The 57,671-nt window shown below is 40.6% G+C and carries 55 protein-coding genes (2 of these 55 cut by a window edge); 29 read left to right on the forward strand and 26 right to left on the reverse strand.

Annotated elements, in window-relative coordinates; genetic code table 11:
* The 4 genes from H3299_RS00205 to H3299_RS00220 form a co-directional block, all read right to left on the reverse strand.
* A protein-coding gene (locus H3299_RS00205) for an error-prone DNA polymerase (RefSeq protein WP_182418354.1) crosses the window boundary here: on the reverse strand, positions 1 to 1,276 show its start. 1,985 nt of this gene lie to the left of the window's left edge; only the first 1,276 of its 3,261 coding nucleotides appear in the window; the start codon lies at positions 1,274 to 1,276; the stop codon falls past the left edge of the window.
* Positions 1,277 to 1,295: 19 nt separating this feature from the next.
* Positions 1,296 to 2,864 (reverse strand): DNA polymerase Y family protein, encoded by a 1,569-nt coding sequence (locus tag H3299_RS00210; RefSeq protein ID WP_182418355.1) that lies wholly within the window; start codon positions 2,862 to 2,864, stop codon positions 1,296 to 1,298.
* A complete protein-coding gene (locus H3299_RS00215) occupies positions 2,764 to 3,618 on the reverse strand; it encodes an ImuA family protein (protein ID WP_182418356.1) in 855 nt (284 codons plus the stop codon). Before H3299_RS00215 ends, H3299_RS00210 begins: the two co-directional genes overlap by 101 nt.
* A 192-nt stretch (positions 3,619 to 3,810) precedes the next feature.
* Positions 3,811 to 4,311, reverse strand: coding sequence for a DUF2938 domain-containing protein (locus H3299_RS00220; RefSeq protein ID WP_182418357.1), 501 nt, complete (start codon positions 4,309 to 4,311; stop codon positions 3,811 to 3,813).
* Between the two features lie 179 nt (positions 4,312 to 4,490).
* Between H3299_RS00220 and H3299_RS00225 the strand changes: the two genes are divergently transcribed.
* Entirely contained in the window at positions 4,491 to 5,141 is a 651-nt protein-coding gene (locus tag H3299_RS00225) for a metalloregulator ArsR/SmtB family transcription factor (RefSeq protein WP_182418358.1), read from the forward strand.
* Positions 5,142 to 5,282: 141 nt separating this feature from the next.
* On the opposite strand, the gene hrcA is transcribed toward H3299_RS00225, so the two are convergent.
* Entirely contained in the window at positions 5,283 to 6,353 is a 1,071-nt protein-coding gene (gene hrcA / locus H3299_RS00230; protein ID WP_182418359.1) for a heat-inducible transcriptional repressor HrcA, read from the reverse strand.
* Between the two features lie 388 nt (positions 6,354 to 6,741).
* Here hrcA and rph point away from each other — a divergent pair, with 388 nt between their 5' ends.
* The 11 genes from rph (at position 6,742) to H3299_RS00285 (ending at position 16,564) form a co-directional block, all read left to right on the forward strand.
* Positions 6,742 to 7,464 carry a ribonuclease PH gene (gene rph, locus H3299_RS00235; protein WP_182418360.1) on the forward strand — a complete coding sequence of 241 codons (723 nt, stop codon included), beginning with the start codon at positions 6,742 to 6,744 and terminating at the stop codon, positions 7,462 to 7,464.
* Positions 7,465 to 7,481: 17 nt separating this feature from the next.
* Positions 7,482 to 8,126 (forward strand): non-canonical purine NTP pyrophosphatase, encoded by a 645-nt coding sequence (locus H3299_RS00240; RefSeq protein WP_182418361.1) that lies wholly within the window; start codon positions 7,482 to 7,484, stop codon positions 8,124 to 8,126.
* Positions 8,126 to 9,271 (forward strand): radical SAM family heme chaperone HemW, encoded by a 1,146-nt coding sequence (gene hemW, locus H3299_RS00245; protein WP_182418362.1) that lies wholly within the window; start codon positions 8,126 to 8,128, stop codon positions 9,269 to 9,271. Before H3299_RS00240 ends, hemW begins: the two co-directional genes overlap by 1 nt.
* Positions 9,272 to 9,305: 34 nt before the next feature.
* Positions 9,306 to 10,163 (forward strand): hypothetical protein, encoded by an 858-nt coding sequence (locus H3299_RS00250; protein ID WP_182418363.1) that lies wholly within the window; start codon positions 9,306 to 9,308, stop codon positions 10,161 to 10,163.
* 165 nt (positions 10,164 to 10,328) lie between these two features.
* Complete coding sequence (locus H3299_RS00255) at positions 10,329 to 11,327, forward strand: hypothetical protein (RefSeq protein ID WP_182418364.1); 999 nt, start codon at positions 10,329 to 10,331, stop codon at positions 11,325 to 11,327.
* Between the two features lie 28 nt (positions 11,328 to 11,355).
* Entirely contained in the window at positions 11,356 to 11,916 is a 561-nt protein-coding gene (locus tag H3299_RS00260) for a hypothetical protein (RefSeq protein WP_182418365.1), read from the forward strand.
* Positions 11,917 to 11,937: 21 nt separating this feature from the next.
* The gene (locus H3299_RS00265; RefSeq protein WP_182418366.1) at positions 11,938 to 12,354 is read left to right on the forward strand and encodes a hypothetical protein; all 417 of its coding nucleotides are present in this window, start codon (positions 11,938 to 11,940) and stop codon (positions 12,352 to 12,354) included.
* 30 nt (positions 12,355 to 12,384) lie between these two features.
* Positions 12,385 to 13,407: a hypothetical protein gene (locus H3299_RS00270; protein ID WP_182418367.1), complete on the forward strand. Its 1,023-nt coding sequence runs from the start codon at positions 12,385 to 12,387 to the stop codon at positions 13,405 to 13,407.
* A 63-nt stretch (positions 13,408 to 13,470) separates the two neighbouring features.
* Positions 13,471 to 14,487, forward strand: coding sequence for a hypothetical protein (locus H3299_RS00275; RefSeq protein ID WP_182418368.1), 1,017 nt, complete (start codon positions 13,471 to 13,473; stop codon positions 14,485 to 14,487).
* A gap of 75 nt (positions 14,488 to 14,562) precedes the next feature.
* Positions 14,563 to 15,399 (forward strand): hypothetical protein, encoded by an 837-nt coding sequence (locus H3299_RS00280; protein ID WP_182418369.1) that lies wholly within the window; start codon positions 14,563 to 14,565, stop codon positions 15,397 to 15,399.
* A gap of 517 nt (positions 15,400 to 15,916) precedes the next feature.
* Positions 15,917 to 16,564: a hypothetical protein gene (locus H3299_RS00285; protein ID WP_182418370.1), complete on the forward strand. Its 648-nt coding sequence runs from the start codon at positions 15,917 to 15,919 to the stop codon at positions 16,562 to 16,564.
* A gap of 115 nt (positions 16,565 to 16,679) precedes the next feature.
* Here the strand turns inward: H3299_RS00285 and H3299_RS00290 are convergent, their stop codons facing one another.
* Positions 16,680 to 16,850 carry a YdcH family protein gene (locus H3299_RS00290; protein ID WP_371739635.1) on the reverse strand — a complete coding sequence of 57 codons (171 nt, stop codon included), beginning with the start codon at positions 16,848 to 16,850 and terminating at the stop codon, positions 16,680 to 16,682.
* 307 nt (positions 16,851 to 17,157) lie between these two features.
* Between H3299_RS00290 and H3299_RS00295 the strand changes: the two genes are divergently transcribed.
* The 7 genes from H3299_RS00295 to H3299_RS00325 all read left to right on the forward strand — a co-directional run bounded on the left by H3299_RS00295 (position 17,158) and on the right by H3299_RS00325 (position 21,599).
* On the forward strand, positions 17,158 to 17,364 hold the full coding sequence (locus tag H3299_RS00295; RefSeq protein WP_182418371.1) for a YdcH family protein: 207 nt from the start codon (positions 17,158 to 17,160) through the stop codon (positions 17,362 to 17,364).
* A gap of 79 nt (positions 17,365 to 17,443) precedes the next feature.
* Positions 17,444 to 17,941, forward strand: a complete 498-nt coding sequence (purE, locus tag H3299_RS00300) for a 5-(carboxyamino)imidazole ribonucleotide mutase (protein WP_182418372.1) — start codon at positions 17,444 to 17,446, stop codon at positions 17,939 to 17,941.
* 2 nt (positions 17,942 to 17,943) lie between these two features.
* Positions 17,944 to 19,017 carry a 5-(carboxyamino)imidazole ribonucleotide synthase gene (locus H3299_RS00305; RefSeq protein ID WP_182418373.1) on the forward strand — a complete coding sequence of 358 codons (1,074 nt, stop codon included), beginning with the start codon at positions 17,944 to 17,946 and terminating at the stop codon, positions 19,015 to 19,017.
* 306 nt (positions 19,018 to 19,323) lie between these two features.
* Positions 19,324 to 19,449 (forward strand): type B 50S ribosomal protein L36, encoded by a 126-nt coding sequence (gene ykgO, locus H3299_RS00310; protein ID WP_182419567.1) that lies wholly within the window; start codon positions 19,324 to 19,326, stop codon positions 19,447 to 19,449.
* Between the two features lie 272 nt (positions 19,450 to 19,721).
* Positions 19,722 to 20,195, forward strand: a complete 474-nt coding sequence (locus tag H3299_RS00315; RefSeq protein ID WP_182418374.1) for a YcgN family cysteine cluster protein — start codon at positions 19,722 to 19,724, stop codon at positions 20,193 to 20,195.
* 57 nt (positions 20,196 to 20,252) lie between these two features.
* On the forward strand, positions 20,253 to 21,032 hold the full coding sequence (locus tag H3299_RS00320) for an N-formylglutamate amidohydrolase (protein WP_182418375.1): 780 nt from the start codon (positions 20,253 to 20,255) through the stop codon (positions 21,030 to 21,032).
* Between the two features lie 279 nt (positions 21,033 to 21,311).
* Positions 21,312 to 21,599: a DUF2312 domain-containing protein gene (locus H3299_RS00325; RefSeq protein ID WP_182418376.1), complete on the forward strand. Its 288-nt coding sequence runs from the start codon at positions 21,312 to 21,314 to the stop codon at positions 21,597 to 21,599.
* A gap of 115 nt (positions 21,600 to 21,714) precedes the next feature.
* Here H3299_RS00325 and H3299_RS00330 read toward each other — a convergent pair whose 3' ends face one another.
* The 9 genes from H3299_RS00330 to H3299_RS00370 form a co-directional block, all read right to left on the reverse strand.
* Positions 21,715 to 22,431, reverse strand: a complete 717-nt coding sequence (locus H3299_RS00330) for an ABC transporter ATP-binding protein (protein WP_182418377.1) — start codon at positions 22,429 to 22,431, stop codon at positions 21,715 to 21,717.
* Positions 22,428 to 23,177, reverse strand: a complete 750-nt coding sequence (locus H3299_RS00335) for an ABC transporter ATP-binding protein (RefSeq protein WP_182418378.1) — start codon at positions 23,175 to 23,177, stop codon at positions 22,428 to 22,430. Before H3299_RS00335 ends, H3299_RS00330 begins: the two co-directional genes overlap by 4 nt.
* On the reverse strand, positions 23,174 to 24,169 hold the full coding sequence (locus H3299_RS00340) for a branched-chain amino acid ABC transporter permease (protein WP_182419568.1): 996 nt from the start codon (positions 24,167 to 24,169) through the stop codon (positions 23,174 to 23,176). The genes H3299_RS00335 and H3299_RS00340 overlap by 4 nt, the downstream gene beginning before the upstream one ends.
* Positions 24,170 to 24,204: 35 nt before the next feature.
* On the reverse strand, positions 24,205 to 25,071 hold the full coding sequence (locus tag H3299_RS00345; RefSeq protein WP_182419569.1) for a branched-chain amino acid ABC transporter permease: 867 nt from the start codon (positions 25,069 to 25,071) through the stop codon (positions 24,205 to 24,207).
* A 229-nt stretch (positions 25,072 to 25,300) separates the two neighbouring features.
* Complete coding sequence (locus H3299_RS00350) at positions 25,301 to 26,473, reverse strand: ABC transporter substrate-binding protein (RefSeq protein ID WP_182418379.1); 1,173 nt, start codon at positions 26,471 to 26,473, stop codon at positions 25,301 to 25,303.
* Positions 26,474 to 26,571: 98 nt separating this feature from the next.
* Positions 26,572 to 27,744, reverse strand: a complete 1,173-nt coding sequence (gene pobA / locus H3299_RS00355) for a 4-hydroxybenzoate 3-monooxygenase (RefSeq protein WP_182418380.1) — start codon at positions 27,742 to 27,744, stop codon at positions 26,572 to 26,574.
* Between the two features lie 18 nt (positions 27,745 to 27,762).
* A complete protein-coding gene (locus H3299_RS00360; protein ID WP_246708098.1) occupies positions 27,763 to 28,803 on the reverse strand; it encodes a 3-carboxy-cis,cis-muconate cycloisomerase in 1,041 nt (346 codons plus the stop codon).
* Between the two features lie 196 nt (positions 28,804 to 28,999).
* Positions 29,000 to 29,998 (reverse strand): complex I NDUFA9 subunit family protein, encoded by a 999-nt coding sequence (locus H3299_RS00365; RefSeq protein ID WP_182418381.1) that lies wholly within the window; start codon positions 29,996 to 29,998, stop codon positions 29,000 to 29,002.
* A gap of 266 nt (positions 29,999 to 30,264) precedes the next feature.
* Positions 30,265 to 31,695 (reverse strand): PLP-dependent aminotransferase family protein, encoded by a 1,431-nt coding sequence (locus tag H3299_RS00370; protein WP_182418382.1) that lies wholly within the window; start codon positions 31,693 to 31,695, stop codon positions 30,265 to 30,267.
* A 211-nt stretch (positions 31,696 to 31,906) separates the two neighbouring features.
* Here H3299_RS00370 and H3299_RS00375 point away from each other — a divergent pair, with 211 nt between their 5' ends.
* A complete protein-coding gene (locus tag H3299_RS00375) occupies positions 31,907 to 32,815 on the forward strand; it encodes a DMT family transporter (protein WP_182418383.1) in 909 nt (302 codons plus the stop codon).
* Positions 32,816 to 32,909: 94 nt separating this feature from the next.
* Here the strand turns inward: H3299_RS00375 and rplS are convergent, their stop codons facing one another.
* The 4 genes from rplS to rpmE all read right to left on the reverse strand — a co-directional run bounded on the left by rplS (position 32,910) and on the right by rpmE (position 35,345).
* Complete coding sequence (gene rplS / locus H3299_RS00380) at positions 32,910 to 33,296, reverse strand: 50S ribosomal protein L19 (protein WP_182418384.1); 387 nt, start codon at positions 33,294 to 33,296, stop codon at positions 32,910 to 32,912.
* A gap of 179 nt (positions 33,297 to 33,475) precedes the next feature.
* Positions 33,476 to 34,174, reverse strand: a complete 699-nt coding sequence (gene trmD / locus H3299_RS00385; RefSeq protein WP_182418385.1) for a tRNA (guanosine(37)-N1)-methyltransferase TrmD — start codon at positions 34,172 to 34,174, stop codon at positions 33,476 to 33,478.
* A 23-nt stretch (positions 34,175 to 34,197) separates the two neighbouring features.
* Entirely contained in the window at positions 34,198 to 34,788 is a 591-nt protein-coding gene (rimM, locus tag H3299_RS00390) for a ribosome maturation factor RimM (protein WP_182418386.1), read from the reverse strand.
* A gap of 335 nt (positions 34,789 to 35,123) precedes the next feature.
* The gene (gene rpmE, locus H3299_RS00395; RefSeq protein ID WP_182418387.1) at positions 35,124 to 35,345 is read right to left on the reverse strand and encodes a 50S ribosomal protein L31; all 222 of its coding nucleotides are present in this window, start codon (positions 35,343 to 35,345) and stop codon (positions 35,124 to 35,126) included.
* Positions 35,346 to 35,500: 155 nt separating this feature from the next.
* Here rpmE and H3299_RS00400 point away from each other — a divergent pair, with 155 nt between their 5' ends.
* Both H3299_RS00400 and H3299_RS00405 read left to right on the forward strand, forming a co-directional pair.
* On the forward strand, positions 35,501 to 37,300 hold the full coding sequence (locus tag H3299_RS00400; protein WP_246708099.1) for an ABC transporter transmembrane domain-containing protein: 1,800 nt from the start codon (positions 35,501 to 35,503) through the stop codon (positions 37,298 to 37,300).
* A 71-nt stretch (positions 37,301 to 37,371) separates the two neighbouring features.
* The gene (locus H3299_RS00405) at positions 37,372 to 38,724 is read left to right on the forward strand and encodes a folylpolyglutamate synthase/dihydrofolate synthase family protein (RefSeq protein ID WP_246708238.1); all 1,353 of its coding nucleotides are present in this window, start codon (positions 37,372 to 37,374) and stop codon (positions 38,722 to 38,724) included.
* A gap of 6 nt (positions 38,725 to 38,730) precedes the next feature.
* Here H3299_RS00405 and H3299_RS00410 read toward each other — a convergent pair whose 3' ends face one another.
* On the reverse strand, positions 38,731 to 39,264 hold the full coding sequence (locus H3299_RS00410) for a metallophosphoesterase (protein WP_182418389.1): 534 nt from the start codon (positions 39,262 to 39,264) through the stop codon (positions 38,731 to 38,733).
* 125 nt (positions 39,265 to 39,389) lie between these two features.
* Positions 39,390 to 40,973: a phospholipase D family protein gene (locus H3299_RS00415; RefSeq protein ID WP_182418390.1), complete on the reverse strand. Its 1,584-nt coding sequence runs from the start codon at positions 40,971 to 40,973 to the stop codon at positions 39,390 to 39,392.
* 289 nt (positions 40,974 to 41,262) lie between these two features.
* On the opposite strand from H3299_RS00415, the gene H3299_RS00420 reads away from it, so the two are divergent.
* Positions 41,263 to 42,492, forward strand: a complete 1,230-nt coding sequence (locus H3299_RS00420) for an MFS transporter (RefSeq protein ID WP_182418391.1) — start codon at positions 41,263 to 41,265, stop codon at positions 42,490 to 42,492.
* Between the two features lie 95 nt (positions 42,493 to 42,587).
* Here H3299_RS00420 and H3299_RS00425 read toward each other — a convergent pair whose 3' ends face one another.
* Together H3299_RS00425 and galU are read right to left on the reverse strand one after the other, a co-directional pair.
* On the reverse strand, positions 42,588 to 43,586 hold the full coding sequence (locus H3299_RS00425) for an SIS domain-containing protein (protein ID WP_182418392.1): 999 nt from the start codon (positions 43,584 to 43,586) through the stop codon (positions 42,588 to 42,590).
* Positions 43,587 to 43,777: 191 nt separating this feature from the next.
* Entirely contained in the window at positions 43,778 to 44,662 is an 885-nt protein-coding gene (galU, locus tag H3299_RS00430; RefSeq protein WP_182418393.1) for a UTP--glucose-1-phosphate uridylyltransferase GalU, read from the reverse strand.
* Positions 44,663 to 45,015: 353 nt separating this feature from the next.
* Between galU and H3299_RS00435 the strand changes: the two genes are divergently transcribed.
* On the forward strand, positions 45,016 to 45,489 hold the full coding sequence (locus tag H3299_RS00435) for a hypothetical protein (protein ID WP_182418394.1): 474 nt from the start codon (positions 45,016 to 45,018) through the stop codon (positions 45,487 to 45,489).
* Positions 45,490 to 45,621: 132 nt separating this feature from the next.
* Here the strand turns inward: H3299_RS00435 and lpdA are convergent, their stop codons facing one another.
* Positions 45,622 to 47,028, reverse strand: coding sequence for a dihydrolipoyl dehydrogenase (gene lpdA / locus H3299_RS00440; protein WP_182418395.1), 1,407 nt, complete (start codon positions 47,026 to 47,028; stop codon positions 45,622 to 45,624).
* Between the two features lie 527 nt (positions 47,029 to 47,555).
* Between lpdA and arsC the strand changes: the two genes are divergently transcribed.
* From arsC to ptsP, 5 genes are all read left to right on the forward strand, one after another.
* Positions 47,556 to 47,921, forward strand: a complete 366-nt coding sequence (gene arsC, locus H3299_RS00445) for an arsenate reductase (glutaredoxin) (RefSeq protein WP_182418396.1) — start codon at positions 47,556 to 47,558, stop codon at positions 47,919 to 47,921.
* Between the two features lie 185 nt (positions 47,922 to 48,106).
* On the forward strand, positions 48,107 to 49,246 hold the full coding sequence (locus tag H3299_RS00450; protein ID WP_182418397.1) for a phosphatase domain-containing protein: 1,140 nt from the start codon (positions 48,107 to 48,109) through the stop codon (positions 49,244 to 49,246).
* A gap of 901 nt (positions 49,247 to 50,147) precedes the next feature.
* Positions 50,148 to 50,468, forward strand: a complete 321-nt coding sequence (locus H3299_RS00455) for a septal ring lytic transglycosylase RlpA family protein (protein ID WP_246708240.1) — start codon at positions 50,148 to 50,150, stop codon at positions 50,466 to 50,468.
* Positions 50,469 to 50,908: 440 nt separating this feature from the next.
* Positions 50,909 to 52,162, forward strand: coding sequence for an aspartate kinase (locus tag H3299_RS00460; RefSeq protein ID WP_182418399.1), 1,254 nt, complete (start codon positions 50,909 to 50,911; stop codon positions 52,160 to 52,162).
* A gap of 406 nt (positions 52,163 to 52,568) precedes the next feature.
* The gene (gene ptsP / locus H3299_RS00465; protein ID WP_182418400.1) at positions 52,569 to 54,839 is read left to right on the forward strand and encodes a phosphoenolpyruvate--protein phosphotransferase; all 2,271 of its coding nucleotides are present in this window, start codon (positions 52,569 to 52,571) and stop codon (positions 54,837 to 54,839) included.
* A 107-nt stretch (positions 54,840 to 54,946) separates the two neighbouring features.
* Here the strand turns inward: ptsP and H3299_RS00470 are convergent, their stop codons facing one another.
* Positions 54,947 to 55,459, reverse strand: a complete 513-nt coding sequence (locus H3299_RS00470; protein WP_182418401.1) for a hypothetical protein — start codon at positions 55,457 to 55,459, stop codon at positions 54,947 to 54,949.
* A gap of 222 nt (positions 55,460 to 55,681) precedes the next feature.
* Positions 55,682 to 57,671: the 3' portion of a MacB family efflux pump subunit gene (locus tag H3299_RS00475; protein ID WP_182418402.1), read on the reverse strand. It continues 2 nt past the right edge of the window; 1,990 of the gene's 1,992 nt are visible here — the last part of the coding sequence; the start codon is cut by the window's right edge — 1 of its three bases falls inside, at position 57,671; the stop codon is at positions 55,682 to 55,684.

A 57,671-nucleotide genomic window follows, 5' to 3' on the forward strand; every position in this document is an offset into this window, starting at 1 on the left:
CACTTCGTGCGCGATAGCTGATAACAGTTGCAACTATGGCTGCTTTTTCTAAACCATAACGGCGGTAAATATATTGCATCACTTCTTCACGCCGCTCATGCTCAAAATCAACATCAATATCGGGCGGTTCATCGCGTGCTTTTGAGATAAAACGCTCAAACAAGAGATCTATTTCATTAGGATTAACATTGGTGATACCAAGGCAATAGCAGATGGCAGAATTGGCTGCCGATCCGCGCCCTTGGCATAAAATGCCCTGTTCTTTTGCAAAAGAAACAATATCATAAACAGTTAAAAAATAAGGTGCGTAATTAAGTTCATCAATTAAAGTAAGTTCTTTTTGAATGATGGCAGTGATTTTATCTGGAATTGCATTTTTATAACGCTCATTTGCGCCTTGCCAAGTAAGATCGCTTAAATAGTTTTGCGGATCCTTGCCTTGTGGCACTGGCTCATCAGGATAGCTATAGGAAATTTCATCAAGTGAAAAGTGAATGGGAGCAACAAAGTCTTGTTGCGCTAAAAGACTATCGGCATAATTGCGGTAAATTCGCTGCAGTTCGATTATCGGCTTCATATGTCTTTCAGCATTTTTAGCAAGCTGATAGCCAGCTTCATCAAGACTTGTATGTAAGCAAATTGCAGTAAGAACATCTTGCAATGGTCTGCGCTCGCTACGATGATAAAGAATATCTGTCGTGGCAATGAGCGGAATATTTACCTGTTGGCTAAGGGTCAGTAATTTGGCCGCCCGCCTTTGATCGCTGCCCATATAGGCCATATCAAGAGCAAGCCAAACTTGCCTTGGTGCAGCATTGACAATTTGCAATAATTGGCTTTTTAAAGTTTCAATCTCTTTAATAGTGGGAATGGTTGGTGGTGCAATCGTAATAATTTGGAAAAACCGCGCGCGAAAGCAAAAATCTGCCCAGCTAATATGGCACTCCCCTTTGATTTGTGAGCGCATTTTTCCTTCACTTAATAGGCGGCAAAGCTGACCATAGGCTGCACGATCACGCGGATAAACAATTAAATCAGGCATATTATCGGTAAATTGTAAGCGGCAACCAACAAAATAGCGAAAATCTGGATTTTCTTGCTGTATTTTACGTGCTGCGGTTAAGCCACGGATAATGCCGGCAAGACTATTAATATCGGCAAGGCCAATGCCGCTATATCCAAGCTTCGCGGCTTCCTCAATCAACTCATGGGGGTGGGATGCGCCTTGCAAAAATGAATAATTGCTGCGTGTGACCATTTCAAAAATTGCAACCATTTTGGGCTACCTTGAATTTTTAAGCAAATAGGCCATGCAAAAACCATTTTGGCGAGGATTTTTCGCTGTAAAGTCCATAGCGAAAAATCCAAAAACGCCGGCCAATTTCATCTTCCACCCGATAATAATCGCGGGTGGATGCAGAATTTTTCCACCATTCTGCACCAATACGCTCCGGCCCTTCAGCAAGGCGGATACGGTGTAAAACACGTCGCCAACGAAAAGAGGCAGGTGGGCTATCGGGAACGGCAGCCACGACATCAATCGGTTGCGGCGGCACAAAAATGCGGCATGGGCGTTCGGCGGCTTCTTGATTTTGAGCAAAAAACATTGCCTCATCAAAATGATCTGTTTTTACCTTGCCGGCATAAAGCGCGGGTTGCCATGCAAAGGCTTTTTCGGGGATATGGCTTTGGTGAAGCTCAAGGCGTAAAACCCGATCATGTCCTAAACGGGTGGAAAGCCTGTCAATAAAGCTAGTAATTTCACTATTATCTTGGGATTTTACAAATAGATTTTGCTCAACGGCAATAATTTTTTCACATTCTAGAGCTGCAAAAGCAAAAGCATCAAAACCATAACCAATATCTAGTGGCGTTGTCAAAGATGTAAGACGCTCTTTAATCAGCCGCATTAATTGCGCCGCTTCGTTTAAGGGCTTACTTGTTTCAATGGCAATGATTTGCCGTGCGCCATCAACTCTAAAAAATGCAATATGGATAAGTTTTGCACCTTCACCGCCATCACGCAATTTTTTACAAAAATTTTGTGCTAGAGGTTCTAATACGACCATCATCTGATCTTCGTTCATCACTGGATCATTAAGGCGACCAATTTTATAGTATAAAGGTTTAGGCGTAATTGGTGAAATGGGGTGATGTTTCTGCCCATAGAGTAATTGTAATTTAGTAACTGGTACTGCGCCAAACCGGGCATTTAATGCAGCAGGCTTTAAATTGCGTATTGCACCAATGGTTTTAAAGCCAGCCTTGGTCAAGCCATGATAAATTGCCCCCTCAAGCTCTAAGGCTTTAAGTTGCATTGTATCAAGTGTAGGAGCTAAATTTTGCTGTTCAACAATTCCACCCTTGCCAAAACGCGCAAAAATACGTGCCGCATGGGGTGTCGTCGTGATGGCGGCTTTGGTTTCAAACCCCAAATTTTGATAAAATTCTATAACCCTATCAAGCATATTTTTTGCGCCACCAAAAAGATGATCGCAACCGGTAATATCAAGCATTAAACCAAAGGGAAGATTATAAGCGATAAGCGGCGTAAAACGCTCAGCCGCTTCGGCTAGCCATTTTAAACAAGCATTATCCTTATGCGGCTCGCTCATTTGTACTTCAAATTCTGGAAAAATGGCTTTAGCTTCGCTCATGCTTTGGCCAATATAAAGTCCTTTTGCTGCTGCCTGCCGGTTAATAGCAGTGATAACCAGTCCCGATGCCTGACGGCTAATTAAAGCCAAGGCATTGTTTTCACTCTTAACTGGCGTGTTTTTTTGCCTTGAACGCATGATGCGATTGGTTGGTAGGTATGGAAAATAAAGGGCGAGATAAAGTCGGTTCACTAAAGGTTTTGTCATGAAAGTTCCATTCCATAGACCAATGGCCAATGCCGCCAGAGCGGTTACGAATAAGTTCAACATCAAAAAAAGGCGCACCGGGTGCCATTGCTCCCGATGAGATTGATTGGCCACTTGCTATGCGCCAACGTGTAAAAGCACTGCTGGTTTTGGGGGCGTTTTTGGCCATAAGCATGAAAGCTGGAATATTGTTTTTTTCACTGGCGAGATGCAGACGACGGCTGGTGGTAAAATCCAATGCTTTGCAACTATCTGATAGGCTTAAAACAACACCGCTAATATTTTTTAATTGTAGTGCGTCATCACCAGCTTTTAAAACATCGGTTAAATGGGCGCAGCGGATAAGGATTAATTGCGAAGGGTCAAGCCCCATAGCAATAATGCCATAGGGATTTAAACCACCATATTCAAACAAAATGCCATCATCTTCAATCCAGATCAGCGGTTGTAAGCTTGGACCTTTATTGGCACGTAAAATTAAAGCTAACACAAAACCATAAGCGGCTTGCCAATGCGATGGGGCAGGGACAATTTCATGTAATGATCCACGCAAAATTGGCTTTATAATCTCATCTGCCTCACTTAAACCTAAGCAAAAATGGCTAAATTCAACATTATTTAGGCTTTGATGATTATAATTTGTATCAGCTTTATGGGAATGGTCTATTTGTTTATTTGATAAAATATGCGCAGCTGGACGGCCTTCCATTTTGGCAATTTGCTGACGCAATTTGTTTAAATTAGCTTGATCCATGCTCGACTCACATTTAATATGTTCTTGTTTTGTTCTTTATGCTGGATAAAGCAAAAAGAGTCAAGAATGCAAATGTGATGGCCATTTTATGGTAATGAGTGCATCAGAAAAATTAAGAGTTAAATCTATGATATAGTAATTAAAAAACCATATTTCATTTTTTTATTTAGCGGGGTTATCTGTTTGATATTTTTAATGTAGATATAAAGGTAGAAATATTAAAGCTGCAATATAAAGACCCAAGCCAAATGATAAATGCGCATTTAAACTTTTAACACGAGCTATAAAAGGTTGCGGGGTTTTATTGGCTGCAAAGCCAAAACCAAATGCTGGTTGCATGATAAAAAAAGGCATGACTGTACTTATCAAGCCCATGACTAAAGCAGGCCAAAGGCTTGGGTGTTGTAGCCAGTTTTTACCAGTAAAATAGATTAAAATTGCTGCAAAAATAATGCCTATAAGATAATGAGAAAACCATCCTAATATTTTTTCACCCGCGATCGGTTGGCTTTTAAAAATATTATTGTGGCTTAATTGGCCGTGGCGCATATGACCAATTAAGCGGCCAACTAAACGATAATCAAGAGATGAAATGGCAAATATTTTTTGTAAAATTAATGCCCATAAATCCATAATCAATGTTGCTCCGATGCCAATAATTATGATTGAAAAAAATAAATCAAAGTCATTCATAAATATTGCCCCCTTAATCATTCAATCAATAAATTGAATGATTAATTTATGGTAATGACAATGTCAATAAAATATTATATAGGGTGCTAAAGGTGTATTGTTTGGTTTTTCAAAAATTGTGTGACAGAGGCAAACAAGAATTCATATAATTATTTTATTGTTTAAATGAAGAACTCATCATGACACAAATTGAGCGTGTATATATGGAAAAAATGGCTGATATTGCAAAAACTTTAGGGCATAGCCATCGCTTAAGTTTATTGAACCATATTGCTCAAGCAGAACGCTCCGTTGAGGTTTTGGCAGAGCTTTGCCATTTGTCGATTGCCAATACATCGCAGCATTTACAACATTTGCGTCGAGCTGGTTTTGTTCAAACGCGCCGCGAGGGTAAAAATATTCATTACCGTTTAGGCGAGGGACCAATAATTGGCCTTTTATTGTCTCTACGTGATTATGTTGAGTTCCAGCAAGTGGCTATGCAGCAAGTTATCAATGATAGTATCAGTAAACTTGCTAAGTTAGAAGCTGTTTCGATTGAACAATTATTGGCGGATATGCATGATCAAAGTATCGTGGTTTTGGATGTGCGCTCACATGAAGAGTATACAAGCGGCCATTTGATTGGCGCGATCAATATTCCAACGGCTGAACTAGGTCAACGCTTATCAGAATTACCGCTTAAGAGTTATATTGTCGCTTATTGTCGTGGGCCTTATTGTGTTTTATCGACTGAGGCAGTGCGTATGCTCAATTCTAAGGGATATAAGGCGAAGCGTTTAGCTGCTGGATTTCCCGAATGGAAAGCAGCAGGCTTACCCATAGGATAAAATATTTCATAAAATTATTGAATGTTTCTGGTTGAGTGCAATTAATAATTTGGTGATCAAACCCGGATAGAGTTTTTATGCTTAAAAAGAATTAATACTCAAGAGAGAATTAAAATTTTAAACCTAAATTGAAGAATGAACTTAACGCAATAAGCGTGAGACAAGTTGCGCGGTATAATCAACCATCGGCACAATGCGCGCATAATTAAGGCGTGTTGGGCCAATAACGCCTAAAGCACCAATGACCTTTTCATTGCTATCACGAAAAGGCGCAACCACCACCGATGAACCAGACAAGGAAAATAATTTATTTTCAGATCCGATAAAAATACGCACGCCCGATGCTTCCTCGGCAAGGTCAAGCAATTGCACCATGCCATCGCGGGTTTCCAAATCATCAAACAAATTGCGTAAACGCTCGATATCTTCCTTGGCGTGAATATCTTCTAATAAATTTGCGCGGCCGCGCACAATAAGGCGCGCTGGCATATCAGCACTGACGCCGCCCCAAACGGCAAGGCCATTATCGACCAATTGTTGGGAAAGCGTATCGAGATTGGCACGTGTTTCATCACGTTCACGGGCAATATCATCACGCACTTCGTTTAAGCTTCGTCCCTTAATGTGGGCATTAAGGTAATTACTGGCTTCCGCTAATTGTGAATGGGTAACGCCTTCTGGCAATTCTACGATGCGGTTTTCAACTTCGCCATTTTGATTAACCAGTACAACTAAAGCGCGGCGCGGATCAAGGCGCACGAATTCAATATGCTTTAATGATCCATCGGATTTAGTTGCTAAAACAAGCCCCGCACCGCGCGATAGACCAGAAAGCACTTGGCTTGCCTCGGTTAAAAATTGTTCAACTGACTGGCTGGAACCCGCAGCATGCACTTGCTCTTCAATCTGTTTGCGTTCATTAGCCGGTAAATCACCAACCTCCATAAAAGCATCAACAAAAAAACGTAAGCCAAGCTCGGTTGGCATGCGACCGGCGGAAATATGCGGCGCATAAATAAGACCCGATTGTTCCAAATCGCTCATAACATTGCGAATAGTAGCAGGCGATAAAGACGATGTTAAATTGCGGGATAAATTACGTGAGCCTACCGGTTCGCCATCGGTTAAATAGCTTTCAACAATGCGGCGAAAAATCTCGCGAGAGCGCTCATCCATTTCACCCAATCCCATTGTATCAAAAACCGATGACATGATATTAAAACCCAAAATCTTCTTGTTCGCTTTAAGCGCGGTTAAAAGCAGCGCATAAATACATTGCTTTATATATAGCTATTTTAAAATATAGGATCAATAATTATAAATGATTGATAGTGGTCATGTATTTATAAAAAGCAAAAGCAAACGATTACAATTGTCCACACCAATATAGTCAATTCATGATAAAAATTGAAAAAAAAATCAAAATACGTATTTGTTTATTTAATTTCAAAGTCTAATAGTTTAAACGTGAAAATCTGCTTTTGGTATTTTATGAAAGCAGCTATATCTTATATTGTCCCCGTGCCCGATGAAAGATCAAGTTCTTATGAATTGCATCTTTTAATATCTTTCGTGGCATAAAATTAGAAAGGCCTTTTCCATGCGTCATTCCAACCGTTCCAATGATCAAATGCGACCAATTTCTTTTGAACGGGGGGTCAATAAGCACGCTGAAGGCTCATGTTTGGTTAAATTTGGCGATACCCATGTTTTATGTACGGCAAGCTTGGAAGAGCGCGTTCCTGGTTGGATGCGTAATACAGGTAAAGGTTGGATAACAGCTGAATATGGCATGTTGCCACGTTCAACCAACGACCGTATGCGCCGTGAAGCGTCATCAGGTAAGCAAGGTGGTCGCACACTTGAAATTCAGCGTCTTATTGGCCGCTCATTGCGCGCTGTTGTTGATTTGCAAGCCTTGGGTGAAATGCAAATTACCGTTGATTGCGATGTATTGCAGGCTGATGGTGGCACTCGTACCGCTGCTATTACTGGTGGCTTTATCGCACTTTATGATTGCTTTGGCTTGATGGAAAAACGCCAGATCGTTCGCGTCGAGCGCGTATTGAAAGATCATGTTGCAGCGATTAGCTGTGGTATTATTGGCGGCGAGCCAATGATTGATCTTGATTATAATGAAGATTCAACCGCTGGAACAGACGCCAATTTTGTGATGACTGGCAAGGGCGGTATTGTTGAAATTCAAGGCACTGCTGAAGGTGAGCCTTTCTCACAAGACCAGTTCGACAGTCTTTTAAAGCTTGCCCGTAATGGCATCAACCAATTGGTTGAATTGCAAAAACAGGCAATTGCTAAAGTTTAAAAATGTGTGGCTTAAAAATGCGTACATTAGATACAAAAGATATTATTGTTGCCACTCATAATGCTGGCAAGGTAAAGGAAATTGCCGAGCTTATTGGTCCATTTGGCTTTCATACCAAATCAGCCGGAGAGCTTGGTTTACCTGAGCCTGTTGAGACGGGCACTACTTTTGAGCAAAATGCCTATATCAAAGCATTTGCTGCCGCCAAAGCGACTGGCTTGCCAGCCTTGTCAGATGATTCTGGTTTAGAAGTTGATAGTCTTAATAAAGAGCCGGGTGTTTATACGGCTGATTGGGCTATTCAAGCCGATGGTAGCCGTGATTTTGCTAATGCTATGCAAAAGGTGGAAACTGCCTTGCAAGAAAAAAGCGCAGTGCGTGATGAGCAGCGTCATGGCCGCTTTGTAAGTGTGCTTTGCCTTGCTTGGCCTGATGGTTATGCTGAATATTTCCGTGGGGAAATTGAAGGCATAATTGTTTGGCCACCGCGCGGTGATCAAGGTTTTGGCTATGATCCAATTTTTCAGCCCGAAGGTTTTGATACCACTTTTGGTGAAATGTCGGCGAGCCAAAAACACGGTTGGAAAAAGGGTGATAGTGAAGCGCTATCACACCGCGCCCGTGCCTTTAAGCTTTTTGCTGAAAATATGCTGGAAGATTAATGCGCGAGCCTTTTGGCATTTATATCCATTGGCCGTTTTGCGCGGCCAAATGCCCCTATTGCGATTTTAATAGCCATGTACGGATGCGCGGTATTGATGAGCCGCGCTTTCGTGCGGCTTTTTCGCGTGAAATGACATCATTACGCGAGCGTATTGGCCATAAAAGCATCACCAGTATTTTTCTTGGTGGCGGCACGCCATCCTTAATGGAGCCGCAAACCGTTGCCCATTTATTAAATGAAGTTGCCCGCCATTGGACAATTGAAAATGGCGCAGAAATTACGATGGAAGCCAATCCATCAAGTGTCGAGGCAGATCGTTTCCGTGCTTATAAAAGCGCTGGGGTTAACCGTTTATCGCTTGGTGTGCAAGCGCTTGATGATGCAGAGCTAAAACGTCTTGGCCGTATTCATGATGTTAAACAAGCCATTTATGCAATTGGCCTTGCGCGTGATATTTTTCCGCGCCTGTCTTTTGACCTTATCTATGCTCGCCCCAATCAAACACCGCAATCTTGGGAGAGTGAGTTAAATCAAGCGATTGACCTTGCTGCCGATCATTTATCGCTTTATCAATTAACTATTGAAGAAGGCACCGCCTTTCAGCGCCTTTATGAAGCAGGAAAGTTAAAACTGCCAGAGCCTGAAGATGCGGCATTGCTTTATGACATTACCCAAAATGTCACGGCTAAGCGTGGTTTACCCGCTTATGAAATTTCCAATCATGCGGTGCCGGGGGCTGAATCGCAGCATAATTTACTTTATTGGCGCTATCAGCAATATTTAGGCATTGGCCCTGGTGCGCATGGTCGTTTTATTGAAGGTGATAAGCGCACGGTTACAATAACCGAAAAACTGCCAGAAAAATGGTGCGATTTGGTTGAAGAAAAAGGCCACGGTATTATTGAGGAGGAATATTTAACCAAAGATAATCAAGCCGATGAAATGCTGCTTATGGGGCTTCGCCTTTATGAGGGGCTAGATATCCATTCGCTTGAATCCTTGCGCGGAAAGCCGCTTGATAATAAAGTGATGGTTGAATTACAAGAATATGGCCTTATTGAAATGGTTGGCAATAGCCGCTTACGCGCTAGCGATAAAGGGCGCATTTTGCTTGACCATATTATCGGAAAGCTTGTCGCTTAAACGATTCAAAAAATCAAAATAAGGGTGATGGTCAATGAGTGAAATACAAGGGGATATTTTACCTATAGAGTTACCCGCAAAAAGAATTCAACTGGTTTATCTTACCAATTGGGGTATTGTTTTAGCCGTTTTACCTTGGACGTTGTTTTTTTTGTTATTGTTTTTTGGACCATTTTTGATTGGTGGTTATCACCCTATGAAACACTTATGGAATGATTGGGTCGTTTCTAGAAACTATGAAACCATTCCAAATACTTATGCTGATTATTCTTGTTGGGATAATGGTGGGAGGCCAAGATATACAACTTGCGGCGTTACATATTATGCAAATATTTCCTCACTTAAACAAAAGCTCAATATTAGGTTTGAGAATTATCCTTATAGCTGGTTTAATGTTTTAACGCCGGATGATTTGGTTTTAGAGGGTCAATCATCAATGATCCGTAGTGTTTATAACCCCAGTAGAACAACGTTTCTTTTTGGTGTTGAAACAATTAAAATACGCTTTTTAACTTATTTTGCTTGGCAATTATTACTATTCTTGGTTCTCGTTGCTTGGTTTTTTGGCTTGTTTTTTTATTGGCGCATATATTATTGGCGCAGTGTTGCCAATGATGTATGTTTGAAAGCGGTAAAAATTGTTGATGTAAAGCAGAACAGACGAAAAGAAATATTATATCATTATTATGGCTTAAGCCCATCAATACTTGCTATGAATATGCGGGTTTTACCTTATTCTTCTGGAATTATAATAAATCCTGCTGCTTTTAATACTTCATTTACTTTTTTTAAAAAGGATAAGCAGCCTTTTTATTTAGATGAAGAGAAAACAATTGCTGTTGCGATTGAAGCAAAGCAAGCAGGTGGGGCTATATACTTGATCATGATTTAACTTGGCTAAAACTATCGCCAGAAGACAAACAAAAACTTGTTGCAAATATTAAAGCCTATCAACAATGGATTGCACAGCACCCTGAAAAATTGCAACAATTAAGCGCAGCAATTGATGCAAAGCCAAAAATTAGATAAATGCTTAAAAAGCAAGGGCGGCAAAGTAATGAGTGAGCTAAAAGACAATAGTTTAGATATAGAATTGCCGGTTAAAAAAATCCGGCTCACCTATCGAAGCAATTTAGGGATTATACTTGTTTTAACTTTTTGGACTTTGTTTTTTTGTCTAATTTTAATTGGACCTGTTATTATAGGTTCCTATTATCCAATTAAGCGTTTATGGAATGATTGGGTTGTTTCAAAAAATTATGAATTTATTCCAAATGCTTATGCAGGTTTTGGCTGTAACGAATATGAGAGTATGTTAGATTATGTTAATTGTGGTGTTATATTCAATGTTGGTAACCCGTATAAAGAAGAAAAATTAAGAGATGGTTTTGAAGATTATCCCTATAGTTGGCAAGTTTTTTTAACGCCAAAGAATTTGTCTATGGAAGGCAAATCTCCAATGGTTAGGAGTGTTGATGATCCAAGTAGAACCAGTTTTTTATTTGGTATTGAAACAGTAAAAATACGTTTTTTAAGTCTGTTGATAACAAAAGCGTTTCAATTTACATTTATAGCCGTATGGTTTTATGGGCTTTATATATGGTGGAAAATTTACTATTGGCGGCGATTTCCCAATAATGTTCAGCTTAAAGCTGTCAAAATTGCTTCGATTTATGTGGCTGAAGGTAAGGGAAAAGTTTACCACTTTTTTGGCTTAAGCCCATCTATTGCTGCTAGCGGTATAAGATATTTGCCTTCATCGGTTACCATTGTTATGCCAAATCCTATGCGGCATGCCTTGGCTGCAACCCAATTGCGTAACGGGTTGGAGCCTATATTTTTAGATAAAGAACAAACCATTGGTGTTGCCATCGAAGCGCAGCAAGCTGGTAGCGGCTATCTGCTGGATTATAATTTGACTTATCTTGTTTTATCAAAAAAGGACAAGGAAAAGCTCATTACCAATATTAAAGCCTATCAAGCATGGCTTGCTCAACATCCTGAAAAATTGCAACAATTAAGTGAGGCAATCGACGCAAAGCCAAAAAATAGATAAATGCTTAAAAAGCAAGGGCGGCAAAGTAATGAGTGAGCTAAAAGACAATATTTTGGATATTGAACTACCGGTAAAAAAAATACGGCTTACCTATCTGAGTAATTTGGGGCTTATACTGGTTTTAACTTTTTGGACTTTGCTTTTTTCTCTTTTTTTTATAGGGCCTGTTTTGATAGGTAGTTATTATCCAATAAAGCGTTTATGGAATGATTGGGTTATTTCAAACACTTATGAAGTCATTCCAAATAGAGATGCCCAATATAGCTGTTATGAACATAAGAAGTCGTTAAATTATTATAATTGTGAAGTAACATTCAATGTCAATAATCGTTTTGAAAAAGAAGAATTAAATTTTAGAGTTGAACAGTATCCTTATAGTTGGCACAGTTTTTTAACGCCCGATGACTTAGTATTAAATGGCTTGTCACCTATGGTGCGCAGTGTGGATGATCCAAGCAGAACCAGTTTTTTATTTGGTATTGAAACAATAAAAATACGGCTTTTAAATTTAATATTTACAAAATTGTTCCAGCTTACATTTGTAGCGGTTTGTTTTTATGGGCTTTATGTATGGTGGGACATTTATTAATGGCGACGCTTTCCTAATAATGTGCAGCTTAAAGCTGTAAAAATTGCTTCTATTTATGTGGCTAAGGGTAAAGGGAAAGTTTACTATTTTTTTGGTTTAAGCCCTTCTATTGCCGAAATGAGCTTTCAATACGTGCCTTCATCGGTTACGATTGTTATGCCAAACCCTATGCGGCATGCCTTGGCAGCAACGCAATTGCGTAACGGGTTAGAGCCTATATTTTTAGATAAAGAACAAACCATTGGTGTTGCCATTGAAGCGCAGCAAGCTGGTAGCGGCTATCTGCTGGATTATAATTTAACCTATCTTGTTTTATCAAAAAAAGACAAGGAAAAGCTCATTGCCAATATTAAAACCTATCAAGCATGGATTGCACAGCACCCTGAAAAATTGCAACAATTAAGTGAGGCAATCGACGCAAAGCCAAAAACTAGATAAAGATCTATAGTAATTAGGGTGACAGTTGCAATGAGTGAAATACAAGATAATACTGTTGATATAGAGTTACCTAAAAAGAGAATTAGGTTAAAATACGGAACGAATTGGATCATTATATTAGTATTGTCTTTTTGGACGCTTTTTACTGCGTTAGGTATTTATTTTATTTTTGGTAATTCTTATGGTCCTGTTAAACGCTTATGGAATGATTGGCGTGTTTCACAAAATTATGAAATAATTCCGGATAGCTATGCTAGATATCAATGTTGGAATGATGTCGGTGATGTTGGAAAAATAATAAATTGTGGGGTGACATTTAATTTAGGTCAGCGCAATGAACAAAAATTAAATTCTCGCAGAGAACATAAGCCTTATAGTTGGTTTCGATTTTTAACTCCTGATAATATTAATCTATCTGGTACCTCACCAATGATAAGAAGTGTTAATGATCCCAGTAAAATAAGTTTCTTTTTTGGTGTTGAAATATTAAAGATACGTTTTTTAACGTTACTTGGTCAAATAGCATTTCCAAGCATAATATTTTCTGTTTTCCTTTGGGGGCTATATATTTGGTGGCGGGTTTTGTATTGGCGCAGTGTGCCTAATGATGTCCGATTAAAAGTCGTTAAAATTGTTGGATATCACGATAGATGGCTTGGTAGAGTTTACTCATATTATGGTTTGACAAAAGCTGAAGTGCTTGAGGCTTTAAAAATAAACCCGACACCTAACACTTGGGTTTTTACAAAGCCACTACGCACGCAGTTATCGAATAATCCGATAAGAAAAAGTCAAAAACCCATTTTTTTAAGTAAAGAACAAAAATTTGGGTTAGCTATTGAAGCCAAGCAAGCAGGTGGTGGGTTTTTTCTTGACCATAATTTAACGCGGCTTGCTTTATCCAAACAGGATAAAGCAAAATTACAGGCCAACATTAAAACCTATCAGACGTGGATTGCCCAGAACCCAGAAGCATTGCAAAAATTTGATGCTTATATTGAAAATATGCCTGAAACTGAGCAGGATAAAATCTATAACCCACCTAAACAATAAGTGACTTTAAGTCATTTTATATATTGGGGCAATAAATAGTTAGAATATAAAAGCGACAAACTGATGAGTGACCTACAAGATAATAGTTTAGATATAGAGCTACCGGTTAAAGAAATTCGTTTAAAATATCCTGGTACTTGGTTTTTTACCGGCATAGCAATATTTTGGACTGTTTTTTTTGGTGGCGGTTTTTTATTTACTATTGTCTTTGCCAGTTATCTTCCTCTCAAGCATATTTGGACAGATTGGGTCATTTCTCAAAATTATGAGCTAGTTCCGGAATTACAGGCTGATTATGGATGTAGGCAAAGTAATTATCATCTTATTAAATGTGGTTTTAGCTTTGAAAAAGATGGAATTTTAGTAGAGAAGTATAAAGGTAAATTTGATTTCTACCCATTTACTTTATATGATTTTCTAACTCCTGATAATTTTGCCCTACAGGGCAAATCTGCTGTTGTAAGAAGTGTCAATGACCCTAATAAAATTACGATTCAAGTTGGTATTGATACGTTAAAAACACGTTTAGTTGCTTTTCTGGCCATTTATATATTTATGGGTAGTATGGTGTTACTTGGCTTGTGGGGGGCAAGTGTCTGGTGTCGGTTTTGTTACCATCGGCTTACGCGAAATAAGGTACATATTTGTGCGGTCAAAATTGATAGGGTTGATAAACGTTGGGGCGGTACATTTTATTACCTTTATGGTTTAAAGCGAGATGGTTACAGCGATGTTTTGATAATTGTACCCAACTCTTTAGCTCTGGCTTTAACATATAAAGCACGAAATGCTGGGCCTTTTACTCTCATAAAAAGGCGCCAAGAGCCTATTTTTTTGGATGAAGAACACACAATTGGTGTTGCCATTCAACCGCAGGGTAATGGCGGCGGCCTTTTATTAGATTATAATTTAACACAGCTTGCTTTATCAAAGGAAAATAAAAATAAGCTGCTTAATAATATAAAAGCCTATCAGCAATGGATTGTACAGCACCCTGAAAAATTGCGACAAATAAGCGATTTCATAGATCAGGAACCAGAGACAAAAATCCAAAAAGTATTTAATCCACCTAAAGAGTAATAAGTATTAATATATTTTGTGCAGCATATATATTTTGGGTTATTAAGTAACTGTATTTTGAAAAGCGACAAACTGATGAGTGAGCTACAAGATAATAGTTTAGATATAGAGCTACCGGTGAAAGAAATTCGTTTAAAATATCTTGGGACTTGGTTTTTTACCGGCATAGCAATATTTTGGACTGTATTTTTTGGTGGCGTTTTTTTATTTACTATTGTCTTTGCCAGTTATCTTCCTCTCAAGCATATTTGGACAGATTGGGTAATTTCACAAAATTATGAGGTCGTTCCGGAATTACAGGCCAATTATAGATGTTGGGAGGGTAATTATCATCTTATTGAATGTGGTTTTAGCTTTGAAAAAGATGGAATTTTAGTAGAGAAGAGTAAAGGTAAATTTGATTTCTACCCATTTACTTTATATGATTTTCTAATTCCTGATGATTTTGCTCTACGCGGAAAATCTGCTGTTGTAAGAAGTGTCAATGATCCTAATAAAATTACGATTCAAGTTGGCATTGATACATTAAAAACACGTTTAGTTGCTTTTCTGGCCATTTATATATTTATGGGTAGCATGGCGTTACTTGGCTTGTGGGGGGCAAGTGTCTGGTGTCGGTTTTGTTATCATCGGCTTACGCGAAATAAGGTACATATTTGTGCGGTCAAAATTGATAGACGTGTTAAACATTGGCGTGGCACATTTTATTACCTTTATGGTTTAAAGCGCGATGGTTTCAGTGATGTATTGAAAATCGTCCCCAATTCTTTAGATTTGGCTTTAACATCGAGAGCACGAAATGCTGGGCCTTTTACTCTCATAAAAAGGCGCCAAGAGCCTATTTTTTGGATGAAGAACACACAATTGGTGTTGCCATTCAACCGCAGGGTAATGGCGGCGGCCTTTTATTAGATTATAATTTAACACAGCTTGCTTTATCAAAAGACAATAAAAATAAGCTGCTTAATAATATTAAAACCTATCAAGCATGGATTGCACAGCACCCTGAAAAATTGCAACAAATAAGCGATTTCATAGATCAGGAACCAGAGACAAAAATCCAAAAAATATTTAATCCGCCGAAAAATTAGGACTTCGTGTTTTTTGTAGATGATCAAATTTATAAGATAACAATTTTGAGATGAAATATTACTTGCCAATCGTCAATAAGTTATATCTTACGCTGCTGATAGGCATTCTCATCGTAATTAAATGGTAGCACCTTGTGATTGTACTTTGTTGATAATTTAGAAAAATGAGCAGGAATGAGTATTGGTTTGATTATAACTTAATTGATTTTAGGTTTAGCATGAAATACATATTATTATAGAGTAATTATAAATAAAATTTGAGTAAACATATACAATCCAATTGCATATATTAAAATATTTTATATAAATATCTTTTTTATAAATTGGAAACCTATCCCATGCAAAACCGTGATTTGGAAGAAAATGACTTTACGCTACAAGAAATTATAGCTTTAAAGAATATTGCACGCCAAGCAAATGAAGTGCGTCCTATTCGGCACGGGCGTGTTATTGTTCCAATTATAGCTATATTTTCAGGTCTTATTTTTCTAGCCATTTCAATTGGAATATTTATAATTATGTTTTATATAGATGAACCTCTTGAGGATAACGCTAAATATGGCTTTGCTGGCATTTCTATATTTCTTTTTCTTATAAGTATCGTTGTTTTATTTAAAGGTTTTAGAAATATGTTGGGTAAGGGCAAGGCGGTTATTACCTTAACCCCTGAAGGTTTTATTTTGCCAAGGGGCAATAAATTTATTCCTTGGAATTTACTCGTAAACCTTAATATGACAACCTTTAGTTTCATGTCACACATTATAGAATTTAAGATTGCAAAAACACTTGAAGATAAACAACGTTTTTTGGAGAAAAAACCAAAAATAACAGGAACTTTATTTGATAAATCAATCTATAGAGTTGCCGTAACCGCTTTGGGTTTTGAAGGCTTATCATCGGGTAAAATGATGCGTTTAATGGAAACCTATATAGAAGCTGATGCCGCCCGAAAACAATTAGATGCGCTAAATATTATCTATAACTAATAATGTTCATATCTTTTGAACTATAAAATAAGAGCGCTTCTTTGGTCGTATTAAACCAAGGGCGCTCAAATATTTATATTATCAGAAATAATTTCGATTTATTGATAAAAATGTTTTAAGCTTCACTGCGCAGAGCTTCAATTTCATCTTTGATTAAGAGTTTTTTGCGCTTTAAATCAGCGACCACAAGGTCATCAACGGATGGAGCATTACTAGCTGTCTTAATTTCAGCCTCTAAAGCATCATGTTTTTTTTCTAATGCTTCAAGATGTGCAGATATGGTCATTATAGTACCTCCATTTTGTTGAACTCTTTAAATACTATGTTGCAATAAATAATTATTGCTTACCTTTTAGATTTATGGATTTTTAAATTTTGATCAAGGGGGATGTGCATTAAAATTTATTTATTTATCTTTTTTTTCAAATATTGCCTTGATTGCTAAAAGCATGTTTTGATTGCCTGTAAAATTGTGCTAACATGCGCGCGAAAACATGGTGACCGGTTATTGCGAAAAATGCTTATTGGCTATCATTTAATTGAAATTTAAGTAATGCCACCTTTAACAGTCGCTTTTAAAAAGCAGGAAAAAAATGGCCTCTGAACAAGAACAAGTTGAAGTGAAGCTCGCTGTTGCCCGTTTAAAACAAGATCATGCTGATTTTGATGCTGCAATAAATGCGATGAGCGCACAAGGTTGCGATCCGCTGCAAATTCAACGTATAAAAAAGAAAAAATTGGCAATTAAGGATCAATTGCAAAAACTGGAAGACCAGATCATTCCTGATATTATTGCATGATGCAGTTAAATAGATTGCAACCCAACTTTAAACTTCTTGCTTATTCCATCCCTAACAACGCATAAAGAGGAAATTGTCGATGTCAGAGGTCAATGCAGATATTGCCATTATCATGGGTAGCCAATCAGATTGGGAAACAATGCGCCACGCAGCCGATACGCTTGACGCGCTTGATATTTCCTATGAGGCTCGCATTGTATCCGCCCATCGCACACCAGATCGTCTGGTTTCCTTTGCCAAGGGCGCAAAGGGGGCGGGCTTTAAAGCGGTTATTGCTGGTGCTGGCGGTGCTGCGCATTTGCCCGGCATGACAGCAGCAATGACCCCCTTACCGGTTTTTGGTGTGCCAGTGCAGTCAAAAGCATTGTCAGGACAAGATTCGCTTTTATCGATCGTGCAAATGCCTGCTGGCATTCCAGTTGGTACACTTGCTATTGGTAAGGCTGGCGCTGTAAATGCCGCACTTTTATGTGCTGCTATGCTGGCAGTTTATGATGAGGATCTTGCTAACCGTCTTGATGTTTGGCGCGCTAGCCAAACCGCTAGCGTTGCTGAATTTCCGGTAGATGAGGTGTGAGGATGAAAAAACTACAACTCGGCGACACTATTGGTATTATTGGCGGTGGACAACTTGGGCGCATGTTAGCAATGGCGGCAGCACGGCTTGGTTTCAAAACCATTATTCTTGATCCACAAAGCGATTGCCCTGCAGCGCAATGTGCCAATGATGTGATTATTAGCTCCTTTGATGATGAAGTTGCATTAAGTCATCTTGGCGAATTATGCGATATCATTACTTATGAATTTGAAAATGTTCCGGTGGCAGCCATTGATAAATTGGCGCAAAATCATACCATTGCACCGCACCCAGCTGCGCTTGAAATTGCTCAAGATCGGTTTTTGGAAAAAAAATATCTCAATGAATGTGCAATCACTACTGCACCTTGGCGCCCTGTCGATGATCTTTCTTCACTTTTGGCGGCAATTGCTGCTTGCGGGGGAAAGGGCATTTTAAAAACCCGCCGTTTTGGTTATGACGGCAAAGGGCAAGTGCGGATCTCCAGTGAAGATGAAAAAGAAGCCGAGAGCGCTTTGGCAGATATTGGCAATCAACCGGCCATTTTTGAAGGTTTTGTTGATTTTAGCCGCGAGATTTCAGTCGTTGCGGCGCGTTCACAAGATGGCAAGGTTGCATTTTTCGACATTCCTGAAAATCGTCATAGCGATGGCATTTTGCGCCGTTCTACTATTCCGGCAGCCATTTCTGATGACACAGCCAATCAAGCCCGCCAATATGTTGAGACTTTGCTCCATGCACTAAATTATGTTGGCGTTATAGCGGTTGAGTTTTTTGTGTTGGCGGATGGTAGTTTGATTGCCAATGAATTTGCACCGCGTGTTCATAATTCTGGCCACTGGACCGAGGCTGCCTGCGTTATATCGCAGTTTGAGCAACATATCCGCGCCATTGCTGGCTTGCCGTTAGGCGACCCAAAACGTCACAGCGATTGTGTGATGGAAAACCTTATTGGCAATGATGTAGAGCGTCTTCCACAATTATTGAGTGAGGCGGATGTTTTAATTCACCTTTATGGTAAAAGCGAAGTTCGTGAAGGGCGTAAAATGGGGCATTTTACGCGGCTTGTTTCTTGATATTTGAAACGAGCTTGACCAAATTTCCAAAGCCAATGTCTTAAGTCATTAGGCGGCTCTCTTGATTGCTAAATCATTGAAATGATTCTTAACAGCAACCAACGAGGGTTAAAACGGTATGAGCAAATTTGTATTATCGGCAAAAATGCTGTTTATTAAAGCAAATGCCTCGTAAAAACAAAATCTTTACGGGGAAAGGCTTGACAAATAGGCACTTTACAGTTTATCAGACAGCAGATTTTAAGAGTCCCCTATTGGGGCTTTTGTGTTATGCCCGGCGACGGGTTGCAAAAAACGGTGATTGATATGAAGATTAAGAATTCGCTTAAAGCGCTTATGGCCCGTCACCGCGACAACCGTATGGTTCGCCGCAAGGGTCGTATTTACATCATTAATAAAACTGCACCACGCTTTAAAGCCCGTCAGGGTTAATTGTGTGGCTGGTCAATATCATTTAGATATTGGTTAGACCAGCAAGCATTTTAATTATCATGGCCTGCTCTTTGAGTGGGCCATTTTAGTTTTAATGGGACAGAATTAGCCTTATTATCAATTGCTTTTTGGCTTTTAATAAAATGCTTATTGCCACATTATATTTATTGTAAATAGCATGATGAGCATGAATAAAAGGCCTAATAGGCTTATTTTTTTGCCATGCCCTACCTATATATTATTGCATAATTTTATTTTGCATCGGTTGTTTTATGAAACACAGCACTACAGAAATGCCTTTTTGGCAATATAAAACTCTCAACCAAATGACCAAGGCCGAATGGGAATCGCTTTGTGATGGTTGCGGGCGATGTTGCATGCATAAGCTTGAAGATGAAGACAGCGGTGATATTTATAATAGCAGCGTTGGCTGCAAGCTATTAAATGGCGAAACCTGCCTTTGCAATAATTATCCAAGCCGAAAATCCATTGTACCTGATTGTATCCAGCTAACCCAAGAAATTATTGAAACGGTAAAATGGCTGCCTGATAATTGCGCCTATCGCTTGATTAGCGATGGTAAGGATCTTGAATGGTGGCATCATCTTGTTTCGGGTAGCCGTGAAACCATTCACGAAGCTGGCATTTCAGTGCGCGGTAAAGTGCTTGTTCATGAAGATGAATTGCATGATCCTGAAGACTATTTACAATATGTGACGGAAATTATTTATAAAAATCTTTCATAGATTCTATTATTCTAATCTTAGTTTTTGACAATTGGGAATAATCAAGCAGGAATAAGAATGAGCTTTTCACCCTTTCATAAAATAGAAGCTGATCGCTCGAAGGCCATGCTTTTATTAGGCGATCATGCAAGACGTGATCTACCCGATGAATATGGCGCACTTGGTCTGCCAAAATCAGAATTTGACCGTCACATTGCTTATGATATTGGTGTGGAGCCACTTTTAAAAGTTTTGCAGAAAAAACTTGGCGTTCCAGCTTTAATGAGCGGTTTTTCGCGACTCTTGATTGACCCCAATCGCGGTGAGGATGATCCAACCCTTATCATGCAATTATCAGATGGTACGACCATTGCTGGCAATTATCCGTTAAGCGAAGAAGAGCGACAAAAGCGCATTAATCAATTTTATCGCCCTTATCATGACGCTATTGTCTATGAATTATCCACCATTGCCACTGAAAGCCAAACAGCGCCATTTATTGTGTCGCTTCATTCCTTTACCCCCAATTGGCGCGGTCAAAGTCGTCCATGGCATATTGGCTTATTATGGGATAAGGATGGGCGTGCAGCCTTGCCGCTTCTTGATATGCTGCGTCAGGAAGGTGATCTCGTTGTTGGTGATAATGAACCTTATGATGGTGCATTAATTAATGATACGCTTTATAAAAATGGCACAAAAAATGGCTATGCCCATATTTTGATTGAGATTCGTCAAGACCTCATCGTTGATGAAGCAGGCGTTGACGCTTGGGCGGAGCGATTAGCACCAATGCTTATTGATTTAAATAGTCGCAAAGAAATGCACGAAGTCCAGCATTTTGGTACGCGTGCCTATTAAATAAACTAGGTTAGATTTTTCAAAAATGTGCATAAGCCTTAATATGACAGTTTTTAGCGTTTAAAATTTTACAAATGCCAGCATTTTGGCTAATAGGAAACCAAATTTGAGCATTATCAAAGCGGCTACAATCGACCATGCTTTAACAATGCTGCCAATAGTCAGCTTCTGATAAAAGCTTTGATGAGGCAATGAAAATTTGCTGTGTATTTAATCGACATAGCTTTGATTGATTAACTTTATAAAAAGTTTCCTGTGCTTTTTTAGCGCAAGATTATTATGTTGAAATTCACCAATGTGGAGAGTCTCGTGAGTGATATTTTAGATGAAACACAAGCGGTAGCTGTTGGTCAGCTTCGTTCCTTTATCGAGCGTATTGAACGCCTTGAAGAAGAAAAGAAAACCATCAGCGATGATATCAAAGATGTTTATGCCGAATGTAAAGGTTCTGGTTTTGATACCAAGGCAGTGCGGGCAATTATTCGTTTGCGCAAAAAGGAAGAAAATGAGCGTCAGGAAGAAGAAGCAATGCTTCAGCTTTATAAAGATGCTTTAGGCATGCCATAGGATCTATGCCATTTAATATTTTTCAAAAAAGCCCATTGATTACAATTATAATCAAATTGCAATCAATGGGCTTTTTATTTGGCTTTTTAAAAAAATAACGGTGCTTATTAACGCTCTAATGCAAACCACCAACGCCAAGCAAGGTTTCAATAATGGTGGGATCTTGCTTCAAATCTTGCGGTGTGCCTTTAAAAGCAATTTGGCCGCGCTCTAAAATCAGTAAATGATCGGCAAATTCTAATGCTGGTTCAATCCTTTGCTCAACCAGTAAAATGCTCATATCATTGCTTTGCGCCATTTTTTTAAATGCCGTCATTAATTCATCGCAAATAACCGGTGCTAAGCCTTCAAGCGGTTCATCCAGCAATAATAGTTTTGGTTTGCCCAAAATAGTTCTTGCGGTTGATAGCATTTGTTGTTCGCCGCCCGATAATTGCCCACCCATATTATTACGCCGTTCTTTCAATCTTGGGAAAAGCGCATAGGCTTCTTCGATTGCGGTTTTTGGCCGTTGTTTAAGACCAGTAATCAAATTTTCCTCAACGGTTAGCGTTGGAAAAATATCTCGAGTTTGCGGCACAAGTCCAAGTCCAGCCAAAGCACGCTCACTTGGGCTAAATTTGCTAATATCTCTGTTCCCTAATTTTATTGTGCCACTATAATGGCGAGTAAATCCAGCAAGGCTTGCAAAAAGCGTTGTCTTACCAACACCATTGCGACCAAGAATGGCAAGGCGCGAGCCGCTGGCCACTTCAAAGCTCATATCTTCAATGATACGGGTTTGACCATAGCCACTATTCAGCCCATTAACGGTTAAAGATAAGGCGGTCATTGTGCATAACTCCCCAAATAAGCGGCTCGCACATGGCTATCTTGAATAACACCTTGCGGCGATCCATCAAAAATAACGCTGCCTGCTGCCAAAACAATAACGCGGCTTGCAAAGCGAAAAACAAGATCCATATCATGCTCGATCATTAAAACCGCAAGATCATCGGGCAGGCTTGCAAGCGCATCTTCAATTAAACCCGTTTCGCTTTGCGGCACGCCAGCGGCAGGTTCATCCAATAGCAAAACCTTGGGATGCATGGCAAGGATAATGGCAATTTCAAGCAAACGTTGTTGGCCATAGGCAAGAAAAGCAACTTTTTGTAAAGCAAGACTATCAAGGCGTAGCTTGGCAAGAATTGCATAGGTTTCGTCCATTATATGCGACATTTTGCGATAATTACCAAAGATGCGACTGGTTTTGCCTTCATTTTGCATAAGCGCAAGAGCAATATGCTGTTCTGGTGTCATATCTTTAAATAATCGCGTTACCTGAAAGCTCCGCACCAAGCCTTTACGTACTCGAGTAGTAATTTTGGTATTGGTAATATCTTCGCCAGCCAAAATAACCGCACCAGCGCTTGGTTTTAAATGGCCAGTTACCAAATTGACCAAAGTGGTTTTACCTGCACCATTGGGGCCAATAAGGGCAAGGCGGTCACCCTTTTGCATGGACAGTGAGACATTATTGGTAACGGCTAATCCGCCAAAGTTTTTTAAAAGACCAGAAACCTCAAAAATCGCTGTCATGATTTTTTTAACCTCACCAATTTTAATAGTTTTTGCAGGCTTCCATAAAGTCCTTGCGGGGCAAAAAGCACCACAGCAATCAACACTGCGCCAATGATGGTTAGCCAATAAAAGGGATTGGCAGCCGAGACGATATGTTCAAACCATAAAAATGTAACCGCGCCGATAAGTGCCCCATAAAGTGAGCCGGTACCACCAACCACCAACATAACCAAGGATTCTGCCGATAGAGTAAAGCTTAAACTATCAAGACCAACCACTTGCGTTGAAATAGCATTTAAAGCGCCGCCAATGCCAGCAACGCTACCCGCTATAATATACATGCGTAATTGATTGGAGCGGATGGATGCACCCATAGCCTCAACGCGTACAGGATCTTGCTTAATGGCTTGACATAATAACCCAAAGGGCGAGCGCACAATGAAAATAAGTATCAAAACAACGAGGACAAGCAAAAATAAGCCATATAAATACGCCGTTTGCCCCCAAAGATCAAATTCGAAAATACCCAAAAGCGGATCAACACTAATGCCGCCAAGCCCATCACTGCCGCCCGTCCATTGCGATGCTTTATTGGCAATTTCATGAAATAATTGCACCACCGCTATAGAGAGCACAAGTTGTGCAAGCCCATGGGCGCGAAGAATAATTGCACCCGATATTAGTCCGGCACATGCGCCAGCAATAAGGCCAATAAGGGTCATTAAAATGGGATCATGAATACCAAAATGGGCGCTAGCTATGCCAGCTGCATAAGCACCGGTGCCAAATAATGCTGCTTGGCCCAGAGTTGCGATACCGCAATAACCAGTAATAAGATCAAGCGATAAAACCAATAGTGCAATAGATATGATGCGGGTCAATAATGCAAGATTGTCAGGAAAGACATAAAAGCCAATAAACCCTATGCTAAGGATAATAATAAGAGCGGTTGGGGTTGCAAAATTTAAGCGTTTTGGCACTTTGTAATGAGATATCTTAGCCTCGTGCATTATTGGCGCAGTGCTATCTTTTGATTTATTATCGCTCATCTTTTCATCCTTCCAACAAGACCACGCGGAAAACACATGACAATGATAATCACCGCAAGATAGAAGAAAAATTCGCCATATTCAGGTACAACATAGCGGCCAGTTGTATCAATCGCGCCAAGTAAAAGGCATGCAATCAAAGCTCCCGGTATTGATCCAGCACCACCAATAGACACCACCACTAAAAACGTCACCATATAGCGCATGGCATAATAGGGGTTAAGCGGCAATAATTCCGCACCAATAATGCCACCAAAGGCAGCAAGACCAATGGCAAGGGCAAAGCTTAACGTATAAATAGTTTGGGTTTTAATGCCTAAGATTTGTGCCATATTGGCATTGTCCACCGCGGCACGCAGCTTAATGCCAAAACGCGTACGTTCAATTAACAACCACAAACTAAGAGCAATAATCATGCCAGAGGCAATAACAAATAGCCGCTGGGTAGCAATAGCGCGGAAACCAATATCAACCGAACCTTGCAAAAATTCTGGTATGGCAATGGTTTTTAATGTTGGGCCAGCCAGATAATTGGTGATACCGATAATCACAAAGGTGATGCCAATGGTCATTAACACTTGGGTGAGTTCGGGCGCACCATAAATTCTGCGGTATAACAAACGCTCAAGCGGAATAGCAATCAAAATTGTGATAAAGATCGCCAATGCCATTGCCGCAAAATAGTTTAAATGGAGTTCGCTGACCCCATAGGCGGCAAGATAGCCGCCAATCATGGCAAAAGCACCATGGGCAAGATTAACCACACGCATTAAGCCCATAGTGAGTGATAGGCCAATGGAAATGATAAATAAAACCGTTCCATAGGCAAATGCATCAACACCGATGCTTGCTATTGTTTGCAACACATCTTTCCCCTTATGGATTATATGATAAAAGTCGTTTTACACGCACAACAAAATTTAAGAGCAAACTATTTTAGCATGTTTAAGTAAGCGTGCTCTAACTGATGATGAAACCGTTTCTCTACAATTAGAGCGCATTTCGCTTTGATTGGATCAGATCGGCACTCTAACCCATTGTTTACACCGCGTTTTTTATTCGAAAACCGCTTCACACTTTTCAAAAAACTCTCTAATTCTGCTCCAAGCCGGTGTCACCCTGCTTTTCAAAGGTTTCGATTTCTTTGTTGTAAAACTGTCCTGCATCATCCTTGGCAATTTCGCGCAGATAAATATTTTGGGTAATATGGCGAGAATTAGGATCAATTGAAACAGGCCCTCGTGGGCTTATCCATGCCATGCCTTTTACCGCATCAACCGCCTTTTGCGCATCTTTTTTGCCATTGGTCGCTTCAATCATTTTATAAATGACATGCATGCCATCATAGGCACCAACAGCGGTGAAAGATAATTCTTGTCGGTTACCAATTGCTTTTTGTGCACCTTCAACAAAGCGTTTATTTTCTGGTAAATCATGGGAAATTGCATAATGGAAAGTAGTATACATACCAAGTGCACTTGCCCCTAAGGCAGGTAAATCACTTTCTTGCGTTAAATCACCGGGGGCAAAGAGCGCAATATTAGCATTCTTCAAACCATTATCCGCATAGGCTTTCATAAAGCCAAGAGTGGTTGGACCAGCAGGTAAAAAGGCAAAGGCACCATCGGCGCCTGAATCCTTGATGCGTTGCATAATTGGACTAAAATCATTGGTAGCAAGCGGCATGCGCAAAGATGAAACAACCTCGCCACCTGCCTTTTGATAAGCGGTGATAAAGGCTTTTTCTGCATCAATACCGGGACCATAATCACTTACAACTGTAATGATTTTTTTAGTGCCCTTATTCATCACCACTTGGCCAAGCGGTGTTACCACTTGCGGCAAAGTAAAAGATGTGCGCACCACATAAGGACTTTGGGTGGTAATACTTGAGGTTGCGGCATTCATAATAACCATCGGTACATTGCCCTGTTTTAACAAGGGGGTGACAGCCATGGCATCGGGGGTAAAGAAAAAACCGCCAATATATTGGATTTTTTCGCGCACAATTAATTCTTGCGCAAGCGATTTTGATTTGGCTGGATCGGCACTTGGCACATCACGATAGATAATTTCAATTGTATCATCACCGATCTTATTGCCATGCTCAGCAATGTAAGTATCAATACCTGCTTTAAAATTTTTACCTTGCAACGCAAAAGGCCCAGAAAATGGTCCGATAATACCAATCTTAATCGTATCAGCATAAGCCGTGCCCGCCATAAGACTAAGGCCTGCCAGTAATGCAGTAAAATAGCGTTTCATGTTTCCTCCCAATTTTTTTTTATTTTCAGTGATCGATCCTCATTACTTGCCATATTATTTGTTTGAATTTTCTTGTTTGGCTCTCAGAAGCATTTCATTCAATCTAAACTTTGTAAACCTGTATAATTTTCGGCAAAAACCTTTTGTGCCGCTTTTGAAGACACAAGATAATCAAACTCGGTGCGTTGCATTTTTTGGTCAAAGGCACTCGATTCGTGAAAACGATGCATCATCATGGTTGTTGCCCAAGAAAAACGTTCGGCTTTCCAAATGCGTGCCAAAGCTTTTTTTGAATAATCATCAATGCCAGCATTGGATTTTTCAATATAATATTCAGTGAAAGCCTGCCATAAATAGCGTACATCGCTTGCGGCAAGATTTAAGCCCTTAGCTCCGGTTGGAGGTACAATATGACCAGCATCACCGGCAAGAAATAGCCGGTCAAAACGCAAAGGTTCAGCAACAAAAGAACGTAAAGGCGCAATACTTTTTTCAAGGCTTTTGCCACCTTGCAGCCTATCAGCATATTTTTGTGGTATGCGCTGGCGTAATTCATCATAAAAAGCGGCATCAGTCCAATCTTCAACATGATCAGTTAAGGCAACTTGCAAATAATAGCGGCTTCTTGTGAGAGAGCGCTGCGAGCAAAGAGCAAAACCACGCTTGCTATTGCAATAAATCAATTCATCGGCAATTGGTGGCTCATCAACTAATAATCCAAGCCAGCCAAAGGGATAAAGGCGTTCATATTCAACTATTTTTTCTTGCACAGTGCGCCGGCTAATACCGTGAAAACCATCGCAACCGGCAATAAAATCGGCTTCAACTTGATGGGTGACGCCATCCTTTTTAAAACTAATGCGACAATTATCACCTTGATAATTTTCAATGACGACATCATCAGCTTCATAAATGCTTGGCGCACCGCAATTTTTTCGTTCTTTCATTAAATCTTGGGTAACTTCTGTTTGGCCATAAACTATAACCGAGCTATGCACTGTTTTGCTAAAGTCAATGCGGTGAACATCATCATCAAAGGCAAGCTCAACACCAAAATGCACATGGCCCTCCAGCTCCATGCGAATACCTGCGCCAGCTTCATGCAGAAGTTTTCTTGTGCCATCTTCCAAAATGCCGGCCCTGATGCGAGATAGCACATATTGCGGCGACTTGCGCTCAATAATTAAAGTATCAATGCCTTGCTTGTGCAATAATTGCCCAAGCAAAAGACCTGCAGGACCTGCGCCAATAATGGCAACTTGCGTTTTCATTTTTCCTCCCAAATGATATTATGACTTTACTGTATTGATAAACTTTGCTCCATTTAATACCTCCGCTGCTAATAATAGCGCTGCACCGCTTGCTTGGCATATTTGTGGTAGAACCAACCATTCTAATGTCCAAGCTGCGCCAGAGCGTTCATTTTCATGTATCATCGATTGATGAAGCGCCCCCATAAGCCCTGCATTAAAGCGTCCAATAGCCACCAAGGTTTCAGCCGCAATTGGGTTATGCTTATGAGCCATGGCAGACGACGCGCCGCCACCTTGTAAAACGAGTTCTCCCACCTCATTTTGGGCAAGCAAAGCGATATCTTGACCAATTTTACCAAGGGCACCACTGATAAGACTTAAAAAATGACCCGCGTCAATAATCGGTTTACGGTCGCTTTGCCATGAGTGAGGCAAGTTCAACCCTAAATCTTTCGCCATAAAATTAGCAATTTGCGAAACATTGCCATCAAAGCTCATGCCATTGCCAATTGGGCCTGCAAGCTGCAAACGCAGAATTTTTTGCCGATAAAAACCAAAATCGGCGCAAATATCTTGCAATAGCGCCTTCCATTGCTGGATTTTGTCAAAAACCGTAAACGGCAAAGCCACCTGCATGCGGGTATGGGCCATAAGCGGCGTTGCGCCCTGTTGGGTTTGCATATCAGCAAGCAATGCAATTAAGGTTTTAATGCGCTGTTCAAAAATATCCAAAATATTGCTTAGACGCAGCATCAAGCCAGTATCTATAATATCTTGGCTGGTTGCGCCAAGATGCAAAAATTTTTGAAATTGCGGCGCGATATTTTGGCGCAATTGTCGCAATAATTCAGGCACAGCAACGCCGTCTTTTGCCATGGCAGCCGCAAAGCCATTTAAATCTGGGCTAAACGTTTGGCAAGCATCATCAATGACGGCCAAGGCTTCCTTTGTGATAAGCGCATAATGTTCCTGCGCCTTGGCAAGGGCAAATTCCACCTTTACCATTGCAGCAATTTCAGCCTTTTTGGTAAAAAATGCGGCTATTTCTGTATCTTTAACCAGATCATCAACCAGCACTTTGAGGCCCCTTTTTGATATTTTGAATTTTTTCTAATATTTCATTTAAACGCAGATTAGATTTTAAGTAAAATGACTAATTCAATTGATAATATAACCCTGCCGTTATAGTTAAGCGTAAAATTTCATTTTTAAAAGCAAAAAGGGAAAGGTTATAAACCTTTCCCTTAATGACAAAATTTGCAAACAACAAAGTTTAGCGGGCAGTCACTTTAGAAAACTGACCATGAATACGATAACGCCATAAATAGCTAGTTAAAATCGCTTCAATGGCGCGTGGTTTAATGCCTACGCCTTCTAAGGTGCGGCCTTCGGCTATTGCTTCACTTGAAACAATATTATCAAATTTCAACATTTTGATTTGATCTGCCGTTGCAATTTTAGGCATAAGCGGAATTTTTGCAAGCAAGCCAAAAACTCCGCCCATTAATATGCCAAGACTATAGGGGATTGAAAGAAGCAAACGCTTGCGGCGAATAACATGCAGGGCTTCTTGCATGATTTGGCGGAACGTCATGACTTCTGGGCCACCTAATTCATAGGTTTTGCCCGTTTCAATTTGACCATCAATGCTGCGAGCAATCATTTCAGCAACATCACCAACATAGACTGGTTGCATTTTATTCATGCCGCCCCCAAAAATAGGCAAGAACGGCGAAAAACGAGCCATATCAGCAAATTTATTGAAGAAATTATCTTCAGGCCCAAAAATAACCGATGGGCGCAAGATAATTGCATCGCGATGCGCTTCGCGAACGGCTTTCTCGCCCTCATACTTTGTGCGTACATAATCTAATGATTGCGGCGCATTACCTGTTAAAGCTGATAAATGAATGAGTGGAATACCAGCACTTTGAGCAAGTTCGGCTACATTTTTTGCACCAGCAAGTTGAACATTGTCAAAGTTATTTTTGCCAGCATTAAACATAACGCCCGGCAGAAAAATAGCTGCATCAGCATCAATCAAAGCACGAGCAACCGATTCACGAATGCGCACATTGGTTTTAAGCATTTGGGTTTGGCCAACTTCACCAATTTGCAACATATAATAGGCTTGTTCTGGGCGGCGTACTGCAACGCGCACACGATAGCCACGCTTGGTAAGAGCTTCAACCACATGTCGCCCAACAAAACCCGAACCACCAAAAATAGTAATTAATTTAGGGTGTTGGTAAAGATCAGGTCGTAGATCCATCTCGCTCTCCAGCTTTTTTAAGTTACCAGTATTTTATATGCTTATTATGCATTTGATCTAATCTAGCATAAATAAATCAAAATGTCCGCTTTGTTTTGGAATTGGTCTAATGATTTATACCTTTTTTGGATGAACGCAAGTCTCTTCACGCAAACTCTACTGCTAAACGATAATTTTTCGTCAAAAAATGTTTTACCATTAAAATGCACGAAAATTTAGCCGTTTAAATCTAACTTATCCATATGCTCAATAGATAAATGATTCCCTTATTGCTTATGCCCATTTTTATGCAACCAATTTTGTAAATAGTGCGTAATTTTTTCGTCATCGCTTTGGGCAATATTAAAGCGCATGAAATCAGATTTTGTTTGTGATAGTGAAAATACATTGCCGGGGGCAAGGATGATATTTTGCTTTAAAGCATCTTGAGCAAGATCGGCACTATCGAGACCATTGGGCAATTGCGCCCAGATAAATATGCCTGCTTGCGGTTTAATGGCAATTTTAAAGCCCATATTTTCAAAGCGCGGTAATAGTCGCGAAGTAAGACGGGCAAGATTGCCGCGTAAATTATCGCAATGGCGGCGATAACTGCCATCTTTTAATATTTGATAAATGACTTCACCGGCAAAATTAATACCACCCATGGCCGTTGCAATACGCAAATCCGATAATTTGCTCATCCAATCTTTGGGTGCAACAATATAACCACAGCGCATTGATGCTGAAATAGTTTTAGAAAAACTTCCGGTTAATGCGACTTGTTTTAAACCATCAAAGGCTGAAAAACGCGGCGCCGGTTCATATTCAAAATCGGCAAAAACGTCATCTTCAATGACCATCATATGATTGTTTTCAATGATCTTTAAAATGCGATGGGCTTTGAGCGGTGACAAAATCGCTCCAGTTGGATTATGCATAGCAGAATTGGTAATATATAATTTAGGGCTATGATCACTCACCAGTTGGGCAAAAACTGTTTCATCAGGGCCATCGCTTAAATAGGGAACACCAAAAGTTTTTACGCGGTGGGCGCGTAAGGTGGCTAGAAAATTAAAATAGCATGGATCATCGACAAGAACCGTATCACCCGGTTCCAAAAGTAACCGGCACAGCAAATCCAGTGAGCCTGTTGCACAATCAGTTAATAAAATCATGTCGGGCGACGCCTCAATACCATAATCAGTTAAACGGCGAGCAATTTGTGTGCGCAAACCAATATGACCTTGTGCTGGTCCATAATCAGTCATAGCGGTTGATTTGGCGCGAGCAATTTGGCGTAATGGTTTGGCTAGAATTTCTTCGGCTAACCAGTGACTTGGCAGCCAACCGCATCCGGGTTTTAAGAATTCTGTACCACTTTCAAGCGATTGGCGTGATACCCATAGGGGATCAATCATACGATCAAGCTGCGGCCCCATCTGTGCAAGGTCAAGCGGCTCATTATGTCCAGATACGAAAAATCCAGCACCTTTTTTGGCGCGTATAATACCTTCATTACAAAGCCGCTCATAAGCTTCAACCACGGTTGATTTGGAAACGCCCATTTTTTCTGCAAAACCACGGATAGAGGGCAAACGCTCACCTGCCGCTAAATGGCGGGTCGCGATACGCTCTCGGATCTCAGCCGTCACAAATTCAACCCGTGTTATTGGCGCTGTTTTTTGTTTATCAACCATATTTGCCATGACACTCATTCGTCGCTAGCCTTTTCCTGTGGTTCAGTGATCTATCTTTTATAACTGTACTTATATTTTTAACGGTACAGTTTAATTAAATTGTACTGTACTGTATCTAGTGATTTTGCGCAATAGTGATTAAAAACAAAGAAAATAACGCTGATATTTTGTTAAAATGGCACATTTTCATTAGCGAATTGCAAATCATAAAATTTATAAGGGCAAGAAAATGTCTGATGCTTCACTTCATATTACCAATGTTGGCTCAACAGTTACAAAAGCTAAAAAGTCCAATGGTTATTTAAGCGGCTTTTTAGGGGTGGCTATTTTTGCAGGGTCCTTGCCTGCCACTCGCATTGGTGTTTTGGATATGAATCCCTATTTTTTAACCACGGCGCGTGCCACCATTGCCGGTATTTGTGCAATTTTAGTGGTTTATTTGCTTAAAGCTAAATTACCACAAAGAAGTGATGTCTTTAGTCTTATTTTGACCGCTCTTGGCATTGTTGTAGGCTTTCCTTTATTTTCCGCCCTTGCACTCCAATATACAACGTCCGCACATTCTTTAGTTTTTACCGCTCTCATGCCGTTGATGACGGCAATTTTTGCGGTATTGCGCGCAGGCGAGCGGCCCAAGCCAATATTTTGGTTGTTTGCGATTATTGGTAGTTTGTGCATTGTTGCTTACTCATTATTACAAGGCTTTTCAGCCGCGCCGATGGGCGATATTTTTATGATCCTTGCGATAATTTCAGCCGGCCTTGGCTATGCGGAAGGGGCTAAATTGTCTCGCCGCCTTGGTGGCCCCTTGGTTATCTCTTATGCTTTAATTATATCGCTGCCATTAATGATTGTTCTAAGCATTGTATTTCGCCCTAGTGATTTTAGCGCTATTTCAATAAATGGTTGGCTTGCCCTTGCCTATGTTAGCCTATTTTCAATGTTTATCGGCTTTTTCTTTTGGTATAAGGGACTGGCTGAAGGCGGTATTGCTAAAATTGGTCAATTGCAATTATTGCAGCCTTTTATGGGTATGATATTATCAGCAGTTATCTTGCATGAACATGTTGATTTAATGATGGTTGTTGTGTCTGTTGGTGTTATTGGCTGTGTATTTGGCGCACGGCGCTTCGCCTAATCTGTTTAATATTCTTCGACAATTTATAATCAACCAATAAAAAAGCCGGATAGAAACTATCCGGCTTTTTAATTTATTTCAGCTTTATAAAAGCTTATTTTGCAGCTTTTTTATTGCGATTGTCTTTTTTCTCAACAATACGAGCAGCCTTACCAGTTAGGCCGCGCAAGTAGTAAAGCTTCGCACGACGAACTTTACCGCGACGAACAACTTCAACACCTTCAACAAGTGGAGAATAAACTGGGAATACACGTTCAACGCCTTCACCAAAAGAGATTTTGCGAACGGTAAATGTTTCTTGCAAGCCGCCGCCTTTACGAGCGATACAAACGCCTTCATAAGCCTGTACGCGGGTACGTGTACCTTCAGTAATACGTACGAGAACGCGAACTGTGTCACCAGGTTGGAAAGCAGGCAAAACGCGCTTTGCTTCAATCTTTGCACATTGTTCAGCTTCGATCTGAGCAATAATATTTGTCATAATGTAAGACCTTCTTGTTCTTCTCAACAAGCCAGAACGCCCAAACACTTGTTTGATAAATATTTATCTTCAAACTATGCCAATTGGCAGGAGCGGATAATCTCGTTATTGATTTTAAGGATCTAGAAAACAGATTTCTAAAACTTGTGAGTAGCCCTTACACTAGCAAAGGTGATAAATCAAGCTTTACTCGTATTTTTACAATATTTATCCCAAAGGTCAGGTCGCCGCTCTCGGGTAATATTTTCGGCCTGCTGTTGGCGCCAAGCATTGATCGCCTTATGATTGCCAGAGGTTAAAACATCAGGAATGGCAATGCCTTCAAACTCTTGTGGTCTGGTATAATGGGGATGCTCAAGAAGATCGGCTTCAAAGCTTTCAACACTTGCTGATTCCATATTGCCCATAACACCGGGTAAAAGCCTGATAATTGCGTCAAGAATAACCAAAGCTGCGGTTTCACCACCCGATAATATATAATCACCAATTGATATTTCTTGTAAATTTCTCTGATCGATGACCCTTTGGTCAACACCTTCAAAGCGGCCGCAAATAAAGGTTGCGCCATCAAGGGAGGCAATTTCATGCGCCATGGCTTGATTAAATGGCTTGCCGCGTGGGCTCATTAAAAAACGCGGCAAATCGCCAGGGGTCGAATCAATCGCACTTGCTAAAACATCCGCTTTCATTACCATGCCTGCGCCACCGCCTGACGGTGTATCATCAACATTGCGGTGACGACCTGTTGCAAAATCACGAATCTGTATTGGGTTGCACGACCAAATTTCTTGCTGCAATGCTTTGCCGGCTAATGATTGACCAAGAAAGCCCGGAAACATTTCAGGATAAAGCGTTAAAATATGCGCATTAAAGGCCATAACAATTGATCCGCTATTGAAGGTTAGTTTTTAGCAAGTGAGCTATTGGCTAATTTTTGTGCCTCTGCAAGTTCTGCATCGGTAAATTCATCTTCTTTTTCGCTCACCAATCCAGCAAGAACGGGGTCTATAAAGATTTTACCGCCAGCAATATCAATGGTAGGAATCGCTGCTTGAGTAAAAGGAATAAAGACGAGCTTACCGGTTTTATCACTCATTTCAATAAGATCGCCGGCACCAAAATTATATAGGCTTCGCACTTTACCAATTGGCGTATTGTCAAGATCATGGACTGCAAGACCGATGAGATCTTCAAGATAAAATTCATCTTCCTCAAGGTCTGCAGGTAACTGATCGCGCTCAACAAAGATTTCTTTGCCATTAAGACTTTCGGCCTTTTCACGGCTATCAATACCGGCAAGCCTAGCAACCAACATATCTTTTTGCGGGCGCAGGGACAAAATTTTGATATTGTTGCCATTAGCATCATAAAGTGTGCCATAATCACCCAAGGCAAGTGGGTCACTTGTAAAGCTTTTTATACGCACTTCGCCTTTAATGCCATGGGCTGCACCGATTCGGGCTAGTAATACTGGCTTATTGAGCTTTACCATGATTTATCCAAACCTCATTTTGACTCATTGGAGGATGTTTAAAAAAACGTCTTAAAAATAAAATGGCTTTTTTCATGTTTTATGTGGATAAATGACATAAAATATACCACGATTTATTTAAACTTATCACTATAATTATGCCCTGTATTTTACACTGAGCTAATTTTTAAATTTTATTATGCGAAATAATAATTAAAAAGCCGCGCAATGCGCGGCTTTTTTAAATTGTCTAAAATATCCTTATCATATTTTAAAAATAAAACACAAAAGAAGATTTAGAAAGGAAAATTTTCAATTAAATATCAGTAACTTAATTGAAAAATCTGCCAAAAGGCTTAGATGCCAAGATTGCCAAAACGATTCTTGAACTTGGATACGCGGCCACCACGGTCAACAAGACCCTGTGAACCACCAGTCCAAGCTGGATGAGAATTTGGATCGATATCAAGGTTAAGAGTATCGCCTTCTTTGCCCCATGTTGAACGGGTCATGTATTCTGTACCATTGGTCATAACAACCTTGATGGCATGATAATTTGGATGAATGTCAGCTTTCATTATCGTTTCCTGAACTTTATTCCGCTAATCCCAATTTGAGGGGTGCGAACCAACTAATCTTTTGCTAAAGAAAACCTATCTAACATTACAGGCTTTCAAAAATCAGATTCTGCCTATACATCAGCATGACGACGATAACAAGGGCACAAAGTAAAATGGCATTATTTCGCGGCAAAAAAGATGAAAAAAACAGTAAAAACCAAAAAAATGGTAAAAAGACGCGACCGTTAAAGGTACTTTTCCCCTATATCAAGCGCAATCGCGGCATTTGTTTGGGTGCACTTATTTCATTAATTGTTGCAGCTCTTGTTATGTTGGCATTACCTATTGCCATTCGTCGTATGCTGGATCACGGTTTTTCCGATAGCAGCGGCGAAATGATTAATTCCTATTTTGTCATGATGCTAGCCTTGGCAGCCATTTTAGGTCTTGCCTCTGCAGCGCGCTATTATTTTGTTATTACCCTTGGTGAAAAAGTCGTCAATCATTTACGTAGTGATGTTTTTTCTCATGTGGTTGATTTGTCGCCGGGTTTTTATGATCGCTCTCATTCTGGCGAGATCGTCTCGCGCCTTTCAGCCGATACAACCCAAATAAAATCCGCTGTGGGTGCTAGCGTGTCTGTCGCTTTGCGCAATATTATTATGGCGGTGGGCGCTGTGATTATGATGATTATCACTAGTCCGAAATTATCAACACTGGTATTAATCACCATTCCCATCATTGTTATTCCGCTTATTGCTTTTGGCCGCAAAGTGCGTGTACGAACCCGTAAAGCACAGGATAGGCTAGCGGAAGCTAATGCTTTGGCGGGTGAGCAAATTGCGGCAATCCGCACCGTACAAGCTTTTAATGCGCAAAATTTTGTTTCATCGCAATTTAAGAAATTGGTTGATAAGGCGTTTAATGCAGCGCGCCAATCGGTGCAATCGCGGGCTTTTTTAACCGGATTTGCTATTTTTCTCGTCTTTGGTAGCGTCGTTGCTGTTTTGTGGATTGGCTCTAATGACGTGCTTGCCGGTAAAATGAGTGGCGGCACTTTAGGTCAATTTGTGCTATATGCGGTTTTTGCGGCAAGCTCCTTTGGACAATTATCCGAAGTTGGCGCCGAACTTGCCCAAGCAACGGGCGCGGCTGAACGTATTGCTGAATTATTGGACGAAAAATCTGATATTACCAGGCCACAAAATGCGCGCGCCATTGCCAAGGATATGGGCGACAGTGTGCGTTTTGATGATGTTTCCTTTACCTATCCAACAAGACCGGATTTCCAAGCCACTCATCATTTGAGTTTTGCAGTGGAGCAGGGCGAAAATGTAGCCTTTGTTGGGCCATCGGGGTCTGGTAAGAGCACAATTTTTGCGCTTTTGTTGCGTTTTTATGATCCACAAAGCGGTAAGATTTTTATAAATGGCCAAGAGCTTACCCTAGCCGATCCTTTTGATATACGCGACCATATTGCTTATGTTCCACAAGATGTTGCTATTTTTGATGGTACAATGCGTGATAATATTGCCTTTGGCCGCCCTGATATCAGTATGGCGGAGATTGAGAATGCAGCGCGTGCTGCCAATGCTTATGATTTTATTCATGAATTGCCCAATGGTTTTGATACGGAAGTTGGCGAGCGCGGTGTTACTTTGTCAGGCGGGCAAAAGCAGCGCATTGCCATTGCGCGTGCTATTTTGCGCAATGCACCAATATTACTGCTAGATGAAGCAACCTCAGCCCTTGATGCAGAAAGTGAAATGCTGGTGCAAAAAGCACTGGAAAAATTAATGGAAGGGCGCACTACATTGGTCATTGCCCATCGCCTTGCGACCGTTTTAAAAGCTGATCGCATTATGGTCATGGAAAATGGTCACATTGTTGAACAAGGAAAGCATGAAGAACTGGTTGAAAAGTCGGGCCTTTATGCCCGTTTAGCCCATTTGCAGTTTTCAAACCATGTCTAATGCAAAAATTTAGGCTTCTATTCACCATTATAAATTTATAGTTTTGCTTGCTTAAGAGATAAAATATGACAATGTGTCAAACGGCTGATGATCTTATCAAAGAATTTATGCGCCATCACCCCAAAGGCTTTGACTTGTCTTTAGGGCGCATTAGTGAGCTTTTAGAAAAATTAGGTTCACCGCAAAATAAATTGCCGCCAATTTTCCATATTGCTGGCACTAATGGCAAGGGTTCTGCCAGTGCCTATTTAAGATCGCTATTGGAAGAAGCCGGCTATGGTGTCCATGTCCATACGTCTCCCCATCTTGTCCATTGGCATGAGCGTTATCGCCTTGCGCAAAATACGCGTGCTAGCCAAAATGGTCAAAAAACAAGTAGCCAATTTGTTGATGATGCCGTTTTAGCCGATGTTTTGCAGCGTATTGGCACGGCAAATGCTAGTGCAGCGATTACTGTTTTTGAAATATTGACTGCCGCTGCCTTTTTGCTTTTTGCCGAGCATCCTGCCGACGCAATTATATTGGAAGTGGGATTGGGTGGTCGTTTTGATGCCACTAATGTCATCGCAAGCCCAGCCGTCTCGCTGATTATGCCAATATCGTTAGACCATCAAGCCTTTTTGGGCGATACAATTGCTGCCATTGCCGGTGAAAAGGCTGGCATTATCAAGAAAAAATGTCCGGTGGTGATTAGCGCGCAACAAAGCGATGAGGCTTTAGATGTTTTAACTACTATTGCCCAAAAAAATCACGCACCGACTTATATTTTTGGCCAAGATTTTACCGCTTATGAAGAACATGGGCGCATGGCTTTTCAAAATGAACAAGGCTTGATTGATTTGCCATTGCCACAATTAAATGGTGCTTATCAAATTCAAAATGCGGCTAGTGCTATTCAAGCGGTAAAAGTTGCCGGCTTTGCAATTCAAGATGAGCACATTGCTAACGCTTTACGTCATGTTTATTGGCCGGGGCGAATGCAAAAATTAGTATCAGGTGCATTGCTCGATCATGCTGCAAAAAATTGCGATATTTGGATAGATGGCGGTCATAATCCTGCAGCTGGCGCAGTTACAGTTGCGGCATTAAAGAAAATTATGAGCAATCAATATGATCGGCTTTACCTCATTGCTGGTATGATCAACACCAAGGATAGCCAATCCTATTTTGAAAATTTTGCTTGCCTATCGCCAAAGGTCTTTACTGTGCCGGTGCAATCATCCGATGCGGGTATTGATCCAAAGGATCTTGCTGCAATGGCAAAAGCTGCTAAGCTTGATGCAACAGCAACTGGTTCGATTGATGAAGCTTTGCAGGAAATTGCAACTATAAATGATGAAAGCAAACGCAGCCTTATCTTGATTTGCGGCTCGCTTTATCTTGCAGGTGACGCCTTAGACCAAAATGGCACACCACCGCGTTAGATCCAGTTATTTGCCCCAAAGCTTTAACGGCGGCAAGGTTTTGGCGCGTTGCTTTATCGCCTCAAGATCTGTTGGCTTATAATCCCATAAGTCAACACCGACATTGATGCTTTTATTGGTGCCTTGCCACTTATCATGGACATGACCAAAAAGATGTAAGCTACCATGGTGGTCACCATTCCAGCTTAAAAGTGGATAATGGCAAAGCACTAATTTTGTTTCACCATCGCTCAGCTCAAAAAGAGCATGAATACTTGCCCATGGCAGGCGCTTGACGCTGCTGTGATCATGATTGCCAATGATGAGATGTTTTTGCCCGGGAATAGAGTTGAAAAGGGCATTTAATAATGCGGCATCTTTGTTTTTCTTGCCGCAATAAAAATCGCCAATGATCCAAAGATGATCGTCTTGCATGACACAGTCTTGCAGATTTTGCAGCAAGGCGGCATCCATATCATCTGTATTTTCAAAGGGGCGATCGCAATAATGAAGAATATTCTTATGGCCGAAATGCGGGTCGGCAGTATACCAATGTTTCATGGCGCAATTTTATCACAGGAAATAGCGGCTCACAATGCGCACTTTGATAAAAAAAATGGCTGTTGCATTAATCAAACACAGATGCTTGATATTTTAAGCAAGTCGACAAAATTAGAATTATAATACTATAATTGCGATTCAATCGGCAGCCAACTAATAAGCTGCACAAAAAGTCGCCGCCAAATTGATGTTTTGGGGTCGTGTTTATAAATCTCAAGCTTATCATCTTCAATGTCATGCCAATTTAAACGGTCTTTTTTATCAAGCATCACTTCATAGCTCATATCATCATTGATTTCTTCGCAAAAAAGTTGATCCATCATGATAGCGATTTCGCGGCAATCAAATAAAATGCCCATTTCGGTATTAAGCGATGCCGAGCGTGGATCAAAATTGAATGAGCCAACAAAGCCACGCTCACGGTCGATCAAAAAAGCTTTAGTATGTAAGCTTGCATGGCCTGAACCAAAAAGCCGCAAATGGTGATGACCACTATCGGCCTTTAACTCATATAGCTTAACGCCGCCTTTTAATAGTTTTTTGCGGTAGCACATATAGCCGCCATGCACTACAGCGACATCGGTTGCTGATAGGGAATTGGTGAGAATTTGCACATCACAACCATCAGCTGCAATTTTGGTTAAATGCTCGCTGCCTGCAACACCTGGAATAAAATAGGGCGATGTTATTTGTAAATTGGTGCTTGCCTCATTGATAAAGGGCATTAAAATTTCCATAAGCCAATTATCTGCGCCTTTATTAAGGGCTTTTTCTGGTGGGTCTGAAATGACTTTCACCATATCGGCCGCAATGAGACGACCATTTTTTTCTAAAAAATGATGAAGTCCCAAATGATGGTGCAAATAATCAAGATAGGGGCGAGCCTTTGCCGATTTGCGGAAAAGCCGTAATTTTGTTTTCCATTTATCAGGGTTTTTAAGCGTGCGCGGTAGGGTTAGGGCATGGATTGGCAAAACCACTTCGCTATTCCAGAATGTATCAAAAATGCTTTCAGCATTGCGTACCTCTGGCCCAATGAGTATGAGATCAAGATCACGAAAATTAGACTTCTGCCCCGCACCAAAATAAGCGTCACCAATATTGCGTCCCCCAACAAAGGCAAGGCGACCATCGGCAATAAAAGCCTTATTATGCATACGCCGTGTTACAGTTAAGGCGCGCAGGGCCATTTCTAATCCACGTTGCAAACCATTTTGACGGGTACGCGAAGGATTAAACATGCGGATTTCGATATTTTGATGTTGGTCAAGAGCTACATAAGCGCGATCACGACCTTGCGCATTAATATCATCCAGAATAAGCCGTACTTTGACACCGCGATCTGCCGCTTCAACAATTTCGTTAAGCAAGAGCCGCCCCGTTACGTCATCGTCCCAAATATAATACATCATATCAAGGCTGCGCTCTGCCATGCGTGCTGCAAGAACGCGGGCGGCAAAAGCATCAAGATTATTAATCAATAGCGACAGGGCATTATAACTTACGCCAAGGCCATTACGCTCATGGGCAATTTTTTGCACCAATTGATCTATCTGGGTTGCATTTTCTTCCAAAGGCAAAGCATAAGAGGGTTCGCCGCGTGCTTGTTTAGCAAAGCGACCATAAGTATAGACGGCAAGAATGGACGCGAGTGCAATAATAATTACAATCAGCAAAAATATTTTTAAAAAGTCAAATATGCTATCCATTTGCTCCAAATGATGAAAACTCCCTTGATGGTTTTATTGGAACTCTGCTAAAACAACCACATTCATATCAGTTATAATTATTTGAAGTTCATGACATATTTATGTATGAACCATAGACTTATCAATGAAGCCTATTAAAAGATTTTTGAAAATTAACTGTCATATTATCCTGCACATAAAAATGAAAAATCATATTTGCGGCACAGCACATTTGCTAATGCAAATGTTACAAAAAGTGCATCGCAGTTTTTAACGATCAAGACATGGCAACAACAAGATAGAGATAAAAATGAGCGTGCAAGCCGACCCTTATTGGAAAAGCAATGTTATTATCGTCACGCTTGGTGCTTTTACCACCATTGTCGGTATGACATTGCTGCTGCCAATATTGCCGCTCTATATTGCTGATCTTGGTGTTGATAAACCATCTTCCATTGCATCATGGTCAGGTATTACTTATGGCATAACCTATTTTGCCGCAGCTCTTGTCGCACCACTTTGGGGGCGGCTTGGTGATCTTTATGGCCGCAAATTGATGTTGGTGAGGGCAAGCTTTGGCATGGCAATTTCTATTGCTTTAATGGGCATGGCCACATCAATTGAGCAATTATTTTTCTTGCGGCTTTTAACTGGTCTTGCTGGCGGCTATGCCTCTGGTGCAGCTATTTTAGCTGCAACACAAGCACCGCGCGATCAAACCGGATGGGCGATTGGCCTTGTTTCATCAGGTATTATGGCTGGTAATTTCTTAGGGCCATTAATTGGTGGTATTTTACCAATTTATATTGGCATCAGAGCCTCTTTTTGGGTTGTTGGTTTGGTTATATTTATTACCTTTTTGGCAACGACATTCATGTTAAGAGAAAATAAAAGCCTATTTCAAAAACGTGAAGTACCAGATAAAGCGCAAAGTAAACCTTGGCGTAGCGTTATGACTGTATCAGTGATTATTGCTTTGACCACCGCAATGTTATTGATGTTTGCAAATATGTCAATTGAGCCAATTATTACTCTTTATGTTCAACAATTAATGACTGTTGATGTTGGTGATTTGCAACAATCTCATTTACAGGGCGTGACTTTTTGGGCTGGTATTATTATGTCGGTGACGGCCCTTGGTAGTGCATTATCAGCTAAACGATTAGGTAGCCTTGCCGATAAAGTTGGCTATCAACCGGTTTTGATTATCGCCATGCTTTGTGCGGGGCTTTTGCTTATTCCGCAGGCCTTTGTTACCTCACCCTTGCAGCTTGCAATTTTACGCTTTTTCTTAGGTGTTGCTTTAGGCGGACTTATTCCATGCATTACCGCTAGTTTACGGCAAAATATTAGTGATGATAAGCTTGGAACCGTGCTAGGTCTATCGGTTTCTTGCCAATATGTTGGGCAGGTTTTAGGGCCGTTAATGGGGGGCTATATTGGGGGCTATTTTGGTATGGAGCCAGTATTTTTTATTACCGCTTTTGTGCTTATTCTTTGTGCTTTGGGCAATATGCTTTTATTGGTAAACAAAAAATAGAACATTTGGCTCATTTTCAAGTTGGCCTAAAAGCTCTATTTTTATGTTTTATGTAAAAAATGTTTAAATAAACAAGAATTAAGTCTTTGGGAAAATTACAATGTGCCAAGGCGCAATAAATCGTGGAAATGTAAAATCCCAATCGGTTTATCATTCTCCACCACCAATAAGGCGCTTATTTTATATTCATTAAGTAAGGCCATTGCTGATGCAGTAATCGCATCTGGATTTACGGTTTTCGGTGATTTTGTCATAACATCATCAACCTTTAATTGTGAAAGGTCGCGGTTACAGTTGCGCGCAAGGTCACCCTCAGTCACGATACCGCTGAGTTTGCCATTGTCATCAATAACTGCAACACAGCCAAAATGCTTTGCCGCAAGCTCTTGCATCGCAAGCGGCATTGGTGTGCCCAATTGTACCAGTGGTATACTGTCATTTTTATGCATGACATCACGTACAAAGCTTAAACTTGCACCAAGTGAACCACCTGGATGATAAATCTTGAAATCACTTGCCGAAAAATGTCGTGCTTCAAGTAGCGACACAGCCAAAGCATCGCCAAGCGCCAATTGCATACCGGTTGATGTTGTCGGCGCAAGACCATGCGGACAAGCTTCCTCAGCTTTTGGTAGCAACAAAAGAATATCAGCTTGCCGACCAAGAGCGGAATCTTCGCCAGAAGTTAATGCAATAAGAGGAATTTTAAAGCGGCGTGAGTGGTTTAATATGCCTTTAAGTTCTGTTGTTTCACCCGACCAAGAAAGCGCAAGAATGACATCATTGCGGCCAATCATGCCAAGATCACCGTGATTGGCTTCTGCTGCATGAACAAAAAATGCTGGTGTTCCAGTTGAGGCAAGGGTGGCTGCAATCTTTGCGCCAATGTGGCCGCTTTTGCCAAGACCAGTTACAACCACGCGGCCATTTATGCCGGCAATAGTTTGTACTGCGGTTAAAAATGGCTCTGAAAGACCATTTTTTAAAGCTTGCTCTAGCGCTTGAAGCCCAGCCTTTTCATTTTGCACTGTTTTGAGCGCAGAATGAATAACAGATTGCTTGTCGATGCTTGTTGTGTCTGCAATTTTTTCCATGATAATATCAAATAAATTAAAATTCTATCGCCGTCTATAAAATTATCGATAACAGCTTTCGGTATTATAGTTTTTCGATTTAAATATAGCCGCCATTTAAAAAAATAAAGTCAGGAAACAGCTAAATTAAAGCTATCCTGACTTTATCAAATCAAGCCGACATATTGTAAATCAATAGGGATGATTTACAATTATGATTTTTGAGCATTATTTAATAATTCGGTTAGCGGACCTATAATCCTATCGCACATGTCATCACGTTCTAAACCAAAGGCGACATTAGCTTCAATAAAACCAACTTTTGAGCCGCAATCAAAGGTTTTACCTTGGAAGTGATAGCCATAAAATTCTTGGTTTTTTGCAAGCTTTTTCATACCATCGGTCAATTGGATTTCATTTCCTGAACCGCGTTCTTGGTGGGCAAGAATATCAAAAATTTCAGGCTGAATAATATAACGGCCATTAATAAATAAGTTGGATGGGGCGCTACCAGGTGCTGGCTTTTCAACCATTTCAGTAATTTGAAAACCATTGGCAATGTCGTTACCTTTGCCAACAATACCATATTTATGGGCTTCTTCTGCAGCGCATTCTTGCACCGCAATAATATTGCCACCCGTTTCATTATAAAGGCGCACCATTTCAGATAGGCAACCTTGTTGAGATTGCATGATCATGTCGGGTAATAAAAGGGCAAATGGCTCATTGCCAACAAGTTCGCGCGCGCACCATACCGCATGACCAAGACCTAGGGGATCTTGTTGGCGGGTAAAAGATGTTGTGCCCGGCAAAGGTTGCAATTCTTGCAAATGGTTTAGTTCTTCTTTTTTGCCACGCGATTCAAGATTTTGGTATAATTCAACTTGCGCATCAAAATAATCTTCAATCACCGCCTTATTACGGCCGGTAACAAAAATCAAATGCTCAATACCAGCGGCGCGTGCTTCATCAACCACATATTGAATAACGGGCTTATCAACAACAGTCAGCATTTCTTTAGGCACTGTCTTCGTTGCAGGAAGAAAACGAGTGCCAAGACCGGCAACAGGAAAAACCGCTTTACGAATTTTGCGCAAGGAAATACCCCTTTTATAATATAGGCTTAAAAGCCGTTAAACTGCGTTATAAAGTACCTTACTTTTTGGCATATATCCGATTTAATTACAATACACCCTTTTGCCGCATTTGTAATGATATTTGATATTGTTAAAATTGCTGGCTCATCAAATATTGGGTTAATTGTACTTGCATTTTATTTATCTAACAGCAGTTGATATTTTCTCAAACCATGGTCATAAAACTAGTTTCTTGCATGTTGTGTTAATACTTTGATTGGCTTTATAAAAAAGCCTAAAAGAGATGTGATGACTAGCTATGGATGAAATTTAGAGGCGGCAATCTTTATCCATAAATGCGTAAACGGTAGAAAATGTCTAACAAAAAAGCAGTTGATTTTGAAATCAAATATGGCTCATCCTTAGCGGGTGGTTTTACCATGCAGCTAGTACCTATTGCCGAGGGAATTGTCGACTATGTAAATGAAATGGAGAATTTCTATTATGATGATGGAATATGCATAAGCGAAATTGCTTTTGGGTTCATCGAAAGATGTATCGCTGAAAATGTGCGAGATAATTATTGTCATTGGGGCATAACAAAAATTGATAACGAGGAATGGGAGATCATCGTCACCGCAGTGAAGGATGTGGTTAGTGATTGGCGAAACGCTAAAAACATAATAGATGTCATGGCTAGCCTCAATCGTTTTGAGGATGATGGTTTTTATCAAAAATTATATTTTGAAAAAACGCGAAAAGAATTTTTAAACTTTGCTGAAGAGTTTTTGCTCTGGGGCAATGGCGTGTTTGAAAAATACAAGACCATGGTTGTATTGGGCATTTGATGGGTGGGTTTATCGTTATTGACTTAGGTAAAATTGTGACGATAGCCACTCCTTATTTGTAAAAAATCCCTATTAAAAATAAAAGCCCCTTTGGCAAAACCAAAGGGGCTTTTGTTTAAGCATTTTTAAAATTTACATATGCAAAGGCTTAGCAAATGTAGCAAGGGCTGCTTCACGTACTGCTTCCGACAGGGTTGGATGTGCGTGGCAAGTACGGCCAAGATCTTCTGATGAGCCACCAAATTCCATGAGCACGGAAATTTCGTGGATCATTTCACCAGCACCATAACCTAGAATATGACCACCAAGAACCCGGTCGGTCTTTTTGCAAGCTAGGATTTTTACAAAACCGTCTGTATGCTGCATCGAGCGTGCACGACCATTAGCAGTGAATGGAAATTTACCGACATTATATTCAATGCCAGCAGCTTTTAATTCTTCTTCCGTTTTACCAACAGACGCAACCTCTGGCTGGGTATAAACAACGCCCGGAATAACATCAAAATTAACATGGCCTTTTTGACCAGCCAAAATTTCAGCGACAGCAACGCCTTCATCTTCAGCCTTATGGGCAAGCATTGGGCCTTTAACCACGTCACCAATAGCATAAACGCCATCAATATTGGTTTTCCAATGATTGTCAATTTCAACGCAGCCACGATTGTCAAGCTTAACGCCAACTTCTTCAAGTCCAAGACCAGTTGTATAAGGCTTACGACCAGTTGCAACCAAAACAACATCACCATGAAGCGATTGGGTTTCGCCGCCACTTACAGGTTCATAACGCACCGTTGCACCCATGAAGCCATTTTCAACACCGGTTACTTTAGCGCCAAGCTTATAAGTAATGCCTTGCTTTTCCATAAGTCTTTGGAAGTTGCGCGATACTTCGCCATCCATGCCGCCAAGGGCTTTATCAAGATATTCAACAATTGTTACTTTTGTACCAAGACGCGCATAAACTGAACCAAGTTCACTACCAATAACACCCGCACCAACGACAATCATAGTTGATGGAACTTTGCTAAGCGCCAAGGCACCGGTTGATGAAATGATGGTTTTTTCATCAAATTCAAATTCAACACCAGGGATACCTGCAACATCAGAGCCAGTTGCAATAACGATGTTTTTGGTTTCAACAGTTTGAACACCGCCATCTTCAGCAGTTACTTCAATTTTGCCTTGAGCAACAATTTTACCAGTGCCAATAAAAGTATCAACCTTGTTCTTTTTAGCTAGAAAGGCAACACCGCTGGTATTGGCATCAATAACGCTTTGCTTGAATTCCATCATTTTGGCAAAATCAAATTCCGGCTTGCCAATTTTAACACCGATTGAATCATAGCCATGAGAGGCTTCGGCATATACTTCTGAAGCATGAAGCAATGCTTTTGATGGAATACAGCCAACATTGAGGCATGTGCCGCCAAATGTTTTACGCTTTTCAATCATTGCGGTTTTAAGCCCTAATTGGGCAGCTTTAAATGCACAAACATAGCCGCCTGGGCCTGAACCGATCACCACAACATCATAAGACATGATTCTTCCTTTTGCTTTGGGTTTTCCCATCGTTTATCGGTGATTAGCATAAATTATGTGAGTCTCAAAAACAAAGTTGAGGCAAATGACAAATTTTATTGTCTTTGGTTTAAATATCATGTTGGTAAAATTTATTTAATCCTAAATAATGATAGACCAAATAATTATATACATAATGTAATAGAAACAGTAGTGGCAAAGCAGGTTTTTAAGGTTTTTGCATGTTAGATTTTTAAAGTTAAAATTTTTTTGTGTTGGTTGTAATAAAATTGTTATATTTTTATTCTTAATATGCAGTGGTAAATTACATTTTCTGTTTGAAAAAATTTGTGATTAATGTAGGCTTCGTTTATTAGGCTAGTAAAATGAGATTTTTGCTTAGACTTTTAACAAATTGCTTATTGGCGGTCTTAATTAAAACTACCTATTAATAAGGTTAAGATTTTAATGAAAATGTCAAATAGCAAGTTTCAATAAAATTTAAGCATATTCTTCAATAACACATTGATGACTAATTGGGATTATATATGCAAGCTTTTGATGTTATCATTTATCATAATCCACGTTGCGGTACTTCGCGTGATGTTCTCGATATGATCAGGGCAAGTGGTATAGAGCCTCATATCATCGAATATCTTAAAACACCTCCATCAGCATTAATGTTGAATATCTTGGCTAAACGCTCCGGTATCGAGTTGCGTGATTTTATTCGCACCAAGGAAGAAGCTTATAATAAATTTGGTCTTGATGACCTAACGCTTAATGATGAACAGATTTCTGCGCTGATGCACGAACATCCAGAACTTATTAATCGACCAATCGTTGCGTCGCCAAATGGCGTTAAATTGTGCAGGCCGGCAGCAAGCGTTAATGAATTATTGGTTCAAAATTAAAAAATCTGGCGCTCATTTTGATGGTTATGTCATATTTATATGGCTAATTTGAATAAGACAAAAAGAATTGGACTAGTTTATAAATAGCATTGTTAGTTAAGGCTTTGAAAATTGGTTTAACATAAGTTTTATTGCAAGCCGCTTCTCTTTTGGGGAGGTGTACAAGGACTGGACGTATTGAACATATGGCAGATCTCGGTATTCAACAAAAAAGACGTATGAGGGGGGTTGATTCTCCTGCCTTTCGCAAGCTAATCTCAACTGTTGGTTTTATTGTCCCAATGATAGGAGTTGCTACCGCGAACCCTTTGTTAAAAAGTGATGAATATGTAATGTTTTTGCCCGATATTGCTTATGAGCAAAGCGATGGCAAATATGTTGCAGGTGTGCAAGCCTGGGTCTATGAAAAGCAAAGACGACCCGGCTTAACTCAAATGCTCGCGCTTTTTTTAGGGATTGATCTGTCAAGCCTTACCCCTGCAGAACGCCAACGCTTTTATGAACGCACGCAATTATTTCGGGTTGATTCAGAGCGGGGGAAGCAAATTCTCGTTACCGATATTGCTGGTAATCGCCATAGCTTACCTTTGACTAAGCGTAGCGGAAGAACAGGTGATGTTGTGGCCATTTTGCCACCACAGCCTTTTGGAGAAGAAAATAAAAAAATATTTTTTGAATTAAATGGTCGAGGTAAGCCTGCTAATCATAATCAAGCAACGGCCTATTTTGCTCCTAAAAGTGGTCTATCCATTGTTTCAGATATTGATGATACAATTAAAGAAACCAAGGTTGGGAAAACCCGGCAAGTATTGATCAAAACATTTCTAGAGGAGTTTGTGGCTGTTGATGGCATGAGTGAATGGTATAGCGATCTTGCCAATGATAAGGAGGTTGCTTTTCATTATGTTTCATCTTCGCCTATTCAGCTCTATCCACTCTTATCTGAGTTTATGAATAAGGCGGGCTATCCCGAAGGCAGCATGCATCTGCGCGAAACAACCCGCTGGACCGAAATTGTGCCACGCGGTGCAGCGCGCTTGCATAAGCCATCTTCCATTGAACGTTTGGTCAAGGCTTACCCAAATCGCCATTTTATTTTAATTGGTGATTCAGGCGAGCATGATCCGACAATATATGCAGATTTTATGCGTAAATATCCCAATCAAATCATTGGTATTTGCATTAGAGATGTTTCATCTGAGGGAGTAGCCAAAAATTACGCAGAAATTTTTGCAGGTTTACCAGCGGAACAATGGTTGGTTACCAATTCGGTTGAAAAAATGCGGTTGGCTGTCAATCAATGGCGCAGCGCCCACGGTTATTAATATTTTTAAAATATTTAAACGGGAGAGTGTTGTGGCGTTTAAAGTGATGACGCTTTTCGTCTTGTTGCAAATATTACTGTGAAGCGTCATTTTGGGGCTCGTTAGCTTATCGAGTTAACTAAAATAGAGTTTCAAGGATCTTCATTTTACTTAGCACATTTTGAAATATGCTCAAAAATCCATAGAGCACATGGTGAAGAGAAGAAAACCTTAATGGCATTTTGCTGCATTTGTTATTTTTTTAGGTGAAAGATGATCGCCTCAGCAAATTGAATGCGTCATAATTTAATTTTTTTTATATAACCATGCCACATATCGACCAATTATGGCGAAATCTCCCAATTTGCGTCAAATTTCCTAAAATCAAAACAGAAATATCACTTAGAAATCCTATAAATTTAGGCTAAGGCTGTGAATAACTTAACTGAATTATGACCACAATAAGGAAATCTTACCAATTGCGGCAGGTCATTTTCAAAATTGGGCAAGGAAGCGTCTGCTTCTTTTACTAATAGAATATTCCAAATAACTTTTCCAAAAAGCTTTGATCAATGTTCAAAATCTACCGTAAATTATTTAAAATATTGAATACCTGATTTTTAATATCATTTATTTGTAATTGAAATAAATCAATCGATATTTTTTTAATATAAAAATATAAAAAATTTAATTTAAATAATTATAGGAATATAATTAATATAAATTTACTTAAAATAAAAGATTTATCATTTTGATACAATTTTTTAAAAATTTCTTCAATTTGATATTATCAAATTTTCAACACAGCATCGCCATATATTACCCTTAGGTCAGCAGTCATTAACCAATATTATCAATAACAATTGGAAATGATATGTCTTCTGCCCTTAGCCGAGCTGTGTGTTTGCTTGGTGCAATTGCAATGCCGCTTATTACTCTTATGCCTCAAACTGCATCTGCAGCTAGCCAATGTGGACGTGCTTCTTGGTACGCGCTTTACTCCAAAACAGCTTCAGGTGAGCGCATGAATCCATCAGCTATGACCGCCGCGCACCGCTCCTTGCCATTAGGCAGCAAAATCCGTGTTGTCAACAAAGCTAATGGTAAATCAGTTGTGGTGCGCATTAATGATCGCGGACCTTTCATTCGTGGCCGCGTGCTTGATCTATCTAAAGGTGCAGCCCGCGAACTTGGCTATATAAGTGCTGGTCACGCCGCTGTTTGCTATGAGCGTATTAGCTAATATACGCTGCCAATACCAAGCGCTATAAAACTATTGTTTCGAGTGCTTCTAAATTGCAGCTTTATACCCACAAAGTTTGATATATTTGCCAAACTGTTAGCTTGCGAAATTGCTAGTTTTTCTATAAGGAAAAAATAGTGGTAAAGCCTAGCGATTATATTAATAGAAAAATGATCGCTATTTATGGCCGCGACGCTTGCAATTGAAAACCCCTTAAGGTTTTATATGCGAATATATCAAGATATTGTAAATGCAAAATTGCTTTCTCATTATCTTGGAATTTTTTAGCATTGATTGTACTGCTATTTGGCTAAAATAGTTGTCAATCAATGGTAAGTGGGCTGGGATATCGCGTGATTGTGATGTTCTTCTTAGTAAACATAAGGGTAGCTACTGCTTTTCAAGCATAGGCCCCAATTTGAAGTGGCAAGTGACGCAAAATGGCGCGTATTGTGATGAAATTCGGAGGAACCTCCGTTGCAGATATCGACCGCATCCGTAATGTAGCACGTCACGTTAAACGTGAAGTTGACGCAGGCAATGAAGTTGCTGTTGTTGTTTCAGCAATGGCAGGAAAAACCAATGAATTGGTAGCATGGACAAAGCAGGCCTCTGCCATGCATGATGCACGCGAATATGATACGGTTGTGGCATCGGGTGAACAGGTAACGGCTGGTTTATTAGCTATTGCCTTACAAGATATGGGTATTGATGCGCGGTCATGGATGGGGTGGCAAATCCCAATTCGAACAGATAGTACCCATAGTTCAGCACGTATTCTTGACATTGACCCAACTATTTTGCTTGAGCGCTTCGCGCTTGGTCAAGTTGCGGTTATTGCAGGCTTTCAAGGGATTGCACCTGATAATCGCATTGCAACCCTTGGGCGCGGTGGTTCTGATACCAGTGCTGTGGCTATTGCTGCGGCAGTAAAAGCTGATCGTTGCGATATTTATACTGATGTTGATGGCGTTTACACCACAGATCCAAGAATTGAGCCAAAAGCACGCCGTTTGCACAAAGTCGCCTTTGAAGAAATGCTTGAAATGGCATCATTGGGTGCCAAGGTTTTACAAGTGCGCTCGGTCGAGCTTGCGATGGTTCATAAAGTGCGTACCTTTGTACGTTCTAGTTTTGAAGACCCCGATGCTCCGGGAATGGGCGATTTAATCAATCCACCAGGAACACTTATTTGCGATGAGGATGAAATCGTGGAACAACAGGTTGTAACAGGCATTGCCTTTGCTAAAGACGAAGCACAAATTTCTTTGCGCCGTATTGATGATCGCCCCGGCATCTCTGCTGCTATTTTTGGCCCATTAGCCGAAGATCATATCAATGTTGACATGATCGTACAGAATATTTCTGAAGATGGTTCAAAAACCGACATGACTTTTACCGTTCCATCGAGCGATGTGGAAAAGGCAGTCAAGATTCTTGAAGCCGATAAAAATGATATTGAATTTGATGCGATTCAATCGGAAACTGGCCTTGCTAAGGTTTCCGTGATCGGCATCGGCATGAGAAGCCATGCGGGTGTTGCTGCAACCGCGTTTAAAGCTATGGCTGAAAAAGGCATCAATATCCGTGCGATTACCACATCAGAAATCAAAATTTCAATTTTGATCGATAGCGCCTATACTGAGCTTGCCGTGCGTACATTGCATGCAATTTATGGTCTTGATAAGGACTAAGAATTTCTTGCTGGATTGACTTTTGCCGGTTTTATAACTGGTTTAATAAAAGTCTAATCTTATTCGATGAAAAAAGACAAGCCTTCACCATTAAGTTGAGGGCTTGTTAAATACAGATTGATAAATCGATTATTTTCTAACAAGGCCCATTTACAAAAAAATGTGTTTGGCTTTTAATAGTATGATAACGATTACATTCGACATGTTATCTTTTTTATTATAATGGAATATGCTCTATTCGACGAATATTTTTGAATAATCAATAGCTGCAACAAGCATCAGAAGAATGTATTTTAGGGCTATTCAATTATTTATTCAAAACCGTCGAAATTAAATATTATTATGTGGTTGGGTGAAATCGTTTTAAAATAATGATCTTGCCAATGAGTGGGAGCCCGTCAAGCCAATGCCAAAGGTCGAAACCGGTCCAAGACTACTCTTAAGAAGAATGCGTGAACTCATGGCTGATGCCATGGAGCCACAGGCACGTCTTGATCTTATTGTGCGCGAAATAGCCCATAATATGGTGACTGATGTTTGCTCTTTTTATGTATTGCGCTCTGATGCAGTTTTAGAGCTTTATGCAACCCAAGGACTTAATCCTGAGGCGGTACACCTTGTACAATTGCGTCTTGGACAAGGGCTTGTTGGCACGATTGCCGCTAATGCTACGCCGCTAAACCTTTCCAATGCACAAGTCCACCCGGCCTTTGCCTATTTGCCTGAAACGGGAGAGGAAATTTATTCTTCATTTCTTGGCGTGCCAATATTGCGCGCTGGCCGCACCTTGGGTGTTTTGGTGGTACAAAACCGCGAACAGCGCATTTATAATGATGACGAGGTTGAGGCGTTAGAAACTGTTGCTATGGTGCTTGCTGAAATGATCGCCGCTGGTGATTTGCCGCGCGTATCTCTTAACAGTGTAGATATTGACTTGCGCCGCCCCTATACGCTTAACGGACGCGCGTTAAATGAGGGTATTGGTCTTGGTACAGTTGTTTTGCATGAACCGCGCATCGTGGTTACCAATCTTTTCAATGAAGATATTGATCTGGAGCTGCAAAAGCTTACCACGGCGATGGATTCGCTAAGACTGTCCATTGATGATCTATTGGCGCGCGGTGATGTGGCGCGTGAAGGTGAACATCGTGATGTGCTTGAAGCTTATCGCATGTTTGCCAATGATAATGGTTGGATGCGCCGTCTTGAAGAAGCTATTCGCAATGGTTTGAGTGCTGAGGGTGCGGTTGAAAAAGTGCAAAGCGATACCCGCGCCCGTATGCTTAATTTGACCGATCCCTATTTGCGTGAGCGCCTTTCAGATTTTGATGACCTTGCCAATCGTTTGCTTTATCAGTTGATGGGAAGTAGCCGCGAAGATATTGCTGCAAGTGTTGGTAAGGATGCCATTATTGTCGCGCGTACTATGGGCGCAGCAGAACTGCTTGATTACCCTCGCGGCTCGGTGCGTGGGCTTGTTTTGGAAGATGGTGCTCCAACCAGTCACGTTACAATCGTTGCTCGCGCCATGGGCATTCCGGTTGTTGGGCAAGCAAAAGGTGCTGTGTCATTATCTGAAAATGGCGATCCAGTGATTATTGATGGTGAAGAGGGGCGCTTGCATTTGCGCCCTGCCATTGATGTTGAAAAAGCCTATGCCGAAAAAGCGCGTTTTCGCGCTCGTCGTCAGCAAGCCTATCGTGATTTGCGTGATGTACCAGCATTAACCCGCGATGGTCAAAAAATCATTATGTTGATTAATGCAGGTCTTTTGGTTGATCTGCCGCAGCTTTTTGAGTCTGGCGCCGAAGGTGTGGGGCTTTTCCGCACCGAATTGCAATTTATGATCGCATCAACCTTTCCGCGCTCTAACGAGCAAGAGCAGCTTTATCGCTCGGTCTATAAGGAAATCGGTGATAAGCCAGTAACGTTTAGAACTTTAGATATTGGCGGCGATAAGGTTTTGCCCTATTTCCGCTTTAAAGAGCAGGAAGAAAATCCCGCTCTTGGTTGGCGTGCCATTCGCTTGACACTGGATCGGCCTGCTTTAATGCGTACCCAATTACGCGCTTTGCTAAAAGCATCTATTGGCCGCGAATTGCGGGTGATGCTACCCATGGTAAGCGATGTGAGTGAAATTCATCGCACCAGAGAACTGATTGACCGCGAGATCAATTATCTTGACCGCTTTGGTTATGGCCAGCCGACACGGATCAAGCTTGGTGCCATGGTGGAAGTACCGGGGCTTTTATTCCAACTTGATGAATTGATGGAAGTGGTGGATTTTGTTTCCGTTGGTTCTAATGATTTATTTCAATTCCTTATGGCGGTTGATCGCGGTAACTCGCAAGTTGCCAACCGTTTTGATCAGCTTTCAGTGCCGATGTTACGCGTTTTACGCAATATTATCCGCGCAGGTGAAAGAGCTGAAAAGCCTGTTACGCTTTGCGGCGAAATGGCAGGCAAACCGATAACCGCTATGGCTTTAATTGGGCTTGGCTATCACCGTATTTCGATGACGCCATCATCGATCGGGCCGGTAAAAGCAATGCTATTGTCGCTTGACGCACAAGATTTACGTAAAAATCTTGATGATATTTTGGATAGCCGTGATACGGGTATTAATATGCGTGAATTTTTGCTGCGATATGCTGAGGATAATAATATCAGCCTTTAAGGATTTAAACGGGCGTAATATGATTTCCAATCGGGATTGGCGAGAAGCTACCCTTTAGTCACTTAACGCTTATCTTTAATCAAATGTTACAAGGTGGGCAAACTCCCTTATAAGGGGATATGCTCTAGTGTTTCAATGCAAGTAAAATCGCTAAGCTGTAAATAATTATCATGGGAAATATAGGACATTAAAACGTCGCGTGCGGGCGATTTTAGTTTTTTAAATTGCATCAAATCCATGGCATGTAAGCAAAGTTGTTCAACTATCGAAATGGCATCGCCAAAACTTGGGTGTTGATTATATCTGTCCCAAATATAAAATGTTATGATATCAAATTTTTTATCATGGTGTAAAGCATTTGCATGATGATTGCGCCACTCTAAACGTATGTCAAAGATATATTCAGAAATGTCTTTTAGTTCGCTAAGGCTTGCATATGTTACTTTATTTAGTGGTTCATTTGCTTTAAAAATTGGATCAATTGCTTCGAGATAATGCTTATATTTTGGGATTGTAAGAATATCAGATTCGTATGAAATTCCTCGAATATCCTGTTCTAAGCAATTAAAGATCATTTTGGCATAGGAATGAAAATGCTTATAGGTAAAGCTTTTATTCACACATCCTTCAAACGTATAAGCTAAAATTTTTTGTTCTCCCTAATCGGTCTATTTGAAGATATTTTAAAACATTGACAATGGAAAGATACTAAAAAACATGGTCGGTGTGCCAATGGCAAATAAAAATATTATAATGAATTCAAAAATATCTAGGAATTATAATAGAGCGCATGTTGTTTAAATGCGCTCTATTATTATCTTGTATTTTCTAATCTCGTATTTCTAATCTCTGGCAAGGGCGGCAACAGGATCAAGTTTTGATGCGTTGCGGGCAGGTAAAAAGCCAAAGACAATACCAATAAGGGTGGACGATAAAAATGCCGCAATGATCGAACCACTGGTGTATATAAGTTTGAAAGGTGCGCCAAGCACATCAAACAAGAAGCCAACCGACAAACCAAAAGCAATACCTAACGTACCGCCGATTAAACAGACGAGTATAGCTTCAATTAAAAATTGCTGCAAAATATCACTGCGCCGCGCGCCAACTGCCATGCGTACACCAATTTCATTGATGCGCTCCGATACAGTCACAAGCATAATGTTCATGACGCCAATACCACCAACAATCAGTGATATAAGAGCGATAGATGCAATCAGCAGGGTTAGGACTTGCGAACTTTGCATAATTTGCTCGCGGAACTCATCACTATTGCGAATGAAAAAATCTTCAGACCCGTGGCGCATGGTCAAAAAGTTTTTAACCGCTGTTTCAACAACTCGGGAATCATAGGCATCATCAACACGTAAAGTAATCGAGCGCACTGTGGTGGTGCCTAAAAAGCGCGTTTGAACGCTAGTATAAGGCAAATAGAGCGATAATGTATCACTGGCAGGGCCAAAACTTTGCAATTCAATTACACCAATGATGCGCGCTGGGACTTTACCAATAAAAATAACTGAACCAACCGCCTTATCAGGGTCATCAGGAAAGAGTGTTGAGACGGCGGTTTGATCGACAACAAGATCAAGAGTGCGATCTTTAACGCTTTGTTCGTCAAATAAATGGCCTGCAACAAGCGTTGCGCCTTCAGCTGAAAAATATTGTTCACCAACGCCTGTCAGTGATGCATTTGCCTCAATTCCCCCGCGACGCGCGGTTGTTGTCGTTGAAACGCTTGGCGTTACTGCGGCTGCATAGGGTTGTTCTTTAAGTGCTTGTGCATCAGCATCAACAAGGGTGGTAATCTTGCCTGAACGTAAATCTGCCATGCTGCGGCCCGCAAAAATGGTTAGCGTATTGGTGCCGAGGCGATTAATATTTTCTAAGATTTGTTGCTTAGTACCATTACCAAGCGCGACCATTGATACCACGGCGGCAATACCAATAATAACGCCAAGCATAGTCAAAAATGTGCGCATGCGGTGCGCGTTCATTGACAGGGTTGCCATGCGAAAGGCTTCAAGGAACCGATCGGTAAAGCCACGCAAAAAGCCGCTGCGTTTATAAACGACATCTTCTTTTTCGATTAAATCAGCCTTACCAGAAACACCACGCTGAGCGGGATTAGCGTCAGTAATATTGGGTGTGTCAGTTAAAATTTCACCATCACTTATTTCAATAATACGTTCAGCACGGCGGGCAACATTCATATCATGGGTAACGATGATAATTGTGCGCCCCTCAGCATGTAACTCTTCAAGGATGCGCAAAACTTCTTCGCCAGATTGTTTGTCAAGCGCGCCGGTTGGTTCATCGGCAAGGATTACTTCGCCATTATTCATCAAGGCGCGGGCGATTGACACACGCTGCTGCTGGCCGCCTGATAATTGGCTCGGCCGGTGGTTGACACGCTCGCCCATACCAAGGCGTTGCAAAAGTCCTTCTGCGCGTTTTTTTCGCTCGCTTGGATTGATGTTGGCATAAATTGCTGGAATTTCAACATTGCCAAGGGCGGTTAATTCACCCAAAAGATGATAGCGTTGAAAAATAAAGCCAAAATGGTCACGGCGCAATTCCGAAAGCTGATCGGCATCAAGCTCTAGGGTTTCACTATTCCTGATTTTGTAACTGCCTGATGATGGGCGGTCAAGACAGCCCAAAATATTCATAAGCGTTGATTTGCCAGAGCCGGATGCCCCAACAATCGCTACCATTTCACCTTCATAAATGGTAAGATCAATGCCCTTGAGAACGCTTACTTCACCTTCGCCAGCCGGATAATTGCGGCGCACATCCTTAAGGACGATAAGTGGTTTTTTTTGACTTACC

It is taken from the genome of Bartonella sp. HY038, from assembly GCF_014117425.1.
In the GTDB taxonomy this organism is placed as follows: Bacteria; Pseudomonadota; Alphaproteobacteria; order Rhizobiales; family Rhizobiaceae; genus HY038.

Bases quoted from the DNA above. Each gene is read 5' to 3' on its own strand.
- H3299_RS00210 (WP_182418355.1), bottom strand. From the start codon at position 2,864: ATGACAAAACCTTTAGTGAACCGACTTTATCTCGCCCTTTATTTTCCA.
- H3299_RS00215 (WP_182418356.1), bottom strand. From the start codon at position 3,618: ATGGATCAAGCTAATTTAAACAAATTGCGTCAGCAAATTGCCAAAATG.
- H3299_RS00220 (WP_182418357.1), bottom strand. From the start codon at position 4,311: ATGAATGACTTTGATTTATTTTTTTCAATCATAATTATTGGCATCGGA.
- H3299_RS00225 (WP_182418358.1), top strand. From the start codon at position 4,491: ATGACACAAATTGAGCGTGTATATATGGAAAAAATGGCTGATATTGCA.
- hrcA (WP_182418359.1), bottom strand. From the start codon at position 6,353: ATGTCATCGGTTTTTGATACAATGGGATTGGGTGAAATGGATGAGCGC.
- rph (WP_182418360.1), top strand. From the start codon at position 6,742: ATGCGTCATTCCAACCGTTCCAATGATCAAATGCGACCAATTTCTTTT.
- H3299_RS00240 (WP_182418361.1), top strand. From the start codon at position 7,482: ATGCGTACATTAGATACAAAAGATATTATTGTTGCCACTCATAATGCT.
- hemW (WP_182418362.1), top strand. From the start codon at position 8,126: ATGCGCGAGCCTTTTGGCATTTATATCCATTGGCCGTTTTGCGCGGCC.
- H3299_RS00250 (WP_182418363.1), top strand. From the start codon at position 9,306: ATGAGTGAAATACAAGGGGATATTTTACCTATAGAGTTACCCGCAAAA.
- H3299_RS00255 (WP_182418364.1), top strand. From the start codon at position 10,329: ATGAGTGAGCTAAAAGACAATAGTTTAGATATAGAATTGCCGGTTAAA.
- H3299_RS00260 (WP_182418365.1), top strand. From the start codon at position 11,356: ATGAGTGAGCTAAAAGACAATATTTTGGATATTGAACTACCGGTAAAA.
- H3299_RS00270 (WP_182418367.1), top strand. From the start codon at position 12,385: ATGAGTGAAATACAAGATAATACTGTTGATATAGAGTTACCTAAAAAG.
- H3299_RS00275 (WP_182418368.1), top strand. From the start codon at position 13,471: ATGAGTGACCTACAAGATAATAGTTTAGATATAGAGCTACCGGTTAAA.
- H3299_RS00280 (WP_182418369.1), top strand. From the start codon at position 14,563: ATGAGTGAGCTACAAGATAATAGTTTAGATATAGAGCTACCGGTGAAA.
- H3299_RS00285 (WP_182418370.1), top strand. From the start codon at position 15,917: ATGCAAAACCGTGATTTGGAAGAAAATGACTTTACGCTACAAGAAATT.
- H3299_RS00290 (WP_371739635.1), bottom strand. From the start codon at position 16,850: ATGACCATATCTGCACATCTTGAAGCATTAGAAAAAAAACATGATGCT.
- H3299_RS00295 (WP_182418371.1), top strand. From the start codon at position 17,158: ATGGCCTCTGAACAAGAACAAGTTGAAGTGAAGCTCGCTGTTGCCCGT.
- purE (WP_182418372.1), top strand. From the start codon at position 17,444: ATGTCAGAGGTCAATGCAGATATTGCCATTATCATGGGTAGCCAATCA.
- H3299_RS00305 (WP_182418373.1), top strand. From the start codon at position 17,944: ATGAAAAAACTACAACTCGGCGACACTATTGGTATTATTGGCGGTGGA.
- ykgO (WP_182419567.1), top strand. From the start codon at position 19,324: ATGAAGATTAAGAATTCGCTTAAAGCGCTTATGGCCCGTCACCGCGAC.
- H3299_RS00315 (WP_182418374.1), top strand. From the start codon at position 19,722: ATGAAACACAGCACTACAGAAATGCCTTTTTGGCAATATAAAACTCTC.
- H3299_RS00320 (WP_182418375.1), top strand. From the start codon at position 20,253: ATGAGCTTTTCACCCTTTCATAAAATAGAAGCTGATCGCTCGAAGGCC.
- H3299_RS00325 (WP_182418376.1), top strand. From the start codon at position 21,312: ATGTTGAAATTCACCAATGTGGAGAGTCTCGTGAGTGATATTTTAGAT.
- H3299_RS00330 (WP_182418377.1), bottom strand. From the start codon at position 22,431: ATGACCGCCTTATCTTTAACCGTTAATGGGCTGAATAGTGGCTATGGT.
- H3299_RS00335 (WP_182418378.1), bottom strand. From the start codon at position 23,177: ATGACAGCGATTTTTGAGGTTTCTGGTCTTTTAAAAAACTTTGGCGGA.
- H3299_RS00340 (WP_182419568.1), bottom strand. From the start codon at position 24,169: ATGCACGAGGCTAAGATATCTCATTACAAAGTGCCAAAACGCTTAAAT.
- H3299_RS00350 (WP_182418379.1), bottom strand. From the start codon at position 26,473: ATGAAACGCTATTTTACTGCATTACTGGCAGGCCTTAGTCTTATGGCG.
- pobA (WP_182418380.1), bottom strand. From the start codon at position 27,744: ATGAAAACGCAAGTTGCCATTATTGGCGCAGGTCCTGCAGGTCTTTTG.
- H3299_RS00365 (WP_182418381.1), bottom strand. From the start codon at position 29,998: ATGGATCTACGACCTGATCTTTACCAACACCCTAAATTAATTACTATT.
- H3299_RS00370 (WP_182418382.1), bottom strand. From the start codon at position 31,695: ATGAGTGTCATGGCAAATATGGTTGATAAACAAAAAACAGCGCCAATA.
- H3299_RS00375 (WP_182418383.1), top strand. From the start codon at position 31,907: ATGTCTGATGCTTCACTTCATATTACCAATGTTGGCTCAACAGTTACA.
- rplS (WP_182418384.1), bottom strand. From the start codon at position 33,296: ATGACAAATATTATTGCTCAGATCGAAGCTGAACAATGTGCAAAGATT.
- trmD (WP_182418385.1), bottom strand. From the start codon at position 34,174: ATGGCCTTTAATGCGCATATTTTAACGCTTTATCCTGAAATGTTTCCG.
- rimM (WP_182418386.1), bottom strand. From the start codon at position 34,788: ATGGTAAAGCTCAATAAGCCAGTATTACTAGCCCGAATCGGTGCAGCC.
- rpmE (WP_182418387.1), bottom strand. From the start codon at position 35,345: ATGAAAGCTGACATTCATCCAAATTATCATGCCATCAAGGTTGTTATG.
- H3299_RS00400 (WP_246708099.1), top strand. From the start codon at position 35,501: ATGGCATTATTTCGCGGCAAAAAAGATGAAAAAAACAGTAAAAACCAA.
- H3299_RS00405 (WP_246708238.1), top strand. From the start codon at position 37,372: ATGTGTCAAACGGCTGATGATCTTATCAAAGAATTTATGCGCCATCAC.
- H3299_RS00410 (WP_182418389.1), bottom strand. From the start codon at position 39,264: ATGAAACATTGGTATACTGCCGACCCGCATTTCGGCCATAAGAATATT.
- H3299_RS00415 (WP_182418390.1), bottom strand. From the start codon at position 40,973: ATGGATAGCATATTTGACTTTTTAAAAATATTTTTGCTGATTGTAATT.
- H3299_RS00420 (WP_182418391.1), top strand. From the start codon at position 41,263: ATGAGCGTGCAAGCCGACCCTTATTGGAAAAGCAATGTTATTATCGTC.
- H3299_RS00425 (WP_182418392.1), bottom strand. From the start codon at position 43,586: ATGGAAAAAATTGCAGACACAACAAGCATCGACAAGCAATCTGTTATT.
- H3299_RS00435 (WP_182418394.1), top strand. From the start codon at position 45,016: ATGTCTAACAAAAAAGCAGTTGATTTTGAAATCAAATATGGCTCATCC.
- lpdA (WP_182418395.1), bottom strand. From the start codon at position 47,028: ATGTCTTATGATGTTGTGGTGATCGGTTCAGGCCCAGGCGGCTATGTT.
- arsC (WP_182418396.1), top strand. From the start codon at position 47,556: ATGCAAGCTTTTGATGTTATCATTTATCATAATCCACGTTGCGGTACT.
- H3299_RS00450 (WP_182418397.1), top strand. From the start codon at position 48,107: ATGGCAGATCTCGGTATTCAACAAAAAAGACGTATGAGGGGGGTTGAT.
- H3299_RS00455 (WP_246708240.1), top strand. From the start codon at position 50,148: ATGCCGCTTATTACTCTTATGCCTCAAACTGCATCTGCAGCTAGCCAA.
- H3299_RS00460 (WP_182418399.1), top strand. From the start codon at position 50,909: ATGGCGCGTATTGTGATGAAATTCGGAGGAACCTCCGTTGCAGATATC.
- ptsP (WP_182418400.1), top strand. From the start codon at position 52,569: ATGCCAAAGGTCGAAACCGGTCCAAGACTACTCTTAAGAAGAATGCGT.